Consider the following 54,712-nt stretch of genomic DNA (forward strand, 5'->3'; position numbering starts at 1 on the left):
CCTGATCACGCTGTTCGTCCTGGCGCTGCTCGTGATCGTGGTCGTCAAGTTCAACGCGAAGGCCAATCCGGTCCCGTCGCGGACCACCCACAACACGCTGATCGAGGTGGCCTGGACGCTCGTTCCGGTGCTGATCCTGGTCGGAATCTCGGTGCCGTCGTTCCGGCTTCTGTTCCTGGAGCTCGACGTGCCGAAGGCGGATCTGACCATCAAGGCGACCGGCAAGCAGTGGTACTGGTCGTATGCCTATCCCGATAACGGCAAGTTCGAGTTCGACTCGCTGATGGCGCAGGACAAGCAGCCCCGTCTGCTCGGCGTCGACAACGAGATGGTGGTGCCGGTCAACAAGGTGATTCGCGTCCAGACCACCGGCGCCGACGTCATCCATGCCTTTGCGGTGCCGGCATTCGGCATCAAGATCGACGCCATTCCGGGCCGTCTGAACGAGACCTGGTTCAAGGCCACCAAGACCGGCATGTACTACGGTCAGTGCTCGGAACTGTGCGGCAAGGATCACGCCTTCATGCCGATCGCCGTGCGCGTGGTGAGCGACCAGGAGTTCGCCTCCTGGATCGAGACGGCGAAGAAGAAGTTTGCGAGCGGCGGCACCAGCACCTACGCCTCCGCGGCCGGCCCGACGCAGTAAGCGTCGGATGACGGCTTGAGGGACTGAAAGCGACAAAAGGGCGGGACCTCCAGAGGTCCGAATGGGACGCAAGGCAGGATTTGAAAATGGCAACGAGCGCAGCGGCACACGGCGATCACGCGCAAGCCCACGGACATGACGAGCACGCCCATCCGACCGGATGGCGGCGCTACGTCTATTCGACCAACCACAAGGACATCGGCACGATGTACCTGATCTTCGCGGTCATCGCCGGCATCATCGGTGCCGCGATGTCGATCGCGATCCGGGCCGAGCTGATGTATCCGGGCGTGCAGATCTTCCATGAGACGCACACCTACAATGTGTTCGTGACCTCTCACGGCCTGATCATGATCTTCTTCATGGTCATGCCGGCGATGATCGGCGGCTTCGGCAACTGGTTCGTGCCGCTGATGATCGGCGCGCCCGACATGGCGTTCCCGCGCATGAACAACATCTCGTTCTGGCTGCTGCCGGCGTCCTTCGCGCTGCTGCTGATGTCGACCTTCGTCGAGGGCGAGCCGGGCGCCAACGGCGTCGGCGCCGGCTGGACCATGTACGTGCCGCTGTCGAGCTCCGGCCATCCGGGCCCGGCCGTCGACTTCGCCATCCTGTCGCTGCATCTGGCGGGCGCCTCGTCGATCCTCGGTGCCATCAACTTCATCACGACCATCTTCAACATGCGCGCGCCGGGCATGACCCTGCACAAGATGCCGCTGTTCGTGTGGTCGATCCTGGTGACGGTGTTCCTGCTGCTGTTGTCGCTGCCGGTGCTCGCCGGTGCGATCACCATGCTGCTCACCGACCGCAATTTCGGCACGACGTTCTTCGCGCCCGACGGCGGCGGCGACCCCGTGCTGTTCCAGCATCTGTTCTGGTTCTTCGGTCACCCCGAGGTGTACATCCTGATCCTGCCGGGCTTCGGCATGATCAGCCAGATCGTCTCGACCTTCTCGCGCAAGGCCGTGTTCGGTTATCTCGGCATGGCCTATGCCATGGTCGCGATCGGCGGCATCGGCTTCGTGGTGTGGGCGCACCACATGTATACGGTCGGCATGTCCTCGGCGACGCAGGCCTACTTCGTCGCGGCCACGATGGTCATCGCCGTTCCGACCGGCGTGAAGATCTTCTCCTGGGTCGCCACGATGTGGGGCGGCTCGATCGAATTCCGCGCCCCGATGATCTGGGCGGTGGGATTCATCTTCCTGTTCACGATCGGCGGCGTCACCGGCGTCGTGCTGGCGAACGCGGGTGTCGATCGCGTGCTCCAGGAGACCTACTACGTCGTCGCGCACTTCCACTACGTGCTGTCGCTCGGTGCGGTGTTCGCGATCTTCGCCGGCTGGTACTACTGGTTCCCGAAGATGTCGGGCTACATGTACAATGAGAGCCTCGCCAAGCTGCACTTCTGGGTCACCTTCATCGGTGTCAACCTGGTGTTCTTCCCGCAGCACTTCCTCGGCCTGTCGGGCATGCCGCGCCGTTACGTCGACTATCCCGATGCCTTCGCGGGCTGGAATCTGGTCTCGTCGGTCGGCTCCTACATCTCCGGCTTCGGCGTGCTGATCTTCCTGTACTGCGTGATCGACGCCTTCGCCCGCAAGGTGCCGGCGGGCGACAACCCCTGGGGTGCCGGCGCGACCACGCTGGAGTGGACGCTGTCCTCGCCGCCACCGTTCCACCAATTCGAAGTGCTGCCCCGCGTGCAGTAAGCAATCTCCCGCGGCGCCCGTGACGGGCGCCGCGGCGCTGTAACGAAACGAGTAGATCTAAGTGTCCGTCCTCGACCATAACGCCATCGACATCAATCCCCGCATCTCCGAAGCGGAGGTCGGCGACTACATCGCGCTGCTCAAGCCGCGGGTGATGTCGCTGGTGATCTTCACTGCGCTGGTCGGAATGGCAATGGCGCCCGGGCATTTCCATCCCGTGTTGGCGATCACCTCGCTGCTCTGCATCGCGGTCGGTGCCGGCGCCTCCGGGGCACTCAACATGGCGCTCGAAGGCGACATCGACGCCAAGATGTCGCGCACGGCGAACCGGCCGATTCCGCGCGGACGCATCACCCGTCCCGAGGCCATGACGTTCGGCATGACGCTCGCCTTCTTCTCGGTGATGACGCTCGGCATCCTCGTCAACTGGATCGCGGGCGCGCTGCTCGCCTTCACCATCTTCTTCTACGTCGTGATTTACACCCTCTGGCTGAAGCGCTGGACCGCGCAGAACATCGTGATCGGCGGCGCCGCCGGCGCGCTGCCGCCGGTGGTGGCGTGGGCATCGGTGACGGGCACGGTCGATGTCGAGCCGCTGCTGCTGTTCGCCATCATCTTCTTCTGGACGCCGCCGCATTTCTGGGCGCTGGCGCTGTTCCGCTCCGACGACTATGCGCGCGCCGGCATTCCGATGCTGCCCAACGTCGCCGGTCCCGACGCGACCCGCCTCCAGATCCTGCTCTACACGATCGTGCTGATCGCGGTGGCCGCGACGCCCTGGGCGCTCGGCTATTTCGACGCCGTCTACGGCATCGTCTCGCTGATCCTCGGCGCCGGCATGCTGGTGCTCGCGATCAACGTCTATATGCGGCGCGAACGCAGCCAGTCGCTGCGCGCGACCCGCAAGCTGTTTGCCTTCTCGATCCTGTATCTGTTCGCGCTGTTCGCGACCCTGCTGGCCGAGGTCGTGTATCGGGCGCTTGCTCCGATGGTTGGGGGCGCATGAGGCAGGAATGGCTGACAAACCCGAGCCAAATGGAATCGTCCTCACCGAGGTGCAGCAGAAGAGCCGTCGTCAGCGTTCGATCGCAATCGCGCTCGCGCTGGGCGTGCTCGTGGTGCTGTTCTTCGCCGTCACCATGGTCAAGGGGCCGGCAGTACTAGTGCGGCCGATGTAGGGAAGATGGGTCACGAGCCGACCATATCGCGGGATCAGAGCCGGACAGCCGCCAAAGGCCGCCGCGGCGGCCGGTTCAGTGGTCTTGGCCGCGACGCGTTGGTCGCCTCGATCTGCGGCGGCGTGGTCGCGCTGATGGTCGGTGCTTCCTACGCGGCGGTGCCGTTCTACAACTGGTTCTGCCGCGCCACCGGCTTCAACGGCACGACGCAGGTTGCGACCTCGGCGCCGGCCAACGGCCCGATCGCGCGGAAGATCTCGGTGCGCTTCGATTCCAACGTCGCGCCCGGCCTGCCCTGGAAGTTCGAGCCGGAGCAGAGCGAGATCGAAGTCAATATCGGCCAGGTCGTGACCGTCTTCTACACCGTGACCAATCAGGCCGCGCGCACCACTGCGGGCCAGGCCGCCTACAACGTCGCGCCGCTGACGGTCGGCTCCTACTTCCAGAAGATCAACTGCTTCTGCTTCACCGAGCAGACCATGGCGCCCGGCGAGAAGCGCGAGATGCCGGTCGTGTTCTACGTCGATCCCTCGATCGCCGAGGACCACGAGAATGACGGGCTGAATACGATCACGCTGTCCTACACGTTCTACCCGGTGAAGGATCCGGTGGTGAAGCCGCTCGCCGCCGGCGAGAACGACAAACGCAAGGGAAATCTTTGACCGCCGGGCTCACGCTCGGGCGGTTGGAAACAAGGGGATAAGTGCCTGATAGGCACGGGATTGAGGAGAGAGACGGAAATGGCCACGGCGCATACCAAGCATCACGACTATCACCTGGTCGATCCCTCGCCCTGGCCGGCTGTCGGCTCGCTCTCGGCATTCATCATGGCGGTCGGCGCGATCGCCTGGATGCACCACATGTTCTCCGCGGCGCCGATCGTGTTCGGTGTCGGCACCGTGGGCGTGCTCTACACCATGACGAGCTGGTGGGCCGACGTGATCAAGGAAGCCCAGTACAAGGGCGACCACACCCGCGTCGTGCAGCTGCATCACCGCTACGGCATGATCCTGTTCATCGCCTCCGAGGTGATGTTCTTCGTCGCCTGGTTCTGGGCTTATTTCAACGCGGCGCTGTTTCCGGCCGACGCCGTCCACGCCACCCGCGATGCGGTGTTCGGCTGTGGTCTCGGCACCCAGCCCGGTGCCTGCTCCGTCCCCGGCACCTGGCCGCCGAAGGGCATCGAGACCTTCGATCCCTGGCATCTGCCGCTGCTGAACACGCTGATCCTGCTCACGTCGGGCACCACCGTGACCTGGGCGCACCACGCGCTGCTCGAGAACGACCGCCAGGGCCTGAAATACGGGCTGATCCTCACCGTCCTCCTGGGCGCCGCCTTCACCTGTGTGCAGGCCTATGAATACAGCCACGCGGCGTTTTCCTTCGCCGGCAACGTCTACGGCGCGACCTTCTTCATGGCGACCGGCTTCCACGGCTTCCACGTGCTGGTCGGCACCATCTTCCTGATCGTGTGCCTTGCCCGCGCCTATGCCGGCCACTTCACGCCGAAGCAGCATCTCGGTTTCGAGTTCGCCGCCTGGTACTGGCACTTCGTCGACGTGGTCTGGCTGTTCCTGTTCCTCTGCATCTATGTCTGGGGACACGGCGCCGAGACCATGGCCCACGGCGCGCACTAAAGCATGATCCGGAAAAGTGCGAAGCGGTTTTCCGGAAAGATCATGCGTAAACAACAAGCTAAAGCGCGATGACGAGTCTCCAAATCTCATCGCGCTTCAGCCGTATCGAACCGATCAGAAAGGGCGGCCGCAGGGCCGCCCTTTCGCTTTCCGGCCGCCGGATGTTTCGGCGGAAACTGTGATAGAGTCCGCCATCATGAACGACAGCGCCGGCACACCCCAATCCGAAACCACGGTCCTGCAAAGCGCGCTGCGCGGGCTCGCCTGCAAATGCCCGCGCTGCGGCCAGGGCAAGCTCTATGCGGGGTTCCTGACGCTCGCGCCGGCTTGCGACCGTTGCGGCCTCGATTACGCCTTCATCGATACCGGCGATGGTCCGGCGATCTTCATCATCATGCTCGCCGGTGCCATCGTGGTCGGTTGCGCGCTCGTCGTCGAGGTCAAGTACCAACCGCCGTTCTGGCTGCATGCGGTGCTCTGGCTGCCGCTGATCCTCGCCACCACGCTGTTGCCGCTGCGTGCGATGAAATCGTTGCTGATCGCGCTGCAGTTTCACCACAAGGCGGCGCCGGGCCGGTTGGTCGATCGCGCGAAATGAACGAGCCTGCGCGCAAGGCCCGCGTGGCCGGCTTCGCGCTGTTCACGCTGCTCCTGACGGCTGTGTTCGTCGCGCTCGGTGTCTGGCAGTTGCAGCGCCGGACAGCCAAGCACGCGCTCATTGCGGCACTCACCGAACGGCTCGCGGCATCGCCGACGGCGCTGCCGCCGTCCGCGCAATGGACCGCGCTGAATCCTGCCCGCGATGAATTCCGCCGCGTCAGCTTCACCGCGACCTATGCAGCCCTGCCCGATGCGATGGTTTATTCCTCCGGCTCTGCGGTGCGCAAGGACGCCTCCGGCCCGGGCACCTGGGCCTTCCTGCCGGCGCGGCTTCCCAGCGGCGAGACGGTCGTGATCGATGCGGGCTTCGTCGAGAACACGATGCAGGACCGCGGTGTCGAGGACCGCGCGGTGAAGAAGCTCGTCACGGGCCAACCGATTGAGCTCACCGGCTATCTGCGCTTTCCCGAGGCGCCCGGCTGGCTGACGCCGGCGGAGAATCGCGACAAGCGGCTTTGGTTCGTGCGCGATCATCTGGGAATCGCAAGCGCGCTCGGCTGGGGCGCGGTTGCGCCGTTCTATATCGATCTCGAGCAGCCCGCGCCCGCGAACGGCATTCCGCGTCCGGGCCCACTGGAGGTGAATCTGAAGGACGACCACCTGCAATATGCTGTTACCTGGTTCACGCTTGCGGGCGCCGTGCTGATCGTCTTCGCCGTGTGGGCAAGAGGCCGGCGCCAGAGCTGAGCTCATCGGAAGATATTTCGAGGGAACCGGTATCGCCCGGGGTTTATTTTTCAGCGCATATTCACGACTGTGGTCCTAAGCCACCGGGATTTTCCGCGGCAGACAGGATTGTAGCGTGAGCGATTTCGACCAGATGGGAATTGTCGTCGATTGGGTGGACGCCTGCCGGAAGGGCGATCTCGCGACACTGCTCGACCTCTATGCGGACGATGCGCAGCTCGAATGCACGTGTAACGGCACGCGGCGCTACCACGGCCGGAGCGAGATCGAGGCCTATTGGCAGCCGCAGCTCAGCGCCTTCTCGTCGGCGGGTTTCGGTCTGGAAGAGATCCATCCCGCGCCCCACGGCATCGATCTCGAATATTCCGTCGCCGGCGCGCTGCGCATTCAGGCCTCGTTCCGCTTCAGCCTGGATGGCAAGATCCGCAGCACGCTGTGCGAACCGGCGCTACAGAACGCGCATGATGGCTGCGGCTGTTAGCCTGATGATGGCGCGTCCCGCGTTGCCTGTACCGGAAGGCGGCAGCGCACGTAAGTTCGCTCATCCATGCGCAACAGGGACAGCGATCCGCTGAGCGCACGCACGCGTTCATGCATGCCGGTCAGCCCCCGGCCGAAGATGTTGCCCGCAGGAAAACCGCCGCCATCATCGGAGATCTCGACGACGAGCGTCTCGCCGGCGACGGTCGCCTGCACATCTACGTTGCTGGCCTCGGCATGGCGGAGCGCGTTGGTCAGTGCTTCCTGGATCACCCGATACACGGTCTGAGCCAACGGCCCGTGGATCACGTTCAGATCCGGATCGATCGTGTCCGTGACGGCGATATGCGGTGCCTGCTTGCCAAAATTCCGGAGCAGCGTCTGCACGCTGGTCGCAAGGCCCAGTTCCTCGATGTAGAGCGGCCGCAGCCGGTCGAGAATGCGGCGGTTGGTCTGCTGGAGCGCCTCGACTGATTGTAGTACCTCCCGTGCCGAGTTGCCGAGATGTCCTGTCTGCGGCGCAGCGTCGACCAGCGCGATCGAGCCGGCGCGGATGCTGAACAGCAGCGGTCCGAGCTCGTCGTGCAGTTCGCGGGCGAGATCGCGCCGCTCATCGTCCTGGAGCGACACCAGACGGTGCATCAGATCACGATTGTCCCGGCTCAGTTGCGCAAGCGTTGCGGCCAGTGCATTCGCCTCCTCGCAACCTTGCCGAATTTCCGGCGGACCCCCGACCGGAATCGGCCTGGTGTAGTCGCCCTGTCGTATTCGCGTGAGACCTTCGCCGAGATCTTGCAGAGGGCGCAGGACAGATCCCGCCAGGACGTAGGCGATCGTGCCGGTAAGAACCATCAGTCCGGCGACCAGGCTGGTCAGCGCAAGAAAGCCGATCCATTTCTCGAACAGATCGGCCGATATGTCCGGCACGAAGACGATGTCGCCGATACGTCTGCCGTCGATCATCACTGGGGATGCCACGCCCAAGTTTGGGATGGCGAGAAGGTCGATGAACCATTGCGGCACGCCATGCGACTTGCGCGGCTCGTCCTTCGGCACCGGCGCGGCACCTGCTTCCAGGGCCCGGAACTGGATGTCGGAGGAGGTGTCCAAAGAATGGACAAAGGCGTCGAGCGTCTGCCGTGGATTGTCCGATGCGCGAAGGGTATTGTTGAGCGCAGCGGCGATGGCCTCTGTCGAACGCCGCCTCGGCTCGTTCTCCTCGGCCAATTGGCCCGTCGCGAATATCTGGAGCAGCACGCCCCCCAGGATCAGCGCCGCGAGAAAGCTAGCGCCGAGCGGAAGAAACAGTTGCGTCCTGAACGAAAGTCGTTGCCACATTAGGCCAATTCTAACGCGCAGCGGCGGGTTTTGCTCTTTCCATTTATTCCCGCCGGTTTATGAGTCGAAGAAAGAGGGTCCGCGATGCAAGATACCGCCAAGCTGGCGACCAGGGTCCTGATCGTCGACGACCATCCCGTGGTGCTGTCGGGTTGCCGCACCCTGTTCGCGTCCGACCATTCAATCCGCATTGACGAAGCGACCGATGCCAAATCCGGACATCGCGCCTATGTCAGCAAGCGGCCCGACGTCACCGTGATCGACATCAGCCTGCCCGATGTCTCCGGCTTCGAGCTGATGCGACGCATCCGCAAGGACGATCCCGACGCCAAGATCATCATGTTCAGCATGAACGACGATCCGGCCTTCGTGGTGCGGGCAGTCGAGCTTGGGGCGCAGGGTTATGTCTCCAAGGGCGACGATCCCCGTATCCTGCTGAAAGCGGTGCGCAAGGTGGTCGCGGGCGACAATTTCATCTCGCCGCAGCTTGCGGAAGCCGTGACGTTTTCGGGCGCGGCGATCAAGGCCAATCCGGCTTCGCAGATGACGCCGCGGGAGCTCGAAATTCTCCGCCTGCTTGGACGCGGCGACAAGATCGTCGAGGTCGCCGAGGCGCTCGGCATCTCCTACAAGACGGTCGCCAACACTACATCTCTGCTGAAGCAGAAGCTGGGTGCCAAGAATCACTCCGATCTGATTCGGATCGCAGTGGAGATCGGGATGAACTGACCTTCCGCCAGCGACCGAACCGGCTGCTCCAGGATGCAGCGGTTCGGTCGACGGATCGGCGCCGCCGTTGGCCGGGCAATGCATGGCCAACGGGCTGACACCGATCCGCGGACACAATGGGCCGAGACTGCATTCGTTCCTGCCGCGGCCAACATTTCGGGAAAAAGCGGCATTTGGCGACACGATCTTGCCGTGCCGGCAGAAGCGGGGCCCGGAGCGGATCGGGAAGAACAGGAACATTTTTCGGCGCGCGCGGTTTTGTCCCTTGACGATTTCGTGACAGGCGACGAAAGCTTGCCGGAAGAGTTCTGAGGGGTCAGCGACCCTGACGAGGCAAACCGGTCTGCACACAACGACAGACCTTCCAAGAGAAGGGCTGCGGTCATACCGCAGCCCTTTTTCATTGGGCGAGGGTGGGCCGGAAGCGGTTTCCCGATGCCGCAAAACACTTTATGGTGGCTCAAAGCAGCTGGCTGTTTAGCAAGTAGTTTCGTGAAATCAAAGGCTTAAGGATCGAGCTTCGGCTCGACCGGCCTTTGGAGGGCAGTTTGACTCGTTATATCTCAACCCGGGGCGAGGCCCCCGAACTCGGCTTCTGTGACGTGATGCTGACCGGGCTCGCCCGCGACGGTGGTCTATATGTGCCAGCGACGTGGCCACAGCTCCCGACTGAGACGATCGCCGGATTCTTCGGCCGTCCCTATTGGGAGGTCGCGGTCGATGTGATTCGGCCCTTCGCCGGCGGCGAGATCTCGGACGCCGAGCTCGGTCGCATGGCGAACGAGGCCTATGCCACCTTCCGCCATCCCGCGGTGGTGCCACTGCGCCAAATGTCGCCGCATCAGTTCGTGCTGGAGCTATTCCACGGTCCGACGCTCGCCTTCAAGGACGTGGCGATGCAGCTGATCTCGCGGCTGATGGATCATGTGCTCGCCAAGCGCGGCCAGCGCACCACCATCGTGGTCGCGACGTCGGGCGATACCGGCGGCGCCGCGGTCGAAGCCTTTGCAGGACTCGAGAATGTCGATCTCATCGTGCTGTTTCCGCACGGCCGCATCTCCGAGGTGCAGCAGCGGATGATGACGACGACGGGCGCCGCCAATGTGCATGCGCTCGCCATCGAAGGCACGTTCGACGATTGCCAGGCGCTCGTGAAGGGGATGTTCAACAATCATCGCTTCCGCGATGCGACCTCGCTCTCCGGTGTCAATTCCATCAACTGGGCGCGCATCGTCGCCCAGGTGGTCTATTATTTCACCTCCGCCGTTGCCGCCGGTGCGCCGGCGCGCGCGGTCGATTTCGTCGTGCCGACGGGCAATTTCGGCGACATCTTCGCCGGCTATGTCGCCAAGCGCATGGGGCTGCCGGTGCGCACCCTGCGCATCGCCGCCAACGTCAACGACATCCTGGCGCGGACGCTGAAGACTGGAATCTACGAGGTGCGCGAGGTGCACGCGACGGCGTCGCCGTCGATGGACATCCAGATCTCGTCGAATTTCGAGCGACTGCTGTTCGAGGCCGGCCGGCGCGATGCCGCCGGCGTGCGCCGCCTGATGGAGTCGCTGAAGCAGTCCGGACGTTTCGTGCTGCCGGATGCGACGCTCGCCGCGATCCGCGAGGAGTTCGATGCCGGGCGCGCCGACGAGACCGAGACGTCGGCTGCGATCCGCGCCGCCTGGCGTGAAGCCGGTGAGCTGGTCGATCCTCATACGGCCGTGGCGCTTGCCGTCGCGGACCGCGACACCACCGACACCAGGGTACCGAGCATCGTGCTCTCCACCGCCCATCCGGCCAAATTCCCCGACGCTGTCGAGGCGGCCTGCGGCCAGCGGCCGCAACTGCCGGCCTGGCTCGACGGCTTGATGACTAAATCCGAACACATGAGGGTGATGAAGAACGATCAGGCCAAGGTCGAGCGGTTCGTGCTGTCGGTCAGCCGCGCCGCCAAGCAGGGAGTTGCCGGATGAGCGTCGAGATCTGCAAGCTTGCCTCCGGCCTGACCGTCGTCACCGACGAGATGCCTCACCTCGAAACCGCGGCGCTCGGGGTCTGGGCCGGCGTCGGCGGACGCGACGAAAAGCCCAACGAGCACGGCATCTCGCATCTGCTCGAGCACATGGCGTTCAAGGGCACGACGAAGCGCTCTTCGCGCGAGATCGTCGAGGAGATCGAGGCGGTCGGCGGCGACCTCAATGCCGGCACCTCGACCGAGACCACGTCCTACTATGCGCGGGTGCTGAAGGCCGACGTGCCGCTCGCGCTCGACGTGCTCGCCGACATCCTCGCCAATCCCGCCTTCGAGCCCGACGAGCTGGAGCGCGAGAAGAACGTCATCGTGCAGGAGATCGGCGCGGCGCAGGACACGCCCGACGATGTCGTGTTCGAGCATCTCAACGAGCTCTGCTATCCCGACCAGCCGATGGGCCGTTCCCTGCTCGGCACGGCCAAGACGCTGCGCGCCTTCAACCGCGACATGCTGCGTGGCTATCTCTCGACGCATTATCGCGGACCCGACATGGTGGTGGCGGCGGCCGGCGCAGTTGATCACAGCCAAGTCGTCGCCGAGGTCGAGAGACGCTTTGCGAGTTTCGAGGGGACGCCGGGGCCGAAGCCGCAGACCGCTCAGTTCGGCCAGGGCGGCACCAAGGTCGTGCATCGCGAGCTCGAGCAGGCGCATCTGACGCTGGCGCTGGAAGGCGTGCCCCAGACGGATTCGTCGCTGTTCTCGCTCCAGGTCTTCACCAACATTCTCGGCGGCGGAATGTCGTCGCGGCTGTTCCAGGAGGTGCGTGAGAAGCGCGGCCTCTGCTACTCCATCTACACCTTCCACGCGCCCTACAGCGATACCGGCTTCTTCGGCCTCTATACCGGCACCGATCCGGCCGACGCGCCGGAGATGATGGAGGTGGTGGTCGACATCATGAACGACTCTGTGGAGACGCTGACCGATGCCGAGATCGCCCGGGCCAAGGCGCAGATGAAGGCGGGTCTCCTGATGGCCATGGAGAGCTGCTCCTCCCGTGCCGAGCAGCTCGCCCGGCATGTGCTCGCCTATGGGCGGCCGCAGACGGTTCAGGAATTGGTGGCCCGGATCGATGCCGTCAGCATCGAATCGACGAGGGATGCGGCGCGTGCGCTGCTGTCGCGGAGCCGGCCCGCCGTTGTCGCATTGGGCAGTGGCAGGGGTCTGGACACGGCGGTATCTTTTGCGGAAGGATTGACCCGGGCGCGCGCCAAGGCGCGGTTGCATTAGGAGCCGCGCTACGGCGGGACCGCCCCCGGAAAGCATCACCATGGCCCTCTTTCGCCTGCCGTCCAGTGGACCCGCCGCCCTCGCGCCGCGCGGCAACGGGCTGTTGCTGCGCGCGCCGCAAATGTCCGACTTCCTGCAATGGGCTCATTTACGCGAAACCAGCCGCGACTATCTCACGCCCTGGGAACCGATCTGGCCGTCTGACGATCTCACCCGGTCCGGCTTCCGCCGTCGTCTGCGCCGCTATTCCGAGGACATTGCCGCCGACCGCTCCTATCCCTTTCTGATCTTCCGGGAGCTCGACGGCGCCCTGATCGGCGGCATCACGCTGGCCAATGTCCGGCGTGGCATCGTGCAGGCCGGCACCATCGGCTACTGGGTCGGGCAGCCCTACGCGCATCGCGGCTACATGACGGCCGCACTGCGGGTGCTGCTGCCGACGCTGTTCGGCGAGCTCAATCTGCACCGGGTCGATGCCGCCTGCATTCCCACCAATGCGCCGTCGATCCGGGTGCTGGAGAAGTGCGGCTTCTCCCGCGAGGGCCTGGCGCGCCGCTATCTCTGCATCAATGGAATTTGGCAGGATCACCTGCTGTTCGGGCTGCTGCACGAGGATTTCCGCGGCTGACCGGGGAGCTCCTGCGGCCAAAGTCTCGATGGTCCCGCCCTGTTGGCTGTTCTATTCGCTTGCCTTGCTGTTCGCCTTGGGTTCGCCGATTTTGGCGATATAACGGCGCGGGCCAGCCGGTAGATCGGCCCGAATGTTGTGATGGGAGTATGGGTGTCGATGGTGAAGGAGCTTCGGTCATCGCGGACGACGTTGCTGCGGGGGACGGCGGTCGCGTTGGCGTTGTCAGTTTCGCTCACGACCGTCTCGCCGGCGGCGGCCCAGTCCTTGAGCGACCGCTTCAAGAGCCTGTTCGGCGGCAAGCCGGACGAGTCGGCCCAGCCCAATCCAGCGCCGGCGCCCGGCCAGCCGGCCGAAGACGACATCGACTGCCCGCAGGTCACCGTGCGCTCCGGCGCCTCCACCTATGCGGTCGGTGCGAGCGGCAAGCAGGCCGTCGGTAACGACATCCGCTTCCAGGCAACGATCACCAAGATGGCGCGCGAATGCGCCCGGAGCGGCGGTGATATCACCGCCCGGATCGGCATCCAGGGCCGCGTCATCGCAGGTCCCGCCGGTGCGCCCGCGACCGTCGAGGTCCCCTTGCGTGTTGCGGTGGTGCAGGGTGGCGTCGGCGAAAAGGTCATCGCCTCGAAGGCCTACCGGACGACAGTCGCAATGTCGGAGGGCGGCAGTGTGCCCTTCAGCTTCATTGTCGAGGATCTGTCCTATCCCGTGCCTTCAGCCGCGGTCGCGGATTCCTACATCTTCTACGTCGGCTTCGATCCGCAGGCGCTTTCGCCCGAGCCGAAGGGGCGGAAGAAGAAGTAGGCGATGTCTCGTGCCCCGGACGCGGCGCGGCGCTTCTTTAGAGCATGATGTTTTTATACGGAAACATAGCCTGAGTTTTTGAAGTAGTTGGTGCACTCCTCCTTGGAGAAGAGATCGAGGAGTTCACCAACCTTTCTCCAGGTTGCCTCCACGTCACGGGGCTCGGCAGCTCGCATGAGATGTTTGAGTGGCGAAGACCTGCTCGATCGGATTGAGGTCCGGGCTGTAGGGCGGCAAGAAGATGCGGTGGGCGCCTCTGGCGCGGATGGCTTGGCGAGCCGCTTTGCCCTTGTGGCTGCCAAGATTGTCGAGAACGACGATCTCACCCGGTGCGAGGGTGGGTGCCAACACCTTCTCGACGTACAGCGTGAAGAGCTCACCATTGATGGGACCATCAATCGTCCCCCTCGCCGGCGCCGGCCGGCAGCCAAGGGCGGCCCAAGGCGCGCTGATCCGATCGTGACGCAGCGCCGCGATGAAGGTCATTGTCTTCCAATGGCCGAAAGGTGCAGAGGCTTGGAGGCGCTGCCCGCAAGGCCCCCAGCCGCGCAGTGGTGCCATATTGGTTTTGATCCACGTCTCGTCGATAAACACCAACCGCGCGACGTCGATCCTGCCTTGATGTGCTTTCCAGCGGGTCCGCTTACGGGCGACGTCGGGACGATCCTGCTCGGCTGGTAGAATCGTTTTTTTTGAAGCTGAGCCCTTCGGTGTGAACAAAAGTCCACACCGCCCGCACGTCTGTCTTGATCCCGCGTGCAGCCAGTTCCTGCGTCAGCTTGCGCAAAGTGAATGGCCCCGAGCGAATGCGTTTGCGCAGCCAGTCGGCGTTGGCATCCGACAGAACCCGCTTCTTGTGGCCGCCGATTTGGCCAGGTGACAGGCCTCCGGTATCCCGTCTCAGATTCTTCCACTTCGTCACGCAGGAGGCGCTGATCTGGAGCGCCTCGGCAATCGAACGAACTGTTTCTCCCGCGTCAGCTCGCGCCAAAGCCCGTTCCCGGATGTCTTCCGAATAGGGTCGCGTCATCCATGCCGGCCTCCGCCCTCCAGCATGGATGTTGAATCAGAAATCGCTCCCGGTGGGAATCCCGATTCCAGCCAAAAACAACATGCTCTAGCGCTGCACGGCAGAGCCGGGGCCCGGAACTGCCGATGCTGGGTCCCGGCTCTGCGTCGCGTCATTTCATGCCGCGCCGCGTCCGGGACACCCGCAAGCAGAAAAAAAGCCGGCGCTCATCGCGCCGGCTTTTTTTGATTGGTGAGGTGTTCGCCCTCAGTTCAGCTTTTGCCGAACCTCGTTGATGCCCTTGGCGAGCAGGTCGTCGGCGACCTGGCCCCTGACCGACTGCGACAGGATGGTCGAGGCGGCCTGGACGGCGGCTTCTGCGGCCGCGGCGCGGACGTCGGCCAGCGCCTGGGCCTCGGCCAGCGCGATCTTGCTCTCCGCGGTCTTAGTGCGGCGGGCGACGAAGTCTTCCATCTTCGCCTTGGCGTCGGCAGCGATGCGCTCGGCTTCGGCCTTGGCGTTGGCGATGATGTCGGCAGCCTCGCGCTCGGCCGTGGCACTGCGCGCCTTGTAGTCGGCGAGCACCTTGGCCGCCTCCTGCTTGAGGCGCGCGGCGTCGTCGAGCTCGGCCTTGATGCGGGCGGCGCGATGATCGAGCGCAGTCATCGCCGACTTGAAGACGCCGAGATAGCCGAACACGATCATCAGGATCACGAAGGCGACGGCGACCCAGGTTTCAGGATCGAAGAACATCTGTGGCTAACCCTTCAAGGACGCATCGACAGCGGCATTGACCGAGGTGGCATCCGGAATGATTCCGGTGAGCTGCTGCACGATCTGACCTGCCGCATCCGCCGCGATGCCGCGGACGTTGCTCATGGCGGTGGTGCGGGTCGAGGCGATGGTCTTCTCCGCCTCGGCGAGCTTGGCCGCCAGCTGCTCTTCCAGCGCCTTGCGTTCGGCGTCCGCCTGCGCATTCGCCTTGTCGCGGGATTCGTTGCCGATCGCCTGCGCCCGCGAACGCGCCGAAGCGAGCTCGCTTTCATAGGCCTTCAGCGCAGCCTCGGACTGGTCCTTCAGCCTCTGCGCTTCAGTGAGGTCGCCCTCGATCTTGTTCTGGCGTGCTTCGATCGCACCGCCGACCTTCGGCAGAGCGAGCTTGGACACGATCACGTAAAGCAGGACGAAGAAGATCGCGAGCGACACCAGCTGCGAAGCATAGGTGCTGCTCTCGAACGGCGGAAAGCCGCCGCTGTGATGACCGCCATCGGCTTCGGTGTGGGCACCCGCCGCCGGTCCTTTTGCCCCGCCATGACTCTCAGCCATGGAGTACTCCCGTTGCTGTCACGCGCCGCTTCGGATGAAGCGGCGCGAAAGAAGTCGTTCTTTAGAAAACGAACAGCAGAAGCAGCGCGATCAGCAGCGAGAAGATGCCGAGCGCTTCGGTCACGGCGAAGCCGAAGATCAGGTTGCCGAACTGGCCCTGAGCGGCCGACGGGTTGCGAACGGCTGCGGCGAGGTAGTTGCCGAAGATCACGCCCACGCCGACGCCCGCACCGCCCATGCCGATGCACGCGATGCCCGCGCCGATAAGTTTTGCTGCTGCCGGATCCATTTTAGACTCCTTGGAAGAAAGATTGCGTTGTGGGTGGAAATTCCCCGGACCGCTCAGTGTCCCGGATGAATGGCGTCGTTGAGGTAGATGCAGGTCAGGATCGCGAACACGTAAGCCTGCAGGAACGCGACCAGGATCTCGAGCGCGTACAGCGCGATCGTGAGCGCCAGCGGCAGCACGCCGCCGACCCAGCCGATGGCGCCGAGCGAGAAGCCCAGCATGGCGACGAAGCCCGCGAACACCTTCAACGCGATGTGGCCGGCCAGCATGTTGGCGAACAGACGAATGCTGTGCGAGACCGGCCGCAGGAAGAACGACAGCACCTCGATGAACATGACCAGCGGCAGGACGTAGCCGGGGACGCCGTGAGGAACGAAGATCTTGAAGAATTTCAGGCCGTTCTTGGCGATGCCGTAGATCAGCACGGTGAAGAAGACCAAGAGCGCCAGCCCGGCGGTGACGATCAGGTGGCTGGAGACCGTGAAAGTGTAGGGGATGATGCCGACCAGGTTCGAGACGCAGATGAACATGAACAGCGAGAAGATCAGCGGGAAGAACTTCATGCCCTCCGCGCCGGCCGTCGAACGGATGGTCGAGGCGACGAACTCGTAGGAGATCTCGGCGACGGACTGCAGGCGCCCGGGAACCAGCTGCGTGCCGCTGGCGAGCATCAGGATCGAGATGATCGCCACCGCCACCAGCATGTAGAGCGACGAATTGGTGAAGGCGATCGTGTGATTGCCGATATGGCCCAGGGTGAAGAGAGGCTCGATGTTGAACTGGTGGATCGGGTCGATTTTCATCAGCGCGGCATCTCTTGGTCTGCCGGGCTATGCCGGCGGGTCTCGGTCTGCCGGCCGGGCCGGCCCGTACCGGCGAGGCCGGCACGATCATTCCTCTCCTGGTGGGACCAGCTTTAAGAACCACCGCGCCTGTTTTGACCCGCACCCGCCGACCTCACCACATTCACCACGCCGGCGACGAAGCCCAGCAGCGTGAACACGATGAACCCGAAAGGCGACGTCGACAGCAAGCGGTCGAACCCCCAGCCAATCCCCGCTCCGACAATGACGCCGGCGATCAACTCGGAGGATAACCGGAAACCAAGCGCCATCGCCGAGGCTCTGGCCGCTCTGTCTCCCTCGTCACCTGCGGGTTGCTCGGTCCTGGTCCGGCGGTCGCGAATTTCGGACAACCGCTGATCAAGACTTCCGAGCCGTTCGGAAAGCGCAGCTTCCTCGGGCGATCTATCGCGATCTCCATTCCCGCCGTGCTCCGTGCCCTGTGTCATGCAACGAAGACCCGAAACGCCGCGGCTGAATGGAAATTACGCCCGCCACCCTCAAAAGCCGCGCGGACCATACTGATGGGCCATAATCAAGTCAAGCCAAGTCACGATTGCGTCGCTTTCAGTTATGTATTTGATTTGTCTTGTGATATTGGCGCGCGCGGCAGCGCTGCACACAGCGTGACGCCGCACCGCAGCAGGTCTGCTCGCGATCGGCGGATGCCGCTGTCCTTTCGCCGCATGACCGGGATCAAAGAAGCCATCGCGTTCGTTGATTTCAGGGGACGCGTTTTTGGCGGCGGACTGCCCGATGGGGGTGTAGAATTGCACAGAAGCCGCAGCAGTGCCGTGGCGGAGGCAGTGATGAGACCAGCGATGTCATCCACAACATCATGGCTAGTGGCGGCTGCCGCGGTGATGGTCGTCGGCGGCGGCTTCGTCGCTGCGCAATCGGTGCCCGACGGCGAAAATGGCCGGTACAGCATGACGCCCATCCCAGAGGGCGTGCTGCGGCTCGACACGCGCACCGGCACGGTATCGACCTGCACCAAGAACGGCGCCGGCTGGGCCTGCTACGCGGTGCCTGACGAGCGGACCGCACTCGATACCGAGATCGGCAGGCTCCAGGCGGAGGTCGAGAGGCTGAAGGGACAGCTCGCAGCGGGGCCGACGGTGTCGGGCAAGATCGACGAGGCGCTGCCGAAGTCCGACTCGCTGAAGAAAGCCGAGCCCAAGGTCGCCGAGGGCGAGCGCAAGATCGAGATCCCGCTGCCGAGCGACCAGGACATCGATCGCGTGATGTCGTTCCTGGAGAAGGCCTGGCGGCGGCTGATCGACATGGCCAACCGCGTGCAGAAGGACGTGTCGGGGAAGATTTGAGGGCGCCTTCGCTATCCATGCGTTGAGGTGCCGTAGGGGTGGCAAAGGCGCGAAGCGCCGTGCCCACCACCTCGATATCGTCGCGGGGATTGGTGGGCACGCTTCGCTTTGCCCGCCCTACGGCGGCTTTCGGAGTTGAGAGAGTTTGATGACATCAGCCAAATCCGTAACCCGCTCGGCGCCATCGACAGTGCAAGCCACCACCATCGCGTCGTCGCTGCTGACCGTGCAGACATCGGGCCGCGGCTTCCCGATCTCACCAGCGAAGCCGCGAAGTTCATCGCTGAGGCAAACGCGCGCGACGGCGCGCTGACGCTGTTCATCCGCCACACCTCGGCCTCGCTGACGATTCAGGAGAACGCCGATCCGTCCGTGCTCGTCGATCTCGGCACCGCGCTGTCCCGGCTTGCGCCAGAGAATGCCGGATGGACGCACGACACCGAAGGGCCGGACGATATGCCCGCGCATGTCAAAACGATGCTGACGGGGGCCTCGCTTCAGGTCCCGGTCCTGAACGGCAAGCTTGCGCTCGGCACCTGGCAGGCGATCTATCTCATCGAGCATCGCAGCCGGCCGCACCGCCGCGAGGTCGTGCTGCAATTCGTCGGCAGCAATCAGTAAGCGCTCAAAGCAAACCGGCCGCGGAGACCGCGGCCGGTTCGTGTCGTCGATTGCTGCTTTCGATCAGGTCGCCTTGATGTCGACGTCCTTGGTCTCCGGCAGGAACAGGAACCCGATCACGACGGTGATCGCCGCGAAGGTGATCGGGTACCACAGGCCGGCATAGATGTCGCCGGTCGAGGCCACGATGGCGAAGGCGGTGGCGGGCAGGAGGCCGCCGAACCAGCCATTGCCGATGTGATAGGGCAGCGACATCGAGGTGTAGCGGATGCGGGTCGGGAACAGTTCGACCAGCATCGCCGCGATCGGGCCGTACACCATGGTGACGTAGACCACGAGGACGAAGAGCAGGCCGATGATCGCCGCCACCTGCGGGCGGAAGATGTCGAACGGATGCGACATCTTCACGATGGCGGCGTCGCCCGCCTTCGGGTAGCCGGCCGCCTGCACCGCAGCGAGAACCGCCGGATTGCTGTCCTTTGCGTTCGTGTAGGGCACGTCCTTGCCGTTGACCACGACCTTCACGCCCGAGCCGGCCGGGCCCGGCGTGGTCGAGTACCTGACCGAGGACTGCGACAGGTAGGCGCGCGCGGTGTCGCAAGGCGCGCTGAAGACGCGGGTACCGACCGGGTTGAACAGGTCGCCGCAACCGGCCGGATCGGCCACCACCTCGACCTTGACCTGCTCGATGGCCTTTTCCAGCGCCGGGTTGGCGTTGGTGGTGATCATCTTGAAGATCGGGAAGAAGGTCAGCGCCGCGATCAGGCAGCCGCCGAGGATGATCGGCTTGCGGCCGATTCTGTCCGAGAGCATGCCGAACACGACGAAGAAGCCGGTGCCCAGCAGCAGCGACCAGGCGATCAGCAGGTTGGCGGTGTAGCCATCGACCTTCAGGATCGATTGCAGGAAGAACAGCGCGTAGAACTGGCCAGTGTACCAGACCACGCCCTGGCCCATCACGCCGCCGAGCAGGGCGAGCAGCACGAGCTTGCCGTTCTGCCAGTTGCCGAAGGCCTCCGTCAGCGGCGCCTTCGAGCCCTTTCCCTCATCTTTCATCTTCTGGAAGATCGGCGATTCATTGAGGCGAAGCCGGATCCAGACCGAGATGCCGAGCAGCAGCACCGAAACCAGGAACGGGATGCGCCAGCCCCACTTCGCGAAATCGGCTTCGCCGGTCGCGGTGCGGGTGAACAGGATCACCAGCAGCGACAGGAACAGGCCGAGCGTCGCCGTGGTCTGGATGAAAGAGGTGTAGTAGCCGCGCTTGCCGTGCGGCGCGTGCTCCGCGACATAGGTCGCCGCACCGCCATACTCGCCGCCGAGCGCAAGGCCCTGGGCGAGGCGCAACGCGATCAGGATGATCGGGGCTGCGATGCCGATCGTCGCCGCGCTGGGCAGCAGGCCGACGATGAAGGTCGAAAGACCCATGATCAGGATGGTGACGAGGAAGGTGTATTTGCGGCCGACGATGTCGCCGATGCGGCCGAATACGATGGCGCCGAATGGGCGGACCAGGAAGCCCGCCGCGAAGGCCAGCAGCGCGAAGATGTCGCGTGTGGCCGGCGGATAATCCGAGAAGAACTGCACGCCGATGATCGAGGCGAGCGAACCGTAGAGGTAGAAGTCGTACCATTCGAAGACGGTACCGAGCGAGGAGGCGAGAATGACGAACCGTTCGTCCTTCGTCATCCCTCCCGCGCCGGCTTGAGACACAGCCATTGTCGACATGTTGAGTCGCTCCCCGAAATGCGTTTCCTCGCGCCCTAGAGGTCCGGACGTGCCGGATCCAACCCAGGTCTTGATCACAAGGTAACATCGCCGTGAAACCCTCCCCAATACGACTTTCGGCCTTGCGCAACTGACGCGCGGCTGACCGTGTGGTATCGGGGGCCGCCGCGCTGCTCCAGAGCTTTCCGGATTAACCCCTTTGCTGCAAAGGGATAATGTGCACTTGCATGCCACAGCCGCTCGGGGAAGAATTGACGTATTGTTCGCCGGCCCGGCGCGAACGACAGCAAGAGAACGATGAACGCTCCCTCGACCCATCTCGTCATTGCCGATGACCATCCCTTGTTCCGCGATGCGCTGCGACAGGCGGTGGCGGGCGTTCTCCCCTCGGCCAGGATCGACGAGGCCGGATCATTCGAGGACCTGACCAAGCTCCTGGAACAGACCTCCGAGGTCGACCTGATCCTGCTCGACCTCTCGATGCCCGGGATTTCCGGCTTCTCCGGCCTGATCTATCTGCGCGCGCAATATCCGGCGGTCCCGGTGGTGATCGTCTCGGCTTCCGACGACAGCGCCACGATCCGCCGCTCGCTCGATTTCGGCGCCTCCGGCTTCATCCCCAAGCGGTTCGGCGTCGAGACGCTGCGCGACGCCATTCTCAAGGTGATGGAAGGCGACGTCTGGGTTCCCGCCGACACCGATCTGTCGGCTGCGGCCGACCCCGACATGACGCGCCTGCGCGACCGCCTGGTGACGCTGACGCCGCAGCAGGTTCGGGTCCTGATGATGCTGTCCGAGGGCCTCCTCAACAAGCAGATCGCCTACGAGCTCGGCGTCTCCGAGGCCACCATCAAGGCCCATGTCTCGGCCATCCTGCAGAAGCTCGGCGTCGAGAGCCGGACGCAAGCCGTGATCGCCGCCGCCAAGATCGCCGGCGGTCAGTGGAAGCAGGGCACGCCGACGGGGTGAGGCGTTTGCTCGCTAAATCGCGGATGTCCGGTCTTGAGGCGACGCGAAATCATTCGGCGCGCTCATCTTCGCCGAGTTTCGATCCAAAAGAGACGCCAGGTGGGCCGATTGTGTCTGTAGTCACACTGTTCGGGGCAGGAATACAATCGACGGCTCGATCTCGATAAGGAACTCGTCCCTGGCGAGGCTCGTCACTCCGATCCAAGTTGTGCACGGTGGATTATCACCAAATGCAGCCTTGAGCGCGCGAGATATGGCGTCACCTTGGTGCAGGTGGGTTTGCCTAATATAAATTCGTAACGATCCCACATCATCAAGTCTGGCACCAACGGAAGCTAGGGCCACGCTGAGGTTTTCCAAACTCTTTTCTAATTGGCGTCCAATGTCGCCAGTACCGACGATGTTTCCATTCGAATCCCACGCGACTTGACCGGAAATGTGTATCATCTGCCCGAAGGGCGAGGAAGTGACGGCCACCTGAGCAAAACCGAATTTCCGACTGTCAAAAAGCTCGGTTGGAATTTTCATGGACCGGGTCATTGCTGCTCCCTGGTTGGTCAGATCACGGCGTTGTAGCCGACAATTCTAACCAACGCTTGGAGCACTTCCGTTTATGGCCCAACCCGGAAGTCCGACGGTGGCCGCTCTTGCGCCGCCGTTGGGTCAATCAGCCTGCAGCAAAATATTCTGCTTTATCGAAATTCGGATTTATCGTATGTGTCGCCCATCCTGATCCGGCGAAGGGGGCGGTCGTACGTCGTCACGAGCCGCGGATCGGGGCTGCGATGGACGCATGGAAGCAATCCAGAATCTTCCCGCGGAGGGATTCTGGATTGCCTCGCGGGCGTGCGTTGACCCGCGTTCCCATAGCCCTGAGCAGGCCACGCTTGCAGATGCTGGCAAGCGGCTTCATGCCCGCCTCACAACTTCTCACAAGTCCAAACGGGCGCCCTGCGTAACACGCTGATAGTCAGTTGCGTAACGACACGATCAAAGGACCACGACCATGAAACAGATGATCGACCAGCATCGCCGCCGATTCCTCGGCATCGCAGCCGGAACCGCCGCCGTCGGCCTCGGCGCGATCGACCTCGCGCGCGCCGAGACGGTGGCACAGCGGCCGTCCCCATCGAATGCCTCCTTCGGCCCGATCAAGCAGATCGACGCCGGTGTCCTCAATGTCGGCTATGCGGAAGCCGGCCCGTCGAACGGTCCGGTGGCGATCCTGCTGCACGGCTGGCCCTACGACATTCACGCCTTCGTCGATGTCGCGCCGATCCTCGCCAAGGCCGGCTATCGCGTGATCATTCCTTACCTGCGCGGCTACGGCACGACGCGTTTTCTCTCCAGCGAAACGCCGCGCAACGGAGAGCCTGCGGCGATGGCCGCCGACATCATCGCGCTGATGGACAAGCTCGACATCAAGAAGGCCGTCGTCGCCGGCTTCGACTGGGGCGCGCGCACCGCCGACATCATTGCCGCGCTGTGGCCGGATCGCTGCCGCGCGCTGGTGTCGGTCAGCGGCTATCTGATTTCCAGCCAGGCCGCCGGCGGCGCCCCGTTGCCGCCATCGGCCGAACTGCAATGGTGGTACCAGTTCTATTTCGCGACCGACCGCGGCCGCGCCGGTTACGAGAAGTACACGCACGATTTCGCCAAGCTGATCTGGAAGCTCGCCTCGCCGCAGTGGAAGTTCGACGACGCCACCTTCAACCGCAGCGCGGCGGCGCTCGACAACGGGGATCACGTCGCGATCACGATCCACAATTACCGCTGGCGGCTCGGGCTCGCCCAGGGCGAGGCGAAGTATGAGGAGCTCGAAAAGAAGCTGGCCGCAGCTCCGCAGATCGCGGTGCCGACGATCACGATGGAAGGCGACGCCAACGGAGCGCCGCATCCCGAGCCGAGCGCCTATGCCAAGAAGTTCTCGGGCCGGTACGAGTTTCGCCTGATCACCGGCGGCATCGGTCATAACCTGCCGCAGGAAGCACCGCAGGCCTTTGCCAAGGCCGTCATCGATATCGGCGAAGGCGCCTGACGATGTTTCAAGACCTCCGTTCGGTGCGGCCGGGGCCGATTACTCCGCCGCCACCATCTGCTGCGTGCGCCATTGTCCGAGCAGGGCGCGGAGCGAGGCCGGCTTCACCGGCTTGTTGAGCACCGCGATCTTCTCGTCACGCGCGGCGACCTGCACGGCGGGGCTGCGGTCGGCGGTGATCAGGATCGCGGGGATTGCGTCGCCGAAGCGGCGCCGGATCTCGCGGATGGCGGCGATGCCGTTGCCGCGATCGAGGTGATAGTCGACCAAGAGTCCGGTGACGCGCCTTCCGGCTGCTTCGATTGCGGCGATCGCGCCTTCGGGATCGGCGACGGCGATCACCTCGGCGTCCCACGCCTTCAAGAGCGTGCGCATGCCGTCGAGGATCGCCGCATCGTTCTCGATGCAGACGATCAGCGCGCCCGCGATCGGCGTGCGCGCCAGCGGGGTCGCACTGGTCACGGCGGCAGTGTGGGTGACCGCCTTCGCCGTCGGCACCGTCACGGAGAACACCGAGCCGCCGCTTCTATTGGCGTCGATGGCGATGCCGTGGTTGAGCACGCGCGCCAGCCGTTCGACGATCGAGAGGCCGAGTCCCAGCCCGCGAGCGATCCGCGCGCCCTGCTCGAGGCGATGGAATTCCTTGAAGATCTCGCCGCGCTTGACCGCGGGAATGCCGACGCCGGTGTCGTAGACGGAGATCTTGAGCGAGGCGCCGCGGCGGCGGCAGCCGACCAGCACGCGCCCGCGCGGGGTGTATTTGATCGCGTTCGAGATCAGGTTCTGGAGCAGCCGCCGGAGCAGCAGTCGGTCCGACTTGACCGGGAGCGAGCAGGGCACGAAGGCGAGTTCCAGGCCCTTGGCGCGCGCGATCGGCGCGAACTCGATCTCCAGCGAGCGCATCAGATCGGCCATCTTGAAGCTCGAGATCGAGGTCGTCATCGCGCCGGCATCGAGCCTGGAGATGTCGAGCAGCGCGCCGAGGATCTCCTCGATGGCCTGCAGGGATTCGTCGATGTTCTCGACCAGCCGCGTCTCTTCGCCATTGTGCTGGCGCTCGACCAGGCTGGTGACATAGAGCCGCGCCGCATTCAGCGGCTGGAGGATGTCGTGGCTGGCAGCGGCGAGGAAGCGGGTCTTGGAGATGCTGGCGTCTTCCGCCGCGCTCTTGGCCAGGGCCAACTCCGAGTTCAGCCGCGTCAGCTCCTCGGTGCGGTCGCGCACGCGCTTCTCCAGCGTCGCATTGGCGCGCTCCAGCGCTTCCGCGGCCTCGAAGGTGGGCGTGACGTCGGTGAAGGTGATGACGAAGCCGCCGCCGGGCATGCGGTTGGTGAGCACCTCGATCACCATGTGGCGTTCCGGCAGGCGTTCGAGATAAGGCTCGCCGTCGGTGGTGTAGGCCACGAGCCGCTGCTCGATCATCGCCTCGCGACCACTCTCATCGGCCGGATCGCTCACGCCCATGAATTCCAGGATCTCGCGCAGCGGGGTGCCGAACTGGATGAAATGCGGGGGCACGTTGAGGAGATCGCCGAATTGCCGGTTGGAGCAGATCAGTTGCAGGTCGGCGTCGAATACCGCGATGCCCTGGCGCACATGGTTGAGCGCAGTCTGGAGGATCTCGCGGTTGAAATGCAGCGCCGCGTGGGAATCGTCGAGCAGTTTCAGCGCGGCCTTGGCGGAGACCGTCCGCTTGCGCAAGAGCAGCGACATCACGAGGCGCGAGGACGCCGCGCCGATCGAGGAGGCGATCAGGTGTTCCGCGTGCTGGAGCAGCTCGAAATCGGCGGGTGCTCCGGCTTCCAGACGCATATTGCGGTGGGCCGAGAAGGCCTCGAACGATTGCCGCGCGCGATCGGGGCCGAGATATTGCGCCACGGTGGTCTGGATGTCCTGCACCGTGACGGTGGTGCGCCAGCGACGAAAGCTGGGCGTGATCGGCGCCAGCGTGTTGGGCACGAACAGGTCGGCCTGCACCAGTTCGATCGAGGACGGCCGTCGCGCCAGCGACAGCAGCACATAGGTGAGAATGTTGAGCGAGAGCGACCAGACCACGCCGTGCATCAGCGGCGGCAGGTCAGCGCCGAACAGCGCCTGCGGCCGCAGCGCCTCGATCCCGAACGGACCATGCTGGAGCAGCAGGATCCCCGATGTCGACGAATCCATGAAGCTCGGGATGAAGAGCGTGTAGAGCCAGACCGCAAAACCGACCAGCATGCCGCCGATGGCGCCGCGCGCGGTCGCGCGCCGCCACAACAGGCCGCCGAAGAAACTGGGGGCGAGCTGTGCGATGGCGGCAAAGGAGAGCAGGCCGATCGCCGCGAGCTGGGCGTTGCCGAGCGCGCGATAGTAGAAATAGGCCATCACCATGATGGCGAAGATGGCAAGCCGCCGCGAGCGCAGCAGGAAGTCGCCGAAACCGGTGGCCCCGGTGCGGCCTTCGGGCCGCCGTTGCAGGACCAGGGGCACGACGAGGTCGTTCGAGACCATGATGGAGAGCGCGACGCATTCGACGATCACCATCGCAGTCGCCGCCGACAGGCCGCCGACGAAAACGGCGACGCTGAGAAGTCCCGCGCCGCCGTCCATCGGCAGCGCCAGCACGTACATATCAGGATCGACCGCGCCGAACGGGAAGGTCACGAGCCCGGCGAGCGCAATCGGGATCACGAACACATTGATGGCGACGAGATAGAGCGGGAACAGCCAGCGCGCCCGGCTGACCTCGGCGTCGCACGAATTTTCCACCACGCTGACGTGGAATTGGCGCGGCAGCAGCATGATGGCGCACAGCGACAGCAGCGTCATGGTCAGGAAGTTGCCGATCGACGGCGAGTATTCGATGGCGCGCACCGCTTCCGGTGTCTTCATCGCGCGCTCGATCAACTCGTGCGGCGAGAACATCCAGAAGGTGACGAAGATGCCGGCGGTGAGGAAGGCAACGAGCTTGACGATGGATTCGGTCGCGACCGCCAGCATCAGCCCGTGCTGGTGCTCGGTGGCATCGGTCTGCCGCGTGCCGAACAGGACCGCGAAGGCCGCCATCGTCAGCGTCACCATCAGCGCCATGTCGCCGAGGATCGGGATGTGGGAGAAGGCCTGGTCTTCGCTCAGGATCGTGCCGAGCGAGGAGGCCACCGCCTTGAGCTGGAGCGCGATATAGGGCACCGAGCCGATGATCGCGATCAGCGCGACCGTCGCCGCCACCGCCTGGCTCTTGCCGTAGCGGGCCCCGATGAAGTCGGCGATCGAGGTGATGTTGTGGGCTTTGGCAAGCTGGATCACGCGCCGGAGCACGCCGGCGCCAAGCCCGATCATCAGGATCGGGCCGACATAGATCGCCAGGAAGTCGGTCGAGGCGCGGGTGGCGAAACCGACCGAGCCGAAGAAGGTCCACGAGGTGCAGTAGATCGCCAGCGACAGCGGATAGATCAGCCCGGAGGCGCGGCCGCGCCCCGCCGGCGAGCGGCGGTCGCCATGGCTCGCCACCAGGAACAGGAAGCCGATATAGCCGAAAGCGGCGGCGATCACGCCCCAGTCGTGCAGCATGGGTCGGGGGCTCTCTCCCTGGGCGCCGGCGGCGCCCGAGCTCATTTTCCCAGCAAATCTAGCGCGTTGAGCCGACGCAAGCGACAGCGAAATGCCCGGCGCAAGCGGGAACTGCGGGTGTCGTTAAGGCAAGGCGGGACGCGCGCTGGCACTTACCCTCCCCTGGAGGGGAAGGGTCGATCGCGCGCAGCGCGAGCGGGGTGGGGTGATCTCTCCACTCGGGCACCGTTGGACGTGGAGAGACTGTCACCCCACCCCGTCTCACATTTCGCTGTGCTCAATGTGAGCCGACCCACGAGCGAGCTACGCTCGTCTCGGACCCTCCAGGGGAGGGTGGAAAGGGCCTACTCCGCGGCCAGCGACTTCTCGCGCAGCGGCAGGCCGAGGCGGTCCCACACCTGCAGGAGAGCTTCGGCGAGTTGATCGATCAGGCCGTCGTCGTGATAGGGCGAGGGCGTGATGCGCAGGCGCTCGGTGCCCTTGGCGACGGTCGGATAATTGATCGGCTGGATGTAGATCCCGTGCTCTTCGAGCAGGAGGTCGGAGGCCTGCTTGCACTTCTCGGGATCGCCGACGAACAGCGGCACGATGTGGGTGTCGCTCGACATCACCGGCAGGCCGGCGGCATTGAGGATCGCCTTGACACGGGCGGCGCGGTCCTGGTGGCGCTCGCGTTCCCAGCTCGACGTCTTCAGGTGCTTGATCGCGGCGGTTGCGGCCGAGCAGACCGCCGGCGGCAGCGCGGTGGTGAAGATGAAGCCCGGTGCATAGGAGCGCACGGCGTCGATGATCTGGCCGTTGGCCGCGATGTAGCCGCCGAGACAGCCGAACGCCTTGGCGAGCGTGCCCTCGAGAATGTCGATGCGATGCATCACACCGTCGCGCTCGGCGATGCCGCCGCCGCGCGGGCCGTACATGCCGACGGCGTGGACTTCGTCGACATAGGTCATCGCCCCATAGGTCTCGGCGAGATCGCAGATCTTGGCGAGCGGCGCGACGTCGCCGTCCATGGAATAGAGGCTCTCGCAGACGATCAGCTTCGGCCGATTGGGGCCGGCCGCTTTCAACAGCTCCTCGAGATGCGCAACGTCGTTGTGGCGGAACACGACGCGCTCGCAGCCGGACTGGCGGATGCCCTCGATCATCGAATTGTGGTTGAGCTCGTCCGACAGAATCAGGCAGTTCGGAATGAGCTTTGCGATGGTCGGGATGCCGGTCTGGTTCGAGACATAGCCCGAGGTGAACAGCAGCGCGGCCTCCTTGCCGTGGAGATCGGCGAGCTCGGCTTCGAGCTGGACCAGCGGATGATGCGTGCCGGCGATGTTGCGGGTACCGCCGGCGCCGGTGCCGACGCGCGTTGCGGTCTCGACCATGGCGCCGACCACCTTCGGGTGCTGGCCCATGCCGAGATAGTCGTTGGAGCACCAGATCACGACGTCGCGCTTGCCCTTGGGGGAGTGCCAGACCGCGTGCGGGAACCGGCCGGCCGTGCGTTCGAGGTCGGCGAACACGCGGTAGCGCCGCTCGGTGTGGAGACGGTCGAGGGCGGTATCGAAGAACTGGTTGTAATCCATCGGCAAAACCTGCTGCGGAACCTGGTCCAAGGCGGCCGTTCATTTTTAGAGCTTTTCCAGCTCCAATGTCCATGCGCCTGCGCACATTCGAAGCAAGGCGAGCGGGCCAATTGATAACGCCGGTCCGGCGGCGATTGTTGATGTGGATCAAGCGCCTAACACGGGCCTGCCGTCCGGACCGGAGTTGCCAGGGCCAGGCAGGGGCTGCCGTGGACATTTTGTCCATGGCGCGGCTGCCGTCCATGATTGCCGAGCCGGTCGCGCCGACGCGGACCCATTCGAAAGGAAGCCCCGATGAAACGTGTGATGATCCTCAACGGTCCCAACCTCAACATGCTCGGCATCCGCGAGCCGCACATCTACGGCACGACGACGCTCGCGGAGGTCAACGCGAGCTGCGGGGAGGCCGCCGCCAAGCTCGGCCTCAAGCTTGCCTTCCACCAGTCCAACCATGAGGGCGTGCTCGTCGATCTGATCCAGTCGGCGCGGCAGGACGCCGATGCCATCGTCATCAACCCGGCCGGCTTCTCCTTCACCTCGGTCGCGATCATGGACGCGATCAAGACATTCGAGGGCCCGGTGCTGGAGGTTCACATCTCCAACATCCACGCCCGCGACGAATATCACCGCCACTCGAAGATCTCGTTCGTGGCAACCGGTGTGATCTGCGGGCTGGGACCGTTCGGCTACATCGCGGCACTGCACGCGATCGCGAATATGAAGTGAGATGCTGCCGCGGCGGCGGTGCGCTCCCTCGCCCCGCTTGCGGGAGGTTGGGGTGAGGGGCTCTCCGCGGAGACGGTGAGAATTGGACTCGCGCCGCCACGCTTCGCGTGTCGGCCTCTTCCCGCAGGCGAGGCGAAGACAAGACTCACGTCGTCCGAAACTGCAACACGCCGTCCTGCATCTCGGCCGTCAGCCGGCCCTCGACGATCATGTAGTTGACATGGGCGACCAGCTCGCCGGCGGCAAAACCCATCTGGTGCTCGTCCAGCACGTGCTTGTTGAACACGACAGGCACCAGTGCTCGCGAGGTTTGCGGCACCTCGCGGCAGGCTTCCGCGATCAGGCGGCAGCGCTCCTCGTGGTGGTCGGCGAGCTGCTTGATGCGGGTCTTCAACCCGTAGAACGGCACGCCATGACCGGGCAGCACCAGCACGTCATAGGGAAGTGTCGTGGTGAGGCTGGCGAGCGAGGCCAGATATTCGCCGAGCGAGTTCTGGTCGGGCTCGACCGCCCAGACGCTGACATTCGGCGAGATCTTGCTCAGCACCTGGTCGGCGGAGAGGAACAGCTTGTCGTCGGCGCAATACAGCATCACCTGATCGAGTGCGTGGCCGCCGCCGGTGATCACCTTGAAGCGGCGCGTGCCGATCACGACGTCGTCGCCATGCGAGATGCGGCGGTAGGACGGCGGCAGCACCGAGACGCGCTTGAGATAGTCCTGGCCGCGGCCGAGCAGCTTTTCGGTGAGCGACTCGTCCATGCCGTGGCGGCGGAAGAACAGCCGCTGCGCCTCGCGCCGCTCCTCGGTGCCGCGGTTCTGGTGATAGACCGATTGCAGATATTCGACCTGCGACATCACCAGCGGGCAATTGAAACGCTCGACGATCCACCCCGCGAGACCGACATGATCAGGGTGCGAGTGAGTGACGATCAGGCGCGTGATGTTGACTCCCTTCAGCGGTCCATCGAACAGCTTGGTCCAGGCTTCGATCGTCTCCTCGTTGCCGAATCCGGCATCGATCATCGCGTAGCCGTCGCCATCGGCGAGCAGGTAGATGTTCACGTGGTTGAGGCGGAACGGCAGCTTCAACCGGGCCCATAACACGCCGGGCCTGACCTCGACGATCTGTTCGGGGCCGGGGTGCTGTTCCCAGGGGTAGCGCAGGGCCTCGGCCGAGGACTGTGCGGTGTCGGTTTTTGAGCTCATGCTACCCGCTTAAACCCAGCGCGCGCGGGGCGCCAGCCGAAAAAGGACGGGCCATGCTACTCCGCATGGCCGGCATACCGGCCGTTTTCCGTAGCCCGGATTGCGCGCAGCTTCATCCAGGCTACGGGCCGGCGTCCCTACGCCGCCCGCATGTCGTTGAGGAATGCATCGATCTCCCCGCGCAGCATATCGGCCTCGCGCCTGAGCGCGTCAGAGGCGTTCAGCACCTCGCTGGCCGCAGCGCCGGCTTCGGCGGACGCGGTGGAGACGCCGATGATGTTGCTGGAGACTTCGCTGGTGCCGCCGGCGGCATGCTGGATGTTGCGGGCGATTTCGCGCGTGGCGGCGCCCTGCTCCTCGACTGCGGCGGCGATCGTCGTGGTGACGTCGTTGATCTCGCCGATGATCCGGCCGATCCCCTGGATGGCGCCGACCGCGGAGCTCGTGATCTCCTGCATGCTGGAAATCTGGGTGCGGATCTCTTCCGTCGCCTTGGCGGTCTGGCTCGCCAGGCTCTTCACCTCGGAGGCGACCACCGCGAAGCCGCGGCCGGCTTCGCCCGCGCGCGCCGCCTCGATGGTGGCGTTGAGCGCGAGCAGATTGGTCTGCGAGGCAATGGTCTGGATCAGGTCGACCACGACGCTGATGCGGCTCGCGCTGTCGGCAAGGCTCTGTACGGTGGCATCTGTCGATCCCGCTTCATCGACGGCTTTCTTGGCGATCTCGGCCGAGGTGACCACCTGGCGGCTGATCTCCTGGATCGAGGAGGACAGCTGCTCGGTGCCGGCCGACACGGTCTGCACGTTGACCGAGGTTTCCTCCGCCGCGGAGGCGACCGCGTTCACCAGCGCGCTGGACTGGTCGGCAGTGTTCGACATGCTCTGCGCGGTCGATTGCATCGAATTGGCCGATTGCGCCAGATTGTCGAGCGCGGAGCGCACCGTGCTTTCGAATTCGGCGATCTTCGCCTCCATGCGCGCGGCACGCTCGGCCTTGGCGATCCGGTCCTTGTCCTGCGCGTTCGTCAGTGCGCGGGTCTCGATCATGCTTTCCCGGAACACTTGCAGCGTGTTCGCCATCACCGAGATTTCGTCGTTGTGGTTCTTCGAGCGGTAGATCTCGGTTTCGAGATCGCCGTTCGCCAGCAGCTGCATCGATTGATGCAAGGCGCCGATCCGGCGCAGGATGTTGCGGCCGACATAGAGCCAGACGAACAGCGCCGAGCCGACCAGCATCAACGCGCCCAGCGCCAGCATGACTGACGTCGCGAGCGAAATCTCCTGCCGCGCCGCGAAGGTCGAGGCGTTGGTCTCCTTCTGCACGCCTTCGACGAGCTGCTGCACGCTGATGCCGAGGCCGACATTGAGCTTGCGGGTCTCGTCCAGGATGGTCTGACCGTAGTCGATGGAGTCGAGCTCCTTCTCGCGCAGATTGAACACGCCGGTCTTGCCGGTGCCGAGTGCGAGCAGCTTCTCCGCCGTCTCGCGCAGCATCTTGTTGCCCTGGTTGTCCGGCAGCAGATCGAGGTTCGAGCGCAGGCGTCCCTGTGCCGTCTTGAATTCCTTCTGGATGTCGTCGAGCTTGTCGCTCGTGCTGGCCGACAGCGCCGCGCTCATGTCGGCGGCAGCGAGATTGCCGCTGGCGACGACGTTGCCGAGCTGACCGACGGTCTGCGCGGCGTCGGTTGCATCCGCGGCTGACATGTCGGCCGAACCGAGAATGGCGTTGACGCGGGTCTGCGCGTCCAGCATCGCCGGACTCGCGGCGCCGACGAACGCGCCCTGCGCACTGCGAAGCGCGTCATATTGCTTATCATGGAGCGCCGCGATATCGAGCCGTTCGCGGGCGGCCTTCGCCAGGCTCTGAGCCGCCTCGTTGATGCTCTTCATGGTGTCGCTGAGGCCGGAGACGACGCTCTTGTCGGCGCCGAGCTCGATGATCTCGTTGAGCTTCTGCTGCGTCTGCTCCTGCAATTCCCTGAGCTTCTTGGTGCGTTCATTCAGGGCGTCCTCGCTTTGCGCCGCAAGCAGGGCTGGTCCCTGCGCCGCAAGGCTCGCGCTCAGTGCCGACAATTGCAGGCTGGCGGAAAGGCGTGGAATGTCCCGCCCGCTGAGTTCGGTCATGCGTCCGCCGAGATTCTGCAGCGCGAGGCCAGCGCCGGCCGCGATCACGAGGCCCATGCCTGCGATCACCGCGAAGGCCGCGAACAGGCTGCCGCGCACGCCCCATTTCGGCATTTTGAAACGAGGACGGAAACGGCCAAGGAAGCCGCCAAGGCCCAGACGGATCGCCATCGAAATTCCCCCAATGTTCTTTTGTTTGTGGGCGGCAGTATCGGCAGCACCGGTTAAAAAATCGCAATTGGCGCAATTGGTTGCGCATGTTCCGCAGGGCGAAAAAAGAAGGGCCGGCAACGAGGCCGGCCCTTCAGCGCGATAAGGTTTTGATAACCGATCAGTAGCGCGCCACAGCCGGGCTTGCCCAGTTGAAGCGGTAGTTGACGCCCGCCTTGAAGGTATGGTCGTCGGTGGTGAAGTTGCCGGTGCCGGCCAGCGGGCCCGCGGTGAAGTGCGCGTCGCCGAAATTGTAGTACTGGTACTCGGCCTTGGCCGACCAGTTCGGGGCGAACATGTATTCCAGGCCGGCGCCGAGGGTGTAGCCGTTGCGGTGATCGCCATCGATGATGAAGCCGGTCGGAACGCCGCCGACGGTCACCTTCTCGTTGTTGTCCGAATAGGCGTAGCCACCCTTCACATAGAGCAGGCCGGGACCCCAGGTATAGCCGACGCGGCCGGTGATCGAGCCGAGGCCGCGCTGATCGTTGGTGTAGGCGACGCCGCCCGGGAACACCGCGCCGACGCTGCCGGAGAGCCAGGAATACTGGCCTTCGACGCCGACCACGAAGTTCGGGTTGAGCTGCCAGTCAGCACCGACCTGCACGCCACCGAGGAAGCGGCCGTTGCCATTGTTGCCGGTGGAGAGGCCGTTGAAATTGTTGTCGCTGGAGAACGCGCCGCCGACATGGGCGCCGAGATAGAAGCCGGTCCAGTTGTAGATCGGTGCCGCATAGGCCGGGGCCGGAGACTTGTAATAATTGCGCGCGCCGAGATCGGCGCCGACGGCCGGCGCAGCCGCACCCAGCGCGAGCAGCGCAACGGTCGCAAACAGAAACTTCTTCATGGTCTTGAACTCCAACACTTTATGTCCCCGGCAGGCGCGCTGTTTCGCGCCGTCGTTGGTTTTGCAGATAGCTCGCTTTTGACGAAAATGCTGTCACATCCGTGGCGCAGCGAGAGCCAACCCAACTTATTGGGGCGCAAACGATTTTCGTGCTTAATGCCGGCTTAAGAAGTGCTGAAGGAAGGCTTAACTTCGCGCGTGACAGGTAACTTGTGCGCACCTCTTGTTAACCGAGACGCCGCCGCGCCTCATCGCGCATCTGCGCGCGAAAGGCCGCGCGCTTCGCGGGCCGGTCTTCCTCGCGGACGTCATGACGATCGAAGATGTCGAACTTCTCCAGGATCGGATAGCGCTCGCTCGCCATCGCGAGCACGCGCAGTATCTTGGTCGCCTCCGGCGAGGGACCGCTGACCTCCCAGCGCCGGATGGTGTCGGCGCCGCCTCTCTCCGGCAATCCGCACAGCCTGGCCATGTCGGCTGCAGTGAGCTCGCGCTCGAGGGCATCGGAGAGATCGTTGCGAAGCTGCTTCAGTTCGGCGCCGGTCATGCTGTTTGCGTCCAGGGAAATCACGGAACGCAACGCAGTAGCGCTGATTCGGGTCCGTCCGAAGGCGGCAGTTGCGTGCCCGCGCTCCGGCACCTTCGCCCGCGCACGGAGTTATGAATGGAGACCTGTGGAAATTTCCCTATGAGTGAACACTTGGCATGACGGGGCGCACCGGGCGAAAGGATCAGCCATGAGAACCATCAGACTCGCGATCGCCGCGCTCGTCACGACCGGACTGCTTGCTACGCCTTTCGCGGCTGAAGCAAAGAAGGTCCGGTCGAGCCGGCATTACAGCACCGGTGTGGTGGCGCCGACCTATGGCGGTGTCGGCGTGCCGGCCACGCAGCCAACGGGGCCCTACGGGTCATCCGGACAGACGGTCGGCACCGTTACCGCGCCGTCGATCGGCTCGTACAATTGGCCTTCGGTCGGCGTGACTAACGCGGTCCCCACCTGGAGCAACACCACGAGATAGAGGGCGCTTCGGCGACGTGGACGCCGCTCTCCGGATCGACGCGTGCCGCTCACCGATCCGGAGAGCAGATAAAGCGCAATCAGCAATGTGGTGACCGACAGCATCGTCGCGATCGGCGCGAAGCATCCCATCGAAACTGGGCGTCCGCTGCTAAATTCCGCGGCCGGTCTGTTGACCGATCACGCAGCGCCATGCCGCCAGGCGCTCGGCCGGGTGCTGGTTCATCCATTCGGCGAGCTGCGGCGCGCCCATCAAGCAGGACTGCACCGAGACCTGCGCAAAATCCGAGCTGGTGACGAGCTGCTCGTGGCAATTGGAGGGAGAGGCGAGGCTGCAGAGCACGGCGATGATTTTGATCACGACAGGTTACCCCCGTCGCGGCCGATGAATGCGCGGCCGATCGTCGGCTCGTCCTGCCCCTCGTTGGCCGCATCGGCCGGCGGGAAGATGCTGTCGTAGATCGCGCGTGCCTCCTTGATGAGGCGGGCTCGCTCGCGCTCGGATTTCGAGACAAACCGAATAACTTCGCCCATGTTGGCTCCGACTATCAGTGGGTGGTCCGTCATCAGATGACGTCAATCATTCAATCGTCATCTATGGTGTCGCCTTCGGCTTTGAAGCGTCGGGGCCGGTCACGACCGGATAAAAAGCACGTGACCGAGCTCCCGGAACCGAATGTCCCGGTGTGGCTCATGCGCTGGGTTGCAAGGCTGTCCACCACGTCACGTTCCCTGTACGGCTCCAGGCGGCAATCGAACGATTGCTGGCCTCAACTTATCCCTTGCAAAAATCAGCAAGGATAGTCTTACGAAAGCAAATGCTGCTCGATCGAATATGTTTCGTTGCGCGCAGCGAGCAAGTTTTGGAACCATCACGAAGATCGATGAACGACGACAAGCCGCCTCAGGCCACCTGCTCCTTCCGTCCCGGCACTGCCGCGAGCAGCTCGCGCGTATAGGCGTGCTCGGGCGCGGCGGCGCGCCACCGACGATTTGCCGGAGCCGGATTCGCCGACCAGGCCAAGCGTCTCGCCTTTGAGATGTTGAAGTTGACCGCGCGCGCGGCAAGCAGCGCGACCAGGGTCGATACAAGGCCAACGAGTAGCGACACGCGCGCGCCAAAAATCATGCCGGCGAACACGTCGCGGCGCTGGATCACGGCGTCGGAAAGACCTTTCGCACGCGCCGTCTTGACGAAGTCGAGCCGCTTCACCTCCAGCATCGAGGCGCGCGTCATACGGGTGTAGGTCGCCATGAAGAACAGGCCGAGCGTCATCGCCGGCATGATCAGGTGTTTTGCGACGTCGACCGCGTGGGCAAGGCCGGTGAGGAGTTGAGAACGACGATCGCGAACAGGACGATCACGCCCTTCAGCACACGCTGAGCGACGAAGGAGAGCATCTAGACTCGTACGCTAGTTGGTTGAGGCGGTCTTGCCGCGAAGGACACCTCTCCCCAACGGGGGCCCCAACGAGGAGAGGTCGCGCCGAAGGCGCAGGTGAGGGGGATCAGGTTCCACGAGAGAGCGTAACCCTCACCCGGATCGCATCTGGCGATGCGATCCGACCTCTCCCTATGGGAGAGGTGGGCACCGCCGATGCCTCAGCGTCTCGATACGGTTTCATCGTGAAGCAGCCGGTATCTTGGAACGACACCGCAGCAGAGATCTGCCGCGGCGTCGCATGGAATCCCTCACTTGTCGAGCCATGCGTCCTTGAAGCCGTCATTGACCCCGATCCCCGTGGTGATCAGGTTCTTGACCTTGCAGCGCATGATGGTCGGGAATTGCAGCTCGAGCATCCAGGCCACCGGCACGTCCTCGACCAGGATCTTCTGCGCCTTCTCGTAGATCTCCTTGCGCTTGGAATCGGGCGTCGCGACCGCGCCCTCGGCGAACAGCTTGTCGATCTCCGGGTTGGAATAGCCCTCGACGTTGTTGAAGACCTGCCCCTTCGCGATGTTGCCGGAGATATAGTTGCGGCCAACCCCGAGCGCGGGATCGCCGTACTGGTAGAGATAGGTGAAGGCGATGTCGTAATCCCAATCGCCGATCTTCTGGTTGCCGCCGGCAACGTCGGTGGCGATCGTCTCGATGGTCATGCCGACGTCCTGGAGGTTCTGCTTCACCGCTTCACCCCAACGCTGCCAGGTCTCGCCATAGGCGAGCGGCAGCAGGCGGATCTTCTCGCCCTTGTAGCCGGCCTCCTTCAGCAGCGCCTTGGCCTTGGCCGGATCGTAGGGATATTTCTTCACATCGTCGGTGTAGTACTTGATGGTCGAGGCCGACGGGCCGGTGGCGACCTTGCCGAGCCCGTTCCAGATCACGTCCTTGGCGAAGTCACGGTCGATCGCATACATGATCGCCTGCCGCACCCGCTTGTCCGCGAGCGGCCCCTGGCGGTTGTTCAGCCACAGCCAGGCCAGCGGCGAGAAGAACTCCCAGCCAGCACCGGTGACGCAGGTATCCTTCAGCTTGGACAGCCGCGGCACGTCGAAATTCTCGACCGAGCCGCCCGGCAACACGTCGACCTTGCCGGTCTCATACGCCACCGAGCGCGCGGCGGCGTCGGGGATGATCTGCCAGTAAATCTCGTCGAGATAGGGCTTGCCCTTCTCGTAGTAGTTCGGGTTCTTGACCAGGCGGATGAACGAGCCCTTCTGCCATTCCTTGAACATGAAGGGGCCGGTGCCGACCGGCGCGTTGTTGTAGGGATTGGTTTTCCAGTCGGTGCCTTCATAGAGATGCTTCGGCACCATCGGCATCGAGCCGACCTCGAAGATGCCGAGGAACGGGCCGAACGGCTGCTTCAGCGTGAACACCACCGTGTAATCGTCCGGCGTCTCGACCTTCTCGAGCTGGGCCAAGTTGGTGCGGGCACGCGCATGGGTCTGCTTCAGCATCTCGATCGAGAACAGCACGTCGGCGGCGGTGAAGGGCTTGCCGTCATGCCAGGTCACGCCCTTCCTCAGCTTGAAGGTATAGGTCTTGGCGTCCTCGCTGACGCTCCAGCTCTCGGCAAGTTCCGGCTGCGGGTCGAGCTTGGGGCTGTAGCGCAGCAGTCCCTCGAAGATGTTGCCTGACACCATCTGCACCGGGCCGTTCTGGACCATCGCCAGCATCAGGCCGGGCGGCTCGGGCTGGATCACGGCATTGATCACGCCCCCCGTCTTCGGCTCTTGCGCCAGCGCCGAGGCCGCAAGGCCGCAAGCCAGGAGGAGACCAAGCAACACTCGTTTTGGCATGTCGTATCTTTCTCAAGCGAGACCGGCCGTAAACACTCCGCACGTCCTCGCGCGCAAAGCGACGGCCGGTCCATCCCAGTCCCCATCCGACATCGAGGCTCACACAGCCTCGTTCGGCGCGGCAAGATGAAAGTCTCGACAGTGTTCGCACAAAAAATGTACAGCGCGTCGTGTTTTGATGGATTGACCTCTTGTCGCGGGGCATCCGTCATGTCGGTCGCTGGCCGACATGACGGTGTCGCGACACAGCGTCGCGGTGGGCCGCCGATGAGAGCGCTCTCGTGCCAGCTGGGAATAGGCCGCGCCGGCCGGCGATCAGTCAGAAGCGGTTGCGCCGCCCAATTTGATCCGCATCAAAGTCGAACCGCCGCTTTTGCGATCGAATGGCTACTGCGGACGCGGCACTGCGCGTCCCGTTCCCTTGAGCCGTGAGACGATCGATGGACATCCAGGGCACGATCATCCCTGCGGGTGACGATCGTGGCCCCGACGTCGCCGGCCTCGATCCAGCGTCCGAGCCTGGCGTGCAGCACTGCTTGCAATGCTGAGCAATGCCGGCCTGCGCCCGACCCGCCAGCGCCTGGCGCTCGGCCATTGCTGTTCCAGGGCGGCCATCGCCACGTCACCGTAGAGAGCCTCTATGCCGAGGCAATTGCGGCCAGCGCGCATCTGTCGCTTGCGACGGTCTACAACACCCTGAACCAGTTCACCGAGGCTGGCCTGCTGCGCCGGATCGCCGCCGACGGCATCAAGTCGTTCTTCGACACCGACACATCCGTGCATCCGCATTTCTATCTCGAAGGCGAGGACGTGCTGGTCGACGTTGCCGAGCGCCTGGCCTTCACCAAGGTGCCCGAGGCGCTTCCCGGCCACGAGATCGCGCGGCTGGACGTCATCGTCCATTTGCGCCGGAAGCGAGCGTAGCGCTTACCCTCCCCCTCCAGGACCCTCCAAGGGATGGTCAGAGGTATCACCGCAGCCCGGCCCGGCGGAATCCCTCCAGATAGTGTTCGCGATCCCCGTCATTGGCCCACGGCAGTTGCGTCGCGATCCAGTGCAGCGAGATGCCCGGCTGGGTGCGGCGGAGCTCGGTGAGCGCCATCTCCGCAAGCGTTCCGTCGCCTGTCATGCCGGCGGAGACGGCGAGCACGCGGTAGGCGCCGGTGAGGTCGCCGCGGTGGCGGATCGCCTCGCGCGCCAGCGCGATGGCTTCGTCATACTGCCGCTCGGTGAAACGCGCATAGGCGGCGATGCCGTGATAGATTGCCAGTGACGGATCGCGCGGCGACAGCAGGATCGTCCTTTGCGCGGCCTCGAAGGAATCCTTCGCTCGTCCGGCATAGGACAGCGCCAGCGCGTAATAGCTCTGCGCCAGCGAGAAGTTCGGATTGAGCGCGAGCGCCTGCTCGAACTCGGACAGCGCATCCGCAAGCCTGCGGGTCGAGAAGCAGACGCTGCCGAGCGCGGCATGCGCCCAGGCATCCTCGTGGTCGCAGCGCACCGAGGCGAGCGCGGCGGCTTCCGCGGCCGGCGCAACCGCGGCCAGCTCGGCCCAGCCGAGATGCACGCCGAACATGTCGTTCACGGCCAGCACCGACAGCGCCTGGCCGTAATTCGGATCGATGGCAACCGCGCGCTCGAGCAGTGCCCGCGCGGCCCCGTGATCCTGCCGGGTCACGCGCCAAAAATGCGACAGCGCGCGCATCAAGAGGTCCCAGGCGTCCAGGCTCGCAGGCGGCTTGCGATGGCTGCGAAAATTTTCCGCCGCGTGGATCTGCGGCTCGATCGCCGCAGCGATCGCGTTGGTGATCTCGTCCTGCACGGAGAAGACGTCGACGAGCTCCCGGTCGTAGCGCTCCGCCCAGATATGTCTTGCTGACACGGCGTCGTTGAGCTGCGCGGTGATGCGCACCCGGTTGTCCGCCTTGCGCACGCTGCCTTCGACGATGTAGCGGACGCCGAGCTCCTCGGCGATCTGCCTGATGTCGACCGCGCGCCCCCTGTAGGTGAAGGAGGAGTTGCGCGCGATCACCAAGAACCAGCGCTGTTTCGACAGCGCGGTGAGGATGTCCTCGCTGATCCCGTCGCCGAAATAGTCCTGCGCGGGATCGCCGCTCATGTTTCCGAAGGCGAGCACCGCGATCGCCGGACGGTCCGTCATGCGCAGGGGAGCGGGCTTGGCTTCCGCCCGCGCGGCGGACGCTGCCATTTCTTCGCGGACCTCGCCGACGAAGCGAAAGCCCTTGCGCGGAATGGTCTTGATCAGCCGCTGGATAGCGCCGTCATCGCCCACCGCCTTGCGCGCGGCGTTGATCCGGCTGTTCAGGGCGGAATCCGAGACGATGCGGTCGCTCCAGATCTGGCTGATCAGGTCATCCTTACTGACCACACGCGCTCGTTGCGTGACCAGATAAAGCAAGAGATCGAACACTTGCGGCTGCAACGGAACGGCTGCCCCGTCGCAGGTGAGCTCCCGAAGATCGCTGTCGAGCACCTTGTTTTCAAAGCAAAATCGCACGTTTTCGTCGTCTCAAGCAAAAATCAAAGTCGTCTCAGGCGAAAATCAATCGTCCGCGAAAGTCGGGAGACGTCCGATCCGGCATGGTGCGAAGACCAAACCGTGCCGATGCCTCGGCACAACGGAGCGTTTCATGACCCAACTCGATGACCAGGTTCATTCCATCGGCCCGGAGGTTACGGGCTCGCGCATTTTCAGGTTCATCGCCTTTCTGTACGGAATTGCGGCATATCTCGTGTTTTTCGTCACCATTCTCTACGCGATCGGCTTCGTCATGGGCGTGATGGTGCCCAAGACCATCGACACCGGAGCCGAAGCGCCCGTCGTTCGCGCGGTCATCATCAATCTGCTGCTGATGTCGCTGTTCGCCGTTCAACACAGCGTGATGGCGCGCCAGCAATTCAAGGCGTGGTGGACGCAGTTCGTCCCCAAGCCGGTCGAGCGCAGCACCTACGTGCTGTTCGCGAGCCTGTCATTGCTCCTCCTGTTCTGGCAGTGGCGTCCGCTGCCGGCGGTCATATGGAACGTCGAGAACCCGGATCTTGCCGTAACGGTGGTCACGCTGTCCTTCGCCGGCTGGGTGCTGGTGTTCACCTCGACCTTCATCATCAACCATTTCGAATTGTTCGGCCTGTCTCAGGTGACCGATCATCTCGTCGGCAGGGAAGCGGCGCCGCCGCGTTTCAAGACGCCGCTGCTCTACAAGTTCGTCCGGCATCCGATCTATCTCGGGTTCATCGTCGCGTTCTGGGCGGCGCCGACCATGACTGCGGGTCATCTGATGTTCGCAGCCGTGACCACGCTCTACATCTTCGTCGGCATCGCGCTGGAGGAACGCGATCTCGTCGATCTCTTCGGCGACGAGTACCGGCGGTACAAACAACGGGTGTCGATGCTTATTCCCTGGCGCCGGTCGGTGTAGTCTCGGCCTCGCCTCGCGCGTTCCCCGAAAGGCGCGCGCGCGAGGCGCCGACGCGCGATAACATAAAACGGAGACGTCCAATGAAACATGTCGGAAACTGCTTCTGTGGCGCGGTCACGGTCGAGGTCACGGGCGCGCCGGAGGCGATGGGCTATTGCCATTGCCGCTCCTGCCGCTCCTGGTCGGGCGGTCCGGTCAACGCCTTCACCCTGTGGAAGCCGGAAGCCGTGCGCATCACCGAGGGCGCGCAGCATGTCGAGACCTTCGCCAAGACGCCGCAGAGCCAGCGCAAATATTGCAGGAAGTGCGGCGGCCATCTCATGACCAACCATCCCCCGCTCGGTCTGATCGACGTTTTCAGCGCCACCATCCCAACACTCGCGTTCACGCCCGGCGTCCACGTCAACTATGCCGAGACCGTGCTGCCGATGCGCGATGGCCTGCCCAAGCTGAAGGATTTCCCCGCCGAGTTCGGCGGCAGCGGCGAGATGATGCAGGAGTAGCGGCCGTCATTTGAAGGCCAAAAGGCCGAAGCTCGGCTTCGGCCTTTCTTGAGGGGGCGGCAGAGCGTTGCCCTCTCTGCCTTCTCTCAAGGGCTAAGAATGAAACACTAGCCTCCGCGGGATTCAACGACCTTGCGGCAGGACTCCGAGAGCTTCGACTTGTTCTCGCGCAGACAGGCATTCATCTGCGGCGGCTTGCCGATAGGCTCGGCGCAGAATTTGCCGGCGTCGCCACGGCAGGCCATTTGCTCCTGGGGCGATGGACCGGACTGTGCAGCAGCGGGCAGGGCGGCAGCAGTGAGCAGCAGCGCGGCAACAACCGAAATCTTCATAAAGCACCTCTTTGAAGAGCTGGCGGAACGCCGGATTTTCCTGGCCCCATCCGACGCGCACCAGCGTGAGCATCGCTTCGCCGGTCTCCTTGTCGGCCTGCGTCCTTGCCCGTTTCCGCCAGCCCACGGCGTAGCCGCCAAAAAGTACGAGATGGGAGACGCGCTCGGGGTGCCGAACCGCGTAGGCGATCGATACGGCGCAGCCCTGGGAGACGCCGAGCAGCGCGAAACGATCGATACCCGCGGCATCGACGACGCTTTCGAGGTCGTCAACGAAGTGATCGAAGGTGACGTCGGGCACCTCGCGATCGGAAAGACCGTTGCCCCGCGCATCGTAGCGGATGCGGGTGTGCTCACTGGACAGCTCGCGGTAAAGATGCCGCCAGATCGGGCTTTCCAGGTCGAATTCAAGATGGGTCATCCAGTTGCCGGTCTTGACGATCGGCGGACCCTGGCCGGTCTTGGCATAGGCCAGTTGCACGCCGTCTTTCGTCTGACAGAAGTGGATATTCTGTGCATCGGCGGCAATCGGCCGTGCCGGCTCCGACGCGCCCAAAACCGCAATGTCCGGAAGCGACATGATGTCCTTGGCTGCAAGTCCATATACACCGACAGCGCGGGCGATGTTCTTCACCGTCTGCTCGCCGAGATCGGCGAAAGCGAGCGACAGCTTGTCCCTGATTTGCTCGTTCGCCGCGCGCGAGATGCAGACGCCGCCGGGTTCGCACAACCCCTCGAGCCGGGCGGCGATGTTCGCGGCGCTCAAATCGCCATAGCGCCTGCCGCACGGCCGTTTGCTCCCCAAGCGCGGTTTCCTCCCTTGGAGGCTTTCGGACGCCGGCCGCCGAATATGCGGTCCCGTCCTTCATGCGGCCGACATCCGAAACCCATCACACAAGCAGCCGATCACGCTCAAGCGGGTGACTTCCGCTTTGCCTTGCGGAGCCGACGTTTATGACAACACGTCCTAGCACTACTTTGGCAGATTGTGTTTTCGCCGCTGTTTTTCACGGATTTGCCTTCGGCAATATGGGCAATGCTGAGACTGCGGCCGAAGGATGAGATCGACGATGGCGTGACGTACGGCTGGCATGGTTGGCTGAGGCGGAGGCCCGTAGATTCTTTTTTTTCCGCCCCGCGTGTGCGAGGCGACGATGTTGCAGGAAGGCGTAGGCAATCATTGTCATCAGGGCGTGGCGATGAAGACCTTGCCATGATCGCCCTTCGAAGTGATCAAGTCCAAGTTCCTCCTTCAACTGCTGATGCGCCTGCTCACAAATCCACCGTGCCTTGATGGTGGCGGCCAGCGTGCGCAGATCCGTCGCCGCCGGAAGATTGGCCAGATAGTATTTCTTCTCCCCGGACGCACGTTGCTCGCCAATGAGCCAGGCTTCGTCGCCTGGGAGATGCTGCTGACCTTTATCCCATATCCGCTGCGGAGGGCCGTCGGCGGTCCGGACACGGACCGCAGCAAATTGGGCTTTAAGCCGACCTTTCGTCCCGCTACGCCAACTCACGGTTTTCCATTTGGCGCCGGCCAGCATTTGCTCGGCCGCAATTGATAAGATATCGGGCACGTGGTGCTTTCGTGGTTTCCCGCGGGCTTTGGTAATCGGCCAAATGAGCTTCACATCGACCGGATACACTTTCAGGTGCCGCGGGATTCCGACAGCCCAGACCAGCCCGCGCTCTGTTAGCCCTTGTCGAAACGGTGCGCTGAGGCCGTATCCTGCATCCGCCAGCACATATCCAAAGCGCACGTTGGCTGCTATCGCGCGGTCAATCTCGGCCAAAGCAATCTCCGGCTTGGACCGTGGCGTTCGATGTTCGACTGGCACGCGAGCGCGCTTCAAACGAGATTCGTCGCTTGTCCAACTGTCAGGCAGAAAGAGACGTAACGCGACCATCACGGGTACTTCGCCGCGCGCAAGCGTCAAAGACACCAGTGTTTGGCAATTTGCCGTTTTACCGAGAGCCGAGGCGTATTGAGCCGCAACACCGACCGAGCGCTCACCCTTCTTGGGAAGTGAGGTGTCATCAATAACCAGCACCGCATCCCTGCCGCCGACAAGTCGGTCCGCCTGGTTGAGCAACTCTGTCTCCAGCGGCGTCGCGTCCCAGACACCGTCCGCAATGAAATGGTGCAACTGGTCGTAGGTGCTGGTGGCAAGGCGTTCCGCCATCGGCTGAACGCTCTTACGATCGCCGGGACCGATCAATCCCGCAACATACAGAGGACACATCCGCTGCCGGGTCTTATGACCCAGTCGGTCCAAGAACGGCATCAGCCAGCGTTCGAGTTCGTCTTCCCATCCCAGCATGGTCAGCCCTCCAAGAGCCGACCACCCATGAATCATTGAAAAATTGATTCGGGAATCCTATAAAACGCGCCAAAATCAACAATCTGCCAAAGTAGTGCTAGCTCCGCTCACGAAAGATCGAGCCGCGGCGGCGGATAGCGCCGGGCCAGCACCGACAAGGATAGATGCCGTTCGTCTTCCGGCAGCTCCAGATAGGCCAGTACAAGCGCCCGCTTCCAGTCTCCGACGCCGAAATCCATCGCCGTCCACTTCTGCGGCTCGGGCCCTTCCAGCCCTCGAACCCAGACGAAATAGCGGGGAAGGTCGTCCGCGTCCGTCGTGCGTCTCCTGGCCATCAGACTGTCCACTGCATCACATCGGTTGCCACGGGATATAGGTGCCGGCGCGGGGAAGTCGAACGCCCGACGGCGGCCTGTGCGCGATGCTTACGGTTGAGCGGTAGGTGCCGCCTTCGCCCCGCGCCCCGCGCAGGGCAATCGCATCCCCGTGGCCATCCTTCGAGACGCCCGCCTTTTAGCGGGCCCTCAGGACGAGGGCCAAGTGCGCGGCGGCAGTTTCAACGGCACTGATGCCGCTTAGCCTCATCCTGAGAGCCTGACCGAAAAAGGGTGAGCGGTTTCGGCGGGCCTGTGATTCCTTCGGATTTGCAAAGATTCGAGGGAGGACACCATGCCGTGGACCAAAGCCGCTCGTCTCTAAAGCGCGATGAGATTTGGATGAATCGTCATCGCGCTTTAGCTTGTTGTTTACGCATGATCTTTCCGGAAAACCGCTTCGCACTTTTCCGGATCATGCTTTAGTATCAGTGCAGTGGACTGCGTTACACAAGTGATCTGACCGATGCCGAGTTGGCGTCGATCGCCCGGAAGATGCCGCGGCGACGGCGATTGGGCCGGCCGCCGAGGAGACCGCGAAGCGGTCGTCTCGAAGGACGAGGCGCGCGCTCAGCTTGCGGGCAGCCAAGGTCAAGAGGCTGAGCCAAAGATTCCGATTGACCGAAATTCGGAAATATCGTATATCCCGCTCACCCCGGCCCATGGACAAGGGGCGTTTCGCGATCGTCGCGATATGCGGGCCGGGTGGCGGTGGACGTGGAGCGCATCGGCGCGCATGCGATCGCAGGGCGGGCTTGGCCCGTGAGCGGTAGAGCGGCGCGCACACGACCGGTGCGATTCCGCGTACGGCAAAAGCGTGTGGTCCTGACGCCCGGGGTCTGTGCGTCAAGGCTTGCGGTGGTGAAGCGGCCCGACCGGGTGCGCGCATCAGTCATCGGCAAGACGACGGGGGCAAAAGTGCATCGCTCCCCGGGGAGAGCGCGCCATAAGCCGTCGAACCACTGCGCAGGGAAAGGTCGGGATGTCCGGGCTGCCCTGTATGCCGCTGTGCATCTGTCTTCGCGCAATTTGCGCACAGCGGGCCGCGGGTGCCAGCCGGCGCCCGGCCTTCCCTGCGCCCTTTCTTTAGGAAAGGGCGTCAAGAGAAGCACAAGACTCGGGCGTCATGCGTCGCGAGCCGGTACAGGCGCGTCTTGCGATCGTTTGAAATTGAAGGATGGCCCGCTCGTCAATTAGCGCACAAGTCGCAGGTCGCCACGCGGTTGATATCGGCGAGGCGGCGTTCGGCGTTTCCGTGCAGATCGAGGCTGGCGAGCAGGGTCAGCAGGCGCCGATAGGCGCGCTCGGCAATTTCGACCGGCAGCGGAGCCTCCTCAAAGGCTTCGACATAGCTGCCGATGATGCCGCTGAGCAGGCGGCAAAGACCGCGCTGCGCGGGATCGTCCCGGCCGAGCGTCTCGAGCTTTTGCTGAAAGATCTGGAAGGTCCGCAAGCCGTGGTGTTGCTGCGAAAGCCACGCGTGCAGGTCGTTCATGTGAGCTCCTTCGAGTTATGGAAGAAGCTACTGGTTTATACAGGGAGGATGTGGGGATGGCTAGGGGAGGGAGAGCGGGGCCTGCCGGGACAGTCCGTCTTCGCCAAGAGGCTTCGCCGGACACGCTTCGCCCTTCGGCTTGGCGACCGCGCCACGCGAAGCGTGGTGCCCCTGGCCGGAATCGAACCAGCACTCCTTGCGGAACTCGATTTTGAGTCGAGCGCGTCTACCAGTTCCGCCACAGGGGCCCTCGGTCGGCCCCAAAGGCGGCGTCGCGAAGCCGGCGGACTATAGCCATGGACGAGGCGGGGTCAACCCGCGCCAAAGTGATCCCGGCCGTTCTCGACAGCCGCATGGGCCGCGGCTAGAGGCTTGGAGCGCCAGAAATGCGAAAGAGGCTGCCGTGACCACCGAGAGTGCCGCCATGCATGCGTTCGAGCCGACCGCCATGAGGCCCGCGCTGGCCGCCTCGGCTCTCGTCACGCTGATCGCTGCAGCGACGATCGCGGGCGCCTGGTTCTTCCAGCTCGTGCTGGAGATCCTGCCCTGTCCGTTGTGCCTGGAGCAGCGCTACGCCTATTATCTCGCGATTCCGCTCGGTGCGCTCACGGCGATTGCGGCGCGAAGCGGTGCACCGCGGCCGCTGCTGCTCGCAGGGCTCGCGATCCTCGCGCTGGCGACGCTCGCCAATGCCGGCCTCGGCGCCTATCATTCCGGCGTCGAATGGGGATTCTGGAAGGGGCCGACCGATTGCTCCGGTCCCGTCGTCAATCTCGGCAGTGCCGCTGATCTCTTGTCGAAGCTCGACACCGTGAAGGTGGTGCGCTGCGACGAGGTGCAGTGGCGCTTCCTCGGCCTGTCGCTGGCCGGCTACAACGTGCTGATCTCGCTGCTGATGGCCGCGATCGCGGCATGGGGATTTGTGCGGACGGCCAAGCGCTAAGGCCTAATCATCCACATCGTCCTGCGTGCGTCCGAACAGATGCACGATGCCCGGCGTTGCGATCGTCACGAAGACGAAACGCGAGAGGTGATGGGCGCCGACGAAGATCGGGTCGATGCGCAACGTCAGCGCCAGGGCCAGCATCGCGTCCATCGCGCCCGGCGCGAAGGCGACGACGACGTCGGAAAACTTCACCTGTGTGGTCAGCGCCACGATGCCGACGAAGATGGCGGAGACGGCGATGGCCACGGCAAACGAGCCCAGTGCCGCGCTGAGGTGACCGGCGAGCGTCTTGATTCGCATCCGCGCGAAGCGGCTGCCGATCAGTGCGCCGATGCCGACCAGCGCCACGCCGCGCACCCAGTTCGGCAGGCCGCCCTCGACCCATCCGGCACCATGCAGCACGCTGGATGCGATCATCGCGCCGAACATCCAGCTCGCCGGAAACTTGATCAGCCGCAACGCGAGCGCTGCGGCCAGCGAGGCTGCGGCCAGCTCGAGCAGGTCGAGCGGCGAGGCGATCGTCGTGGTCGGCGACGGCGCCGCCGAGGGCGCGACGCCCGCCAGCGCCAGCACCATCGGCAGCGCGGCGGTCAGGATGATGACGCGCATGGTCTGCACCACCGCAATGCCCGGCAGGTCGGCGCCGCGCTCGACCGCCAGGATGGTGATCTGCGACAGCGCGCCGGGGCTGCCCGCCAGGAAAGCCGAGGTGCGGTCCCAGCCATGGATGCGCTGGAGGTAATAGCTCGAGCCGAACGTGGAGCAGAACGTGGCGAGCGCAAGCAGGCCGATGGTGAGGGGATAGGCGCTGACCTGTTGGAGCAAATGGCGCGAGACCACCGAACCCAGGGAGATGCCGAGCAGCACCAGCACGGTCTGGGTCAGGATCGGCGGCAGTGCCAGCTGGCGGCCGGCGATCGCGGCGATTCCGACCGCGATCATCGAGCCCGAAATGAGCCCGCCGGGAAGGCCGGCGAGCAGAAACACCAGGCCGCCGGCGGTGCCGATGACGAGCGTCTCCACCGTGCTCAAGATCTTGGCACGGCTCGGCCATTCGAACGGCAGGGAGGCGGTGATTTGCTTCACGCCACCTTATTGCAAATCGGCAGGTGACGCACAATTGCAGGCTCGTCATGCCGCAATGCGCGACGCCTGCCGCGGATGCTCGCAGGCGATCGTGACGGACCTATTTCTTGTCTGCGGCGGGAGCGGCGGTGCCGGCCTTCGCTTCCTTCATGCAATCGCGGCGAAATTTCTTGCGCTCCTTGCCTTTCAATCCCTTGGCGTCCGCCTGCTTGGAGCATTCGAGCGACTCGGCCGAGCGCTCCTTCGGCGCCTTTTTGTCGGTGGTGGCAGCGGCATCGGTCTTCGTCTCGGTCTTGGCTGCCGGCGCGGCGGTCTGCGCGAAGGCGGTGCCGGTGACGAGCAGGGAGGCGAGGGCGGCGGCGGCGAGGCGGGACGTGAAGGTCATGTGGTGCACTCTGCTTGCGAGAATTGTGAAGGTCTGGGAACGTCGGCCCGCGTTGCTGAACGCGACATGAATGAGTTGAGCGGCCGGATCATTATATTTTGCCGGCGCAACCCGTCGCATCCTTGGTCGCAAGCGGCCGGCACGCTAGGATAGCAATCCTCGTTTCACCCCGTCGGGGAAGATCAAGCAGGAGACCCAGGGATGACCATTCAGACAAAATTGTTGTGTGCGATCGCCGCATCCGGTGTCGCGGCATTGCTGGCGAGCGCGCCGGCGCAGGCACTGACCGCGCAGGAGTGCAGCGCGAAATACCAGGCCGCCAAGAAGGACGGCTCGCTCGGGACCATGAAGTGGAATGACTTCCGCAAGGCGCAGTGCGGTGCCGATGCGACGCCTGCGGCTGCGGCTGCGCCCGCCGCTCCTGCCGAGCCGAAGCAGGCCAAGGAGGCGGCGCCGGCCGCGCCGGCCCTGCCCGCCGGCCCTGCGGTCTATCCGAACGCTGTCGATCCGAAATATGCCAAGGAGACGCCTGGAAAAGCGCGGCTGCACACCTGCGTCGACCAGTACAATGCCAACAAAGCCACCAACGGCAATGGCGGCTTGAAGTGGATCCAGAAGGGCGGCGGCTATTACAGCGAATGCACCAAGAAGCTGAAGGGCGCCGCCTGAGCTTCGAATTGGTTCGATGGCCGGAGCAACGCTCCGGCCATTTCGCCTGGATTCTTTTTCGAGCATGATCTTCCGGAAAACCGCCGCACACTCTTCCGGACCATGCTCAGTCGAGCAGCTTCTCGGCCGATTTCGCCACGAGCTGCGATCGCTTGCGCGGGCCACTCTCGACGAACAACAGGCTCTGGCCGAAGATGAAGCAGTAGAACAGGAAGGCCTGCGCGTCGGCCTCCTCGGCTATAAGGCCGGTCGCGTGATAGAGCTCGCTGACGTGCTTGAGCCGCGCCGCATCGACGCTCGCCACCGCCGCCGCGGCATTCTCGTCCGAGCGCGCCCATTGCCGGATCGCGAGCTCGATCGCCATCCCTTCCGGATTGAGCCGCTCCGAATAGAGCCGGATCACCGCCCTCAGCCGCTCGCGGGGGTCTTGTCCGTCGAGACTTGTCTGCTGCGCGATCGCGGCGATGCGTCCCTCGCGCCAGCCGTTCAGCATGGCATCGAGCAGCGCGGCGCGATCGGCGAAGCGTCGGTAGAAGCCGCCCTTGGTGACGCCGAGGTTCTTGGCGAGCACCTCGACCCGCACGCCCTCCACCCCTGCGCGGGCGAGCTCGCTGAAGCCCGCCTCGACCCAGACATCGCCCTTGCCGTCGCTCATGAAGGAAGCCTCACCCGATCTTGATACGGTGCCGTATTGCTAACGCGACACGGGTTTGATACGCTACCGTATCAATGCTCAAAGACGAAAATGCGGGAGGAAATGCGATGGAGCAGGAGGCGACCTATCGCGGCACGGTCTATCCGTGGCAATGCGACCATGTCGGCCACATGAACATCATGTGGTATGTCGGCAAGTTCGACGAAGCCAACTGGAATCTGTTCGCCCGCCTCGGCCTGACGCCGAGTTACTTGCGCAGCTCCGGCCGCGGCATGGCCGCCGTGCAGCAGAACATCGCTTACAGGCGCGAGCTGCTGGCCGGCGACATCGTCGAGATCCGCAGCCACCTGCTCGAGATCGGCGACAAGTCGATCCGCTTCCGGCACGACATGACGAACGCCGAGACCGGCGAACTCGCAGCGACGTGCGAGATCACCGGCGTGCACATGGACCGCCAATTGCGCAAGTCCGCACCGTTCGCCGACGCCATCCGCGAAGCTGCCTCGAGGCATCTCGCCGAACCAGCCGAGGCCTGAACCATGGCCGCTTTCGAGCCGAAAAACCCCGGCTATCGCGCGGCTTCTATCGCCATGTTCGACGGCCAGCCGGCTATGCGCACGCTCGGCATCGTCATCGTCCGTCTCGCGCCGGGCGAGGTCGAACTGGCGATGCTGCATGCGCCAGCCCTCACGCAGCAGAACGGTTTCATCCATGCCGGCATCATCACGGCCGGGCTCGACAACGCCTGCGGCGTTGCGGCCTTCAGCTTGATGCCGGCGGAGGCCGATATCCTCACCGTTGAATTCAAGACGACGCTGCTCGCGCCCGCCCGCGGCGAGCGTTTCGTCTTCAAGGCCGAGGTGGTCAAGCCCGGCCGCACACTCACCTTCTGCGAGGCAAAGGCCTACGCCGAGCATGACGGCAAGGTCTCGCTGATCGCCACGATGACCGCGACCTTGATGGCGATGTTGCCTCGCCTTGCGATTGCGCATGAACCGCGGGCATCCCGCGCATAGCGGCGATTGACAATCATGCGCGTGCATCCCTTGATGCGATGGTCATGCTTGCAAGTCTCGGCCTCATCCTGCTCTGCCAACTGATCGGCGAAGCCGTCGTGCGCGGCCTCCGCCTGCCATTGCCGGGACCCGTGCTGGGCCTCCTGCTGCTCCTGGTCCTGCTGATGGGGCGAGACCGCTTTGCGCTGCTCGCGCGCGGGCCGCTGCGCAATGACGATGTCGAGACGGCGAGCAAGGGCCTGCTGGCCCATCTCTCGCTACTATTCGTGCCGGCCGGCGTCGGCGTCGTGCAGAAGCTCGATCTGCTCGCGTCTCACGGCATTGCCATCATCCTGGTGCTCGCGCTGTCCGTGGTCGTCACGCTGCTCGCGACCGTGCTGACCTTTCGCCTCGTCAGCCGCCTGTTGAAGCAACAGGACGCGCGATGAAGGACAATCCATTTTCGCTGTGGGTCTATCTTTCGCAATCGCCGCTGCTGTGGTTGACCGTGACGCTGCTGGTCTATGCGACCACGGACGCGGTCTCGCTGGCGACGCTGCGCCATCCGCTCGCCAACCCCGTGCTGCATGCGATGTGGATCATCGGCGCGTTTCTACTCCTGACCGGCACCTCCTATACGACGTATTTCGCCGGCGCGCAGTTCGTGCACTTCCTGCTGGGGCCCGCCACCGTCGCGCTCGCCGTGCCGCTCTATGAAAATCGCAAGCGCGTGGTCGCCTCGATCGTGCCGATGCTGGTGGCGCTGTGCGCGGGATCGGTTACGGCCGTGGTGTCGGTGGTGTTGCTCGCCGAGCTGGCCGGCCTGCCGCGCGATGTTGTGCTGTCGCTGGCGCCGAAATCCGTCACCGCCGGCGTCGCCATGGGCATCGCCGAGTCCCTGCATGCGGACCCTTCGCTGGCGGCCGTCGCGGTCATCCTCACCGGCATCATGGGCGCCATCATCGTGACGCCGCTGATGAACCGCAGCGGCATCACCGATTACCGGGCCCGGGGCTTTGCCGCCGGCCTTGCCGCGCATGGCATCGGCACCGCCCGCGCGTTCCAGGTTGACGAGATTGCCGGCGTCTTTTCCGGCATCGCCATGAGCCTGAACGCGTTGGTGACCTCGTTCCTGGTCCCTCTGGCAATCACGCTGCTGGTGCGATGACATCGCTGCCGTGACACTCTATATGAGCTGTAACAATGTCTGGTCTCGATCCGTATCGATGGAGATGGGACCGAAACGGGACGAGATATGGCTGGATTTGGGAATAAGGGCCTTGTGCCGACGCGACGCGCGGCGCTGACGCTGATCGGGGCGGGTGCTCTCGCGATGGGTGGGATCGCCTCGGCGCGTGCGGCGACTGGCGATGACGAGGTGCTGACCGAAGCCAAGGTGCTGCGCGATCCCGACACGCCCGTCGCAGGCAATCCCGGCGGCAACATCACCATCGTCGAATGGTCCGACTACAACTGCCCCTATTGCCGCAAGCTCGAGCCCGAGCTGCGCCAGGTCGTCCAGGATGACGGCAAGGTGCGGCTGGTGATGAAAGACTGGCCGATCCTTGGGCCGGTTTCGGTTACGGCGGCGCGGACCGCGCTGGCGGCGAAATTCCAGGACAAGTACCACCAGGCTCATGATGCCATGATGGGCGTCAGCTCGCGCCTGACCGAACCGCGCATCAATGAGCTGCTCGCGGCCGCCGGGGTCGACATGGACCGGTTGAAGCGCGATCTCACGGGTCACGCCAAGGATATCGACGCCATACTCAAGCGCAACAACGAGCAGGCTGAAGCCTTCGGTTTCCGCGGCACGCCATCCTTCATCGTCGGCAAGTACCGCGTGCCCGGCGTGCTCAGCATGACCGAGCTCGAGCAGGTCATCGCCGACGCCCGCAAGGCCAAGATGAACTGACTCGCGTAGCGTTGATCGTGATCAGCACAAAGGCGCCGCCGCGGAGTTCGCGACGGCGCCTCGTTCATGATACGGCGTCGTTACTTCGACGAGATCCGGACCCAGTCCTTGTGCGCGCGATCGCGCAGCGCGTCCCAATCGGCCTTGGCGACGTCCCAGTTCACGATGGTGCGATTAGTGATCGCGACCTCGCCATTTGCGACTGACGACGTCTGCATTGAGTCATAGACATAGACGCCGCCCGCGAGCAGCAGCGCGCCCAGGATCATTCCGAAAAAAGTCTGCATGGCGAACCTCCGGTGACCGGCAACAACGTCGGCCCGGAGTGATGGTTCCGCGGGCATGCGGCGCATCTAAGGAGAGGTTGTTCATTTGCCATTCAGCCATTGCAGCAGCTCCGCGTTGATCTCGCGCGGATAGGTGTGGCTGAGGTCGTCGATTTCGCGATAGGTGACGTCGGCTCCGGCGGCGGAGAGCGACGCCTGCGTTTGCCGCGCGGTCTGCACCGGAAACATCCAGTCGAGTTTGCCGTGAGTAATGAAGACCGGCAGGCCTTGCAGGCGTGCTGCGTCCGCCATTTCCGCCATCAGCGGATGGAAGGTCGCCGCAACAGGCGCGAGGTGCGTGAAGGGTGAAGCGCCGTCGAGACCGGTGACGTAGCAGAAGGTGCCACCGTCGCTCATGCCGGTCAGAAGCATGCGCGAGGCATCGATGCTCCAGCGGCCGCGCACCGTATCGAGGATGCGCGCGAGGTTCGGCGTGTCGGTGTCATCGCCCATCAGCGCCCAGGTCGGGCCAGTCGCGGTCGGCGCCACCAGGATTGCGCCAAGACTGCGCGCATCGCGGAGCCAGCTCCAGAGAAAGCCGCGTCCGTTGCCGCTGCCGCCATGCAATGCCATCACCAGCGGCATGGCACGCTCGGGCATGTAATATTCGGGCACATAGACCGAGAAGCCGCCGCGGCTGCCGGGCTCATTGTGATCATGGAAGATGCCGGTGCGCTCGCTCGCGCCAACATTCAGTCGCGACAGCAGATCCTGGTTCTCGCGATTGGCGAGGTTGAGAAAGAAGCTGCTCACCGGCGGAAACTGCGCCGCCAGTGGATAGAGCGCCTCCTGCGCGCGAGGGACATGGCGCAGGGCCCGGAAGACGGCGACGAGATCGCCATTGTCACGCTCGACCTCACGGATG

Annotated in this window: 58 protein-coding genes, 1 tRNA gene and 5 pseudogenes (2 of these 64 running past the window's edge); 32 read left to right on the forward strand and 32 right to left on the reverse strand. The window is 64.1% G+C overall.

The features are described 5' to 3' along the window. The 9 genes from coxB to P6U27_RS03715 all read left to right on the forward strand — a co-directional run. On the forward strand, positions 1-646 hold the 3' portion of the coding sequence (gene coxB / locus P6U27_RS03675) for a cytochrome c oxidase subunit II (protein WP_122400697.1). It extends 209 nt beyond the left edge of the window; the window shows 646 of its 855 coding nt (coding positions 210-855); its start codon lies beyond the left edge, outside the window; its stop codon occupies positions 644-646. Between the two features lie 86 nt (positions 647-732). Beyond that, positions 733-2,358 carry a cytochrome c oxidase subunit I gene (gene ctaD, locus P6U27_RS03680; RefSeq protein WP_407193685.1) on the forward strand — a complete coding sequence of 542 codons (1,626 nt, stop codon included), beginning with the start codon at positions 733-735 and terminating at the stop codon, positions 2,356-2,358. A gap of 61 nt (positions 2,359-2,419) precedes the next feature. Next, the gene (locus P6U27_RS03685) at positions 2,420-3,364 is read left to right on the forward strand and encodes a heme o synthase (protein WP_122400699.1); all 945 of its coding nucleotides are present in this window, start codon (positions 2,420-2,422) and stop codon (positions 3,362-3,364) included. A 7-nt stretch (positions 3,365-3,371) separates the two neighbouring features. Then, positions 3,372-3,536 carry a CoxF protein gene (locus P6U27_RS03690; RefSeq protein WP_407193686.1) on the forward strand — a complete coding sequence of 55 codons (165 nt, stop codon included), beginning with the start codon at positions 3,372-3,374 and terminating at the stop codon, positions 3,534-3,536. 5 nt (positions 3,537-3,541) lie between these two features. After that, a complete protein-coding gene (locus P6U27_RS03695; RefSeq protein ID WP_122400701.1) occupies positions 3,542-4,198 on the forward strand; it encodes a cytochrome c oxidase assembly protein in 657 nt (218 codons plus the stop codon). Between the two features lie 78 nt (positions 4,199-4,276). Beyond that, complete coding sequence (locus P6U27_RS03700; protein ID WP_122400702.1) at positions 4,277-5,173, forward strand: cytochrome c oxidase subunit 3; 897 nt, start codon at positions 4,277-4,279, stop codon at positions 5,171-5,173. A gap of 196 nt (positions 5,174-5,369) precedes the next feature. Then, a complete protein-coding gene (locus P6U27_RS03705) occupies positions 5,370-5,771 on the forward strand; it encodes a DUF983 domain-containing protein (RefSeq protein WP_122400703.1) in 402 nt (133 codons plus the stop codon). Continuing rightward, the gene (locus tag P6U27_RS03710; RefSeq protein ID WP_122400704.1) at positions 5,768-6,520 is read left to right on the forward strand and encodes an SURF1 family protein; all 753 of its coding nucleotides are present in this window, start codon (positions 5,768-5,770) and stop codon (positions 6,518-6,520) included. The genes P6U27_RS03705 and P6U27_RS03710 overlap by 4 nt, the downstream gene beginning before the upstream one ends. Positions 6,521-6,635: 115 nt before the next feature. After that, positions 6,636-7,001, forward strand: coding sequence for a nuclear transport factor 2 family protein (locus tag P6U27_RS03715; protein ID WP_122400705.1), 366 nt, complete (start codon positions 6,636-6,638; stop codon positions 6,999-7,001). Here the strand turns inward: P6U27_RS03715 and P6U27_RS03720 are convergent. Continuing rightward, on the reverse strand, positions 6,998-8,338 hold the full coding sequence (locus P6U27_RS03720; RefSeq protein ID WP_122400706.1) for an ATP-binding protein: 1,341 nt from the start codon (positions 8,336-8,338) through the stop codon (positions 6,998-7,000). The genes P6U27_RS03715 and P6U27_RS03720 overlap by 4 nt on opposite strands. An 84-nt stretch (positions 8,339-8,422) precedes the next feature. Between P6U27_RS03720 and P6U27_RS03725 the strand changes: the two genes are divergently transcribed. The 6 genes from P6U27_RS03725 (at position 8,423) to P6U27_RS03750 (ending at position 13,758) form a co-directional block, all read left to right on the forward strand. Then, the gene (locus P6U27_RS03725; RefSeq protein ID WP_122400707.1) at positions 8,423-9,067 is read left to right on the forward strand and encodes a response regulator transcription factor; all 645 of its coding nucleotides are present in this window, start codon (positions 8,423-8,425) and stop codon (positions 9,065-9,067) included. Positions 9,068-9,100: 33 nt separating this feature from the next. After that, positions 9,101-9,379, forward strand: coding sequence for a hypothetical protein (locus P6U27_RS03730; RefSeq protein WP_129143448.1), 279 nt, complete (start codon positions 9,101-9,103; stop codon positions 9,377-9,379). A gap of 236 nt (positions 9,380-9,615) precedes the next feature. Next, positions 9,616-11,034 (forward strand): threonine synthase, encoded by a 1,419-nt coding sequence (gene thrC / locus P6U27_RS03735; RefSeq protein ID WP_407120310.1) that lies wholly within the window; start codon positions 9,616-9,618, stop codon positions 11,032-11,034. Continuing rightward, positions 11,031-12,320: a pitrilysin family protein gene (locus P6U27_RS03740; RefSeq protein WP_122400709.1), complete on the forward strand. Its 1,290-nt coding sequence runs from the start codon at positions 11,031-11,033 to the stop codon at positions 12,318-12,320. Before thrC ends, P6U27_RS03740 begins: the two co-directional genes overlap by 4 nt. A 40-nt stretch (positions 12,321-12,360) precedes the next feature. Beyond that, entirely contained in the window at positions 12,361-12,948 is a 588-nt protein-coding gene (locus P6U27_RS03745; protein ID WP_122400710.1) for a GNAT family N-acetyltransferase, read from the forward strand. A 159-nt stretch (positions 12,949-13,107) separates the two neighbouring features. After that, positions 13,108-13,758: a hypothetical protein gene (locus P6U27_RS03750; protein ID WP_122400711.1), complete on the forward strand. Its 651-nt coding sequence runs from the start codon at positions 13,108-13,110 to the stop codon at positions 13,756-13,758. Positions 13,759-13,811: 53 nt separating this feature from the next. Here the strand turns inward: P6U27_RS03750 and P6U27_RS03755 are convergent. From P6U27_RS03755 to P6U27_RS03785, 7 genes and pseudogenes are all read right to left on the reverse strand, one after another. Continuing rightward, a pseudogene (locus tag P6U27_RS03755) lies at positions 13,812-14,788 on the reverse strand (IS630 family transposase). Positions 14,789-15,034: 246 nt separating this feature from the next. Next, on the reverse strand, positions 15,035-15,520 hold the full coding sequence (gene gspM, locus P6U27_RS03760; protein ID WP_122400713.1) for a type II secretion system protein GspM: 486 nt from the start codon (positions 15,518-15,520) through the stop codon (positions 15,035-15,037). A 6-nt stretch (positions 15,521-15,526) separates the two neighbouring features. Next, positions 15,527-16,093 carry a F0F1 ATP synthase subunit B gene (locus P6U27_RS03765; RefSeq protein ID WP_122400714.1) on the reverse strand — a complete coding sequence of 189 codons (567 nt, stop codon included), beginning with the start codon at positions 16,091-16,093 and terminating at the stop codon, positions 15,527-15,529. 61 nt (positions 16,094-16,154) lie between these two features. Next, a complete protein-coding gene (locus P6U27_RS03770; RefSeq protein WP_018643436.1) occupies positions 16,155-16,382 on the reverse strand; it encodes a F0F1 ATP synthase subunit C in 228 nt (75 codons plus the stop codon). Between the two features lie 53 nt (positions 16,383-16,435). Continuing rightward, positions 16,436-17,185, reverse strand: coding sequence for a F0F1 ATP synthase subunit A (locus P6U27_RS03775; protein WP_122400715.1), 750 nt, complete (start codon positions 17,183-17,185; stop codon positions 16,436-16,438). Positions 17,186-17,298: 113 nt separating this feature from the next. Then, positions 17,299-17,673, reverse strand: coding sequence for an AtpZ/AtpI family protein (locus P6U27_RS03780; RefSeq protein WP_122406352.1), 375 nt, complete (start codon positions 17,671-17,673; stop codon positions 17,299-17,301). Positions 17,674-17,724: 51 nt separating this feature from the next. Continuing rightward, the gene (locus P6U27_RS03785; RefSeq protein ID WP_162500095.1) at positions 17,725-18,000 is read right to left on the reverse strand and encodes a hypothetical protein; all 276 of its coding nucleotides are present in this window, start codon (positions 17,998-18,000) and stop codon (positions 17,725-17,727) included. 33 nt (positions 18,001-18,033) lie between these two features. Between P6U27_RS03785 and P6U27_RS03790 the strand changes: the two genes are divergently transcribed. Both P6U27_RS03790 and P6U27_RS03795 read left to right on the forward strand, forming a co-directional pair. Next, positions 18,034-18,549 (forward strand): hypothetical protein, encoded by a 516-nt coding sequence (locus P6U27_RS03790; protein WP_122406353.1) that lies wholly within the window; start codon positions 18,034-18,036, stop codon positions 18,547-18,549. 148 nt (positions 18,550-18,697) lie between these two features. Beyond that, positions 18,698-19,170 (forward strand): annotated as a pseudogene (locus tag P6U27_RS03795) (secondary thiamine-phosphate synthase enzyme YjbQ). A gap of 63 nt (positions 19,171-19,233) precedes the next feature. Here the strand turns inward: P6U27_RS03795 and P6U27_RS03800 are convergent. Beyond that, positions 19,234-20,859 carry an MFS transporter gene (locus tag P6U27_RS03800; RefSeq protein WP_174221545.1) on the reverse strand — a complete coding sequence of 542 codons (1,626 nt, stop codon included), beginning with the start codon at positions 20,857-20,859 and terminating at the stop codon, positions 19,234-19,236. Positions 20,860-21,195: 336 nt separating this feature from the next. On the opposite strand from P6U27_RS03800, the gene P6U27_RS03805 reads away from it, so the two are divergent. Further along, on the forward strand, positions 21,196-21,867 hold the full coding sequence (locus P6U27_RS03805; protein ID WP_122400719.1) for a response regulator transcription factor: 672 nt from the start codon (positions 21,196-21,198) through the stop codon (positions 21,865-21,867). Positions 21,868-21,987: 120 nt separating this feature from the next. Here the strand turns inward: P6U27_RS03805 and P6U27_RS03810 are convergent, their stop codons facing one another. Continuing rightward, a complete protein-coding gene (locus P6U27_RS03810) occupies positions 21,988-22,395 on the reverse strand; it encodes a RidA family protein (RefSeq protein WP_244607854.1) in 408 nt (135 codons plus the stop codon). 478 nt (positions 22,396-22,873) lie between these two features. On the opposite strand from P6U27_RS03810, the gene P6U27_RS03815 reads away from it, so the two are divergent. Next, positions 22,874-23,905, forward strand: coding sequence for an alpha/beta fold hydrolase (locus P6U27_RS03815; protein WP_122400722.1), 1,032 nt, complete (start codon positions 22,874-22,876; stop codon positions 23,903-23,905). A 39-nt stretch (positions 23,906-23,944) separates the two neighbouring features. Here P6U27_RS03815 and P6U27_RS03820 read toward each other — a convergent pair whose 3' ends face one another. Then, the gene (locus P6U27_RS03820) at positions 23,945-27,454 is read right to left on the reverse strand and encodes a hybrid sensor histidine kinase/response regulator (protein WP_122400723.1); all 3,510 of its coding nucleotides are present in this window, start codon (positions 27,452-27,454) and stop codon (positions 23,945-23,947) included. 344 nt (positions 27,455-27,798) lie between these two features. Continuing rightward, a complete protein-coding gene (hemA, locus tag P6U27_RS03825) occupies positions 27,799-29,028 on the reverse strand; it encodes a 5-aminolevulinate synthase (RefSeq protein WP_129143457.1) in 1,230 nt (409 codons plus the stop codon). 294 nt (positions 29,029-29,322) lie between these two features. Here hemA and aroQ point away from each other — a divergent pair, with 294 nt between their 5' ends. Further along, positions 29,323-29,754: a type II 3-dehydroquinate dehydratase gene (aroQ, locus tag P6U27_RS03830; protein WP_122400724.1), complete on the forward strand. Its 432-nt coding sequence runs from the start codon at positions 29,323-29,325 to the stop codon at positions 29,752-29,754. Positions 29,755-29,899: 145 nt separating this feature from the next. Here the strand turns inward: aroQ and P6U27_RS03835 are convergent, their stop codons facing one another. The 4 genes from P6U27_RS03835 to P6U27_RS03850 form a co-directional block, all read right to left on the reverse strand. After that, positions 29,900-30,961, reverse strand: a complete 1,062-nt coding sequence (locus tag P6U27_RS03835) for an MBL fold metallo-hydrolase (protein WP_122400725.1) — start codon at positions 30,959-30,961, stop codon at positions 29,900-29,902. Positions 30,962-31,098: 137 nt separating this feature from the next. Then, the gene (locus P6U27_RS03840) at positions 31,099-33,255 is read right to left on the reverse strand and encodes a methyl-accepting chemotaxis protein (RefSeq protein ID WP_122400726.1); all 2,157 of its coding nucleotides are present in this window, start codon (positions 33,253-33,255) and stop codon (positions 31,099-31,101) included. Positions 33,256-33,415: 160 nt separating this feature from the next. After that, entirely contained in the window at positions 33,416-34,141 is a 726-nt protein-coding gene (locus P6U27_RS03845; RefSeq protein WP_122406356.1) for an outer membrane protein, read from the reverse strand. Positions 34,142-34,367: 226 nt separating this feature from the next. Further along, on the reverse strand, positions 34,368-34,688 hold the full coding sequence (locus P6U27_RS03850; RefSeq protein ID WP_122400727.1) for a hypothetical protein: 321 nt from the start codon (positions 34,686-34,688) through the stop codon (positions 34,368-34,370). 190 nt (positions 34,689-34,878) lie between these two features. On the opposite strand from P6U27_RS03850, the gene P6U27_RS03855 reads away from it, so the two are divergent. Next, positions 34,879-35,163 carry a hypothetical protein gene (locus P6U27_RS03855; protein ID WP_122400728.1) on the forward strand — a complete coding sequence of 95 codons (285 nt, stop codon included), beginning with the start codon at positions 34,879-34,881 and terminating at the stop codon, positions 35,161-35,163. A 150-nt stretch (positions 35,164-35,313) separates the two neighbouring features. Here the strand turns inward: P6U27_RS03855 and P6U27_RS03860 are convergent, their stop codons facing one another. From P6U27_RS03860 to P6U27_RS03880, 5 genes and pseudogenes are all read right to left on the reverse strand, one after another. Then, a complete protein-coding gene (locus tag P6U27_RS03860; RefSeq protein WP_027573332.1) occupies positions 35,314-35,523 on the reverse strand; it encodes a hypothetical protein in 210 nt (69 codons plus the stop codon). After that, positions 35,520-35,696: a hypothetical protein gene (locus P6U27_RS03865; protein ID WP_164936878.1), complete on the reverse strand. Its 177-nt coding sequence runs from the start codon at positions 35,694-35,696 to the stop codon at positions 35,520-35,522. Before P6U27_RS03865 ends, P6U27_RS03860 begins: the two co-directional genes overlap by 4 nt. 443 nt (positions 35,697-36,139) lie before the next feature. Further along, positions 36,140-36,228: pseudogene (locus tag P6U27_RS03870) on the reverse strand (ATP-binding cassette domain-containing protein); the annotation flags it as partial. A 72-nt stretch (positions 36,229-36,300) separates the two neighbouring features. Next, positions 36,301-36,492: pseudogene (locus P6U27_RS03875) on the reverse strand (ABC transporter permease subunit); the annotation flags it as partial. Between the two features lie 362 nt (positions 36,493-36,854). Then, positions 36,855-38,405 (reverse strand): ABC transporter substrate-binding protein, encoded by a 1,551-nt coding sequence (locus P6U27_RS03880; RefSeq protein WP_122400729.1) that lies wholly within the window; start codon positions 38,403-38,405, stop codon positions 36,855-36,857. 594 nt (positions 38,406-38,999) lie between these two features. Between P6U27_RS03880 and P6U27_RS03885 the strand changes: the two genes are divergently transcribed. Continuing rightward, a complete protein-coding gene (locus P6U27_RS03885; protein WP_407193687.1) occupies positions 39,000-39,329 on the forward strand; it encodes a Fur family transcriptional regulator in 330 nt (109 codons plus the stop codon). A gap of 46 nt (positions 39,330-39,375) precedes the next feature. Here the strand turns inward: P6U27_RS03885 and P6U27_RS03890 are convergent, their stop codons facing one another. Then, positions 39,376-40,923, reverse strand: a complete 1,548-nt coding sequence (locus P6U27_RS03890; RefSeq protein WP_407193688.1) for a winged helix-turn-helix domain-containing protein — start codon at positions 40,921-40,923, stop codon at positions 39,376-39,378. 133 nt (positions 40,924-41,056) lie between these two features. Here P6U27_RS03890 and mddA point away from each other — a divergent pair, with 133 nt between their 5' ends. Next, positions 41,057-41,845, forward strand: coding sequence for a methanethiol S-methyltransferase (gene mddA / locus P6U27_RS03895; protein ID WP_162500096.1), 789 nt, complete (start codon positions 41,057-41,059; stop codon positions 41,843-41,845). An 80-nt stretch (positions 41,846-41,925) separates the two neighbouring features. Further along, complete coding sequence (locus P6U27_RS03900) at positions 41,926-42,348, forward strand: GFA family protein (RefSeq protein ID WP_122400731.1); 423 nt, start codon at positions 41,926-41,928, stop codon at positions 42,346-42,348. Between the two features lie 123 nt (positions 42,349-42,471). On the opposite strand, the gene P6U27_RS03905 is transcribed toward P6U27_RS03900, so the two are convergent. The 3 genes from P6U27_RS03905 to P6U27_RS03915 form a co-directional block, all read right to left on the reverse strand. Further along, the gene (locus P6U27_RS03905) at positions 42,472-43,485 is read right to left on the reverse strand and encodes an alpha/beta fold hydrolase (protein ID WP_244607855.1); all 1,014 of its coding nucleotides are present in this window, start codon (positions 43,483-43,485) and stop codon (positions 42,472-42,474) included. Positions 43,486-43,687: 202 nt separating this feature from the next. Beyond that, positions 43,688-45,037 carry an IS701 family transposase gene (locus tag P6U27_RS03910; RefSeq protein WP_407121875.1) on the reverse strand — a complete coding sequence of 450 codons (1,350 nt, stop codon included), beginning with the start codon at positions 45,035-45,037 and terminating at the stop codon, positions 43,688-43,690. Between the two features lie 71 nt (positions 45,038-45,108). Beyond that, the gene (locus P6U27_RS03915; RefSeq protein ID WP_122400734.1) at positions 45,109-45,336 is read right to left on the reverse strand and encodes a hypothetical protein; all 228 of its coding nucleotides are present in this window, start codon (positions 45,334-45,336) and stop codon (positions 45,109-45,111) included. 480 nt (positions 45,337-45,816) lie between these two features. Here P6U27_RS03915 and P6U27_RS03920 point away from each other — a divergent pair. Continuing rightward, positions 45,817-45,900: pseudogene (locus tag P6U27_RS03920) on the forward strand (IS5/IS1182 family transposase); the annotation flags it as partial. 664 nt (positions 45,901-46,564) lie between these two features. Here P6U27_RS03920 and P6U27_RS03925 read toward each other — a convergent pair. Then, positions 46,565-46,870 carry a hypothetical protein gene (locus tag P6U27_RS03925; protein ID WP_122400736.1) on the reverse strand — a complete coding sequence of 102 codons (306 nt, stop codon included), beginning with the start codon at positions 46,868-46,870 and terminating at the stop codon, positions 46,565-46,567. 163 nt (positions 46,871-47,033) lie between these two features. Beyond that, positions 47,034-47,118: transfer RNA gene (locus tag P6U27_RS03930), tRNA-Leu, on the reverse strand. Positions 47,119-47,273: 155 nt separating this feature from the next. Here P6U27_RS03930 and P6U27_RS03935 point away from each other — a divergent pair. Further along, on the forward strand, positions 47,274-47,813 hold the full coding sequence (locus tag P6U27_RS03935) for a disulfide bond formation protein B (protein ID WP_122400749.1): 540 nt from the start codon (positions 47,274-47,276) through the stop codon (positions 47,811-47,813). Positions 47,814-47,816: 3 nt separating this feature from the next. On the opposite strand, the gene P6U27_RS03940 is transcribed toward P6U27_RS03935, so the two are convergent. After that, entirely contained in the window at positions 47,817-48,902 is a 1,086-nt protein-coding gene (locus P6U27_RS03940; protein ID WP_122400750.1) for an AbrB family transcriptional regulator, read from the reverse strand. Between the two features lie 100 nt (positions 48,903-49,002). Then, complete coding sequence (locus P6U27_RS03945) at positions 49,003-49,287, reverse strand: PsiF family protein (protein WP_122400751.1); 285 nt, start codon at positions 49,285-49,287, stop codon at positions 49,003-49,005. Between the two features lie 201 nt (positions 49,288-49,488). On the opposite strand from P6U27_RS03945, the gene P6U27_RS03950 reads away from it, so the two are divergent. Continuing rightward, positions 49,489-49,956 (forward strand): hypothetical protein, encoded by a 468-nt coding sequence (locus P6U27_RS03950; RefSeq protein ID WP_122400752.1) that lies wholly within the window; start codon positions 49,489-49,491, stop codon positions 49,954-49,956. 106 nt (positions 49,957-50,062) lie between these two features. On the opposite strand, the gene P6U27_RS03955 is transcribed toward P6U27_RS03950, so the two are convergent. Next, positions 50,063-50,611 carry a TetR/AcrR family transcriptional regulator gene (locus P6U27_RS03955; RefSeq protein WP_407193689.1) on the reverse strand — a complete coding sequence of 183 codons (549 nt, stop codon included), beginning with the start codon at positions 50,609-50,611 and terminating at the stop codon, positions 50,063-50,065. A 107-nt stretch (positions 50,612-50,718) separates the two neighbouring features. On the opposite strand from P6U27_RS03955, the gene P6U27_RS03960 reads away from it, so the two are divergent. From P6U27_RS03960 to P6U27_RS03980, 5 genes are all read left to right on the forward strand, one after another. Continuing rightward, positions 50,719-51,147, forward strand: a complete 429-nt coding sequence (locus P6U27_RS03960) for a thioesterase family protein (protein WP_122400754.1) — start codon at positions 50,719-50,721, stop codon at positions 51,145-51,147. A gap of 3 nt (positions 51,148-51,150) precedes the next feature. Beyond that, positions 51,151-51,627, forward strand: a complete 477-nt coding sequence (locus tag P6U27_RS03965; protein WP_122400755.1) for a PaaI family thioesterase — start codon at positions 51,151-51,153, stop codon at positions 51,625-51,627. A 44-nt stretch (positions 51,628-51,671) separates the two neighbouring features. After that, a complete protein-coding gene (locus P6U27_RS03970; RefSeq protein ID WP_122406359.1) occupies positions 51,672-52,055 on the forward strand; it encodes a CidA/LrgA family protein in 384 nt (127 codons plus the stop codon). Then, positions 52,052-52,774, forward strand: a complete 723-nt coding sequence (locus tag P6U27_RS03975) for an LrgB family protein (protein WP_122400756.1) — start codon at positions 52,052-52,054, stop codon at positions 52,772-52,774. The genes P6U27_RS03970 and P6U27_RS03975 overlap by 4 nt, the downstream gene beginning before the upstream one ends. Before the next feature lie 87 nt (positions 52,775-52,861). Further along, positions 52,862-53,521, forward strand: coding sequence for a DsbA family protein (locus P6U27_RS03980; protein WP_407193690.1), 660 nt, complete (start codon positions 52,862-52,864; stop codon positions 53,519-53,521). Between the two features lie 80 nt (positions 53,522-53,601). Here the strand turns inward: P6U27_RS03980 and P6U27_RS03985 are convergent, their stop codons facing one another. Beyond that, a complete protein-coding gene (locus P6U27_RS03985; RefSeq protein ID WP_027573305.1) occupies positions 53,602-53,808 on the reverse strand; it encodes a hypothetical protein in 207 nt (68 codons plus the stop codon). Between the two features lie 81 nt (positions 53,809-53,889). Beyond that, positions 53,890-54,712, reverse strand: the 3' portion of a protein-coding gene (locus tag P6U27_RS03990) for a phospholipase (RefSeq protein ID WP_122400758.1). It continues 248 nt past the right edge of the window; only the last 823 of its 1,071 coding nucleotides appear in the window; the start codon falls outside the window, past its right edge — the gene reads right to left on this strand; it ends in the stop codon at positions 53,890-53,892.

The sequence above is a fragment of the Bradyrhizobium sp. STM 3566 genome (assembly GCF_045571445.1).
GTDB lineage: Bacteria > Pseudomonadota > Alphaproteobacteria > Rhizobiales > Xanthobacteraceae > Bradyrhizobium > Bradyrhizobium vignae.

Excerpts from the sequence above, each read along its gene's own strand:
- ctaD (WP_407193685.1), top strand. The coding sequence starts at position 733 with ATGGCAACGAGCGCAGCGGCACACGGCGATCACGCGCAAGCCCACGGA.
- P6U27_RS03690 (WP_407193686.1), top strand. The coding sequence starts at position 3,372 with ATGGCTGACAAACCCGAGCCAAATGGAATCGTCCTCACCGAGGTGCAG.
- P6U27_RS03695 (WP_122400701.1), top strand. The coding sequence starts at position 3,542 with ATGGGTCACGAGCCGACCATATCGCGGGATCAGAGCCGGACAGCCGCC.
- P6U27_RS03700 (WP_122400702.1), top strand. The coding sequence starts at position 4,277 with ATGGCCACGGCGCATACCAAGCATCACGACTATCACCTGGTCGATCCC.
- P6U27_RS03705 (WP_122400703.1), top strand. The coding sequence starts at position 5,370 with ATGAACGACAGCGCCGGCACACCCCAATCCGAAACCACGGTCCTGCAA.
- P6U27_RS03710 (WP_122400704.1), top strand. The coding sequence starts at position 5,768 with ATGAACGAGCCTGCGCGCAAGGCCCGCGTGGCCGGCTTCGCGCTGTTC.
- P6U27_RS03720 (WP_122400706.1), bottom strand. The coding sequence starts at position 8,338 with ATGTGGCAACGACTTTCGTTCAGGACGCAACTGTTTCTTCCGCTCGGC.
- P6U27_RS03725 (WP_122400707.1), top strand. The coding sequence starts at position 8,423 with ATGCAAGATACCGCCAAGCTGGCGACCAGGGTCCTGATCGTCGACGAC.
- P6U27_RS03730 (WP_129143448.1), top strand. The coding sequence starts at position 9,101 with ATGCAGCGGTTCGGTCGACGGATCGGCGCCGCCGTTGGCCGGGCAATG.
- P6U27_RS03740 (WP_122400709.1), top strand. The coding sequence starts at position 11,031 with ATGAGCGTCGAGATCTGCAAGCTTGCCTCCGGCCTGACCGTCGTCACC.
- P6U27_RS03745 (WP_122400710.1), top strand. The coding sequence starts at position 12,361 with ATGGCCCTCTTTCGCCTGCCGTCCAGTGGACCCGCCGCCCTCGCGCCG.
- P6U27_RS03750 (WP_122400711.1), top strand. The coding sequence starts at position 13,108 with ATGGTGAAGGAGCTTCGGTCATCGCGGACGACGTTGCTGCGGGGGACG.
- gspM (WP_122400713.1), bottom strand. The coding sequence starts at position 15,520 with ATGTTCTTCGATCCTGAAACCTGGGTCGCCGTCGCCTTCGTGATCCTG.
- P6U27_RS03765 (WP_122400714.1), bottom strand. The coding sequence starts at position 16,093 with ATGGCTGAGAGTCATGGCGGGGCAAAAGGACCGGCGGCGGGTGCCCAC.
- P6U27_RS03770 (WP_018643436.1), bottom strand. The coding sequence starts at position 16,382 with ATGGATCCGGCAGCAGCAAAACTTATCGGCGCGGGCATCGCGTGCATC.
- P6U27_RS03775 (WP_122400715.1), bottom strand. The coding sequence starts at position 17,185 with ATGAAAATCGACCCGATCCACCAGTTCAACATCGAGCCTCTCTTCACC.
- P6U27_RS03780 (WP_122406352.1), bottom strand. The coding sequence starts at position 17,673 with ATGACACAGGGCACGGAGCACGGCGGGAATGGAGATCGCGATAGATCG.
- P6U27_RS03790 (WP_122406353.1), top strand. The coding sequence starts at position 18,034 with ATGAGACCAGCGATGTCATCCACAACATCATGGCTAGTGGCGGCTGCC.
- P6U27_RS03800 (WP_174221545.1), bottom strand. The coding sequence starts at position 20,859 with ATGACGAAGGACGAACGGTTCGTCATTCTCGCCTCCTCGCTCGGTACC.
- P6U27_RS03805 (WP_122400719.1), top strand. The coding sequence starts at position 21,196 with ATGAACGCTCCCTCGACCCATCTCGTCATTGCCGATGACCATCCCTTG.
- P6U27_RS03810 (WP_244607854.1), bottom strand. The coding sequence starts at position 22,395 with ATGAAAATTCCAACCGAGCTTTTTGACAGTCGGAAATTCGGTTTTGCT.
- P6U27_RS03815 (WP_122400722.1), top strand. The coding sequence starts at position 22,874 with ATGAAACAGATGATCGACCAGCATCGCCGCCGATTCCTCGGCATCGCA.
- P6U27_RS03820 (WP_122400723.1), bottom strand. The coding sequence starts at position 27,454 with ATGCTGCACGACTGGGGCGTGATCGCCGCCGCTTTCGGCTATATCGGC.
- hemA (WP_129143457.1), bottom strand. The coding sequence starts at position 29,028 with ATGGATTACAACCAGTTCTTCGATACCGCCCTCGACCGTCTCCACACC.
- aroQ (WP_122400724.1), top strand. The coding sequence starts at position 29,323 with ATGAAACGTGTGATGATCCTCAACGGTCCCAACCTCAACATGCTCGGC.
- P6U27_RS03835 (WP_122400725.1), bottom strand. The coding sequence starts at position 30,961 with ATGAGCTCAAAAACCGACACCGCACAGTCCTCGGCCGAGGCCCTGCGC.
- P6U27_RS03840 (WP_122400726.1), bottom strand. The coding sequence starts at position 33,255 with ATGGCGATCCGTCTGGGCCTTGGCGGCTTCCTTGGCCGTTTCCGTCCT.
- P6U27_RS03845 (WP_122406356.1), bottom strand. The coding sequence starts at position 34,141 with ATGAAGAAGTTTCTGTTTGCGACCGTTGCGCTGCTCGCGCTGGGTGCG.
- P6U27_RS03850 (WP_122400727.1), bottom strand. The coding sequence starts at position 34,688 with ATGACCGGCGCCGAACTGAAGCAGCTTCGCAACGATCTCTCCGATGCC.
- P6U27_RS03855 (WP_122400728.1), top strand. The coding sequence starts at position 34,879 with ATGAGAACCATCAGACTCGCGATCGCCGCGCTCGTCACGACCGGACTG.
- P6U27_RS03865 (WP_164936878.1), bottom strand. The coding sequence starts at position 35,696 with ATGGGCGAAGTTATTCGGTTTGTCTCGAAATCCGAGCGCGAGCGAGCC.
- P6U27_RS03880 (WP_122400729.1), bottom strand. The coding sequence starts at position 38,405 with ATGCCAAAACGAGTGTTGCTTGGTCTCCTCCTGGCTTGCGGCCTTGCG.
- mddA (WP_162500096.1), top strand. The coding sequence starts at position 41,057 with ATGACCCAACTCGATGACCAGGTTCATTCCATCGGCCCGGAGGTTACG.
- P6U27_RS03900 (WP_122400731.1), top strand. The coding sequence starts at position 41,926 with ATGAAACATGTCGGAAACTGCTTCTGTGGCGCGGTCACGGTCGAGGTC.
- P6U27_RS03910 (WP_407121875.1), bottom strand. The coding sequence starts at position 45,037 with ATGATTCATGGGTGGTCGGCTCTTGGAGGGCTGACCATGCTGGGATGG.
- P6U27_RS03915 (WP_122400734.1), bottom strand. The coding sequence starts at position 45,336 with ATGGCCAGGAGACGCACGACGGACGCGGACGACCTTCCCCGCTATTTC.
- P6U27_RS03925 (WP_122400736.1), bottom strand. The coding sequence starts at position 46,870 with ATGAACGACCTGCACGCGTGGCTTTCGCAGCAACACCACGGCTTGCGG.
- P6U27_RS03945 (WP_122400751.1), bottom strand. The coding sequence starts at position 49,287 with ATGACCTTCACGTCCCGCCTCGCCGCCGCCGCCCTCGCCTCCCTGCTC.
- P6U27_RS03950 (WP_122400752.1), top strand. The coding sequence starts at position 49,489 with ATGACCATTCAGACAAAATTGTTGTGTGCGATCGCCGCATCCGGTGTC.
- P6U27_RS03955 (WP_407193689.1), bottom strand. The coding sequence starts at position 50,611 with ATGAGCGACGGCAAGGGCGATGTCTGGGTCGAGGCGGGCTTCAGCGAG.
- P6U27_RS03960 (WP_122400754.1), top strand. The coding sequence starts at position 50,719 with ATGGAGCAGGAGGCGACCTATCGCGGCACGGTCTATCCGTGGCAATGC.
- P6U27_RS03965 (WP_122400755.1), top strand. The coding sequence starts at position 51,151 with ATGGCCGCTTTCGAGCCGAAAAACCCCGGCTATCGCGCGGCTTCTATC.
- P6U27_RS03970 (WP_122406359.1), top strand. The coding sequence starts at position 51,672 with ATGCTTGCAAGTCTCGGCCTCATCCTGCTCTGCCAACTGATCGGCGAA.
- P6U27_RS03975 (WP_122400756.1), top strand. The coding sequence starts at position 52,052 with ATGAAGGACAATCCATTTTCGCTGTGGGTCTATCTTTCGCAATCGCCG.
- P6U27_RS03980 (WP_407193690.1), top strand. The coding sequence starts at position 52,862 with ATGGCTGGATTTGGGAATAAGGGCCTTGTGCCGACGCGACGCGCGGCG.
- P6U27_RS03985 (WP_027573305.1), bottom strand. The coding sequence starts at position 53,808 with ATGCAGACTTTTTTCGGAATGATCCTGGGCGCGCTGCTGCTCGCGGGC.